We start from the raw sequence: 55,629 nt of genomic DNA, 5'->3' as shown, positions 1-55,629 counted from the left end.
CAGATTGAACTGCTTTTACAGCAACTTTCGCAGCGAAAAATAGAGTAAGACCAACTATAGCACTTGGTATAGCAAGTGTTGCACCAACTGCCAAAAATGGTAACACTGCTGCAAATAATCCACTTGCTGTACCTACTACAAGAGCCTGATCTCCTTTCTTCATTTTGGAGAATTCTGTATCTCCTTTTAACAAGTCAGTAATTCTTTCCTTTAGTTTTTTAGAATCATGAACAATATCTGCACTTAATGAATCTTGCATAATTGTACTAACACCCAAATTATCTTGTTGAGCTTCAACAGGACGTGAGTTAGATTTTATTTCACTAGGTGACATTTTTAACCTCACTATTAATTAAACATACTAATATTGTATATATCTGATTCTTAAGTTAGGGTTAATTCATCTAACAATGTCCACTTACTCTCAAATGATTTTGCTTGATGTGTTTTTTTGAAAGCACAGAAAATTAGTGATTATTGCAATATAATATCTCGTTTGGATTAGCTATAGTTGAAGCAAAACTCATCCTTTTGAAGGAGTAGATTTTTCTGAAGCCTGAGCAGAGACTGCGCTTGGATCTGATAGTTCTGTTCTGACATATTTGCGTTCTTTATCATATAAATCATGAAAATCATTCATTTGCACGTCAGTTTGAATTTCTATTTCTTTAGTCTTTTTTTGATCTGTTGAAGATGATGCATTAACTCCTTTATCTTTAGTAGCTTTTTGTCTTAGTTGTGTATTTTCTTCTTGTAATTGTTTTAAATTTTTCTTTAACTCATCAATCTCTTTTGTTTTTTGTTTTAATTGTTCAGATATCATTAGTTTGTCCCTAGCCAAACTTTTATTTTCCTTTCCTAATTTACTAATTCTTTTGCTTGAAGATTTATCCGCAGCTTGTGTACCTTGGTCTTGTGTTTTAGGAACTGTAGTTTCGTGATTACTTGCCTGGATTCCTCTACTTTCATATTCAACTTCAGTTTGAGTTGAGATAGCTGCCAGATCTTTTTCCTGCTGTAATATGTCCTGCAATTTCTCTAGAGCTTCTTTAACAGACTTCAGCTCTTCTTGTAACATACCCTCCTTTGCCTTAAACTGTTGTTTAAGCTTATCTATTTCTTCATTCCTATTTATCTCACTCATCTCATCTGCAAGTGATCTTCCAGATTCAAGTTGCCAAATTTTCCTTTCTAAATTCCCCTTTTCTTTTTGCAGTTGATTTAATTCTCTAGCTAATTGATTTACTGTATCAGTCAATTCTTCGTTTTCATTTTTTGCTTCCATCCATTGTTCTACCAACTGCTTTTCATGATTATCTTGTGAACCTTCTACCAATATTTTCTTTAGATTATTTTCCAAATTTGCATTCTTTTTTTCTAGTGCACTTAACTTAGCTTCACTTTGCTCTAATTTTTCCTGCTGCTCTTCATTTATTCTATTTGTTGACTGAATCTCACTTTCTTTATCTTTCAATTGATTAATTAAATCTGTTATTCTAGCATTTTTATCTTTTTGACTTTGTTCTAGTACGGTTACTTTTTGTGCTAATTGCTCTATGTCTTTATCCTTTTCAGCTAACTCTTTTTCCTTTCTTTTCAATTCATCTTTAAGTCTTGTGAATTCTTTTTCCAGATCTTGCTTTCCCTCATTTAGTGTTCTTATTCCTGTACCACCTTCCTTTTCTATCTTTTGATTAAGCTCTTCTGATTTTTTGAGTTTCTCTGTAAGTGACTTAATATAAGCATCTTGTTCCTTGATTTTTTGATCTCTTTCAAATATTGCTTGCTGTTGTTCGTTAATTGCATTTCTCAGGTAATCACGTTCCGAGATTAGATCATAATTCTGCTTTACAAGTTTGTTAATTTCATTTATAGTCTCATCTACACCTTTTAATCCCTCTGGCTCATACTTTCTGTAATAATCTTTGTACATTTTTTGTTGATCGTAACCGTCGTCAATGTATTCATCAGTGATTTCAGACTCTTCATCACCAAATTCCCTCTCAGCGGAAAAAGAACTTCTACGCGAATCAGGAGAGGAATATCCACTGCTACTTGGTATAGGTGACTGTGGTGAATTTTTTGTAAATGTTTCCTCTGCTGGTGTTTGCTGATCGTTCACACTTTTGCCCATGTCAGTAAAAGCTTGATATAAAGTTTTGCCATTGATAAAAACTTCTTTATTCTGCTCAACTAATTTTAATACCTCTTCTGGGTCGGTTATTTCTCCAAATTTTGGTTCATCAATCACTCTTTTTATGCCCTTAGAATTTACTTCTACAGTCATGCTACAATCTATGCTATTGCCTTTAGAATCCTTAGCTTGCCAGTTAATGGTCATCTCACATGAGCTTGAACCAGTAAAATCATAGTGCCTTTCGCTGCCTTTTTTGGTTGCAGTTATTTGACTATCTTTCCCTAAAGATAGGTTATAAACCTTGCCTTCGTCACTGGCTCTTAAAAGGGTGCTAATCTCTATTGGTTTTTCTTTATTTTCAAATCTAATTTTAAATTCATTATCTTGTGTTGTATATACTAAGAAATTTTCACTTGGTAGAGATTCTGCGAATTTTTTATGTGTTGCATTTATTGATTGCTCAAACTTTTGAAACTCCTCTTTCCACTTTGAACTTACCTGTTCTTTAATGTTCTCATCTTTGTGTAAAGGACCAATAAAGTACCAGATTAAATTTTCTTCTTCTAGTTTTCTGATAAAATCCTGAAAATTTTTGCAAGATTTAATGAAACTTAAAATATCATTTTTCTTTTGCTCATCTACATCTAAACCTTGATTTTCAGTTACAAGTAAATTTTCTTTTGGCATAATTTTTATTTTTAGAGAGCTATGTTATAATATTAACATATTTTTTAAAAAATCAACTAATTTTATAGTTAAATAAACTTGAGTATTTGACGGGAATGTTATATATTAACCACTCCAAGAAGTGCAGTATGGACAATAATATTATAAGAAAATACGATATTAGAGGTGTGGTAGGCAGAGACCTGCAAATCAGTGATGGGTATGAGATAGGTAGAAAATTCGGTCAAACTGCAGCTAACGTTTGTGTAGGCTATGACAGCAGGATAGATTCACCAAGTATAGAAAAAGAATTAATCAGAGGCTTGATTTTATCCGGTGCGAATGTTATACGCGTTGGGCTCTGTTCTTCACCTATGCTCTACGCTGCAACAATGCAGGCAGATCTTGGGATTATGATCACTGCTTCTCATAACCCCAGAGAATATAACGGCTTTAAATTTTTCAGTAGTAAAAAAGTTTACTCAGATCAAGAAATGAAGGAAATTATAGGCAATACAATTAAAAACAGCACGAAAATTGGAAGCTTAATTAACACGAATATATATAGTGAGTACGTTAACATATTAAAAAATGCGCTCAAGAATAACGCTACACAAAAACTAAAAATAGCTTGGGATTTTGGCAATAGTCCAACAATTGTAAGGTATATTGAAAAAGTTTTACCAAGTCATATACACATCATAACCAATAACTCTATAGATGGGACGTTTCCACTGCATGACCCAGATCCCATAGAAGAAAAAAATCTTGCTCAGTTAATCAGTATTGTCAAGAAAGATAAATGTGATCTTGGTATTGCACTTGATGGTGATGGTGATAGGGTACGCTTGATTGATAATAAAGGTAATGTTGTTTCCAATGATCACTTGTTTATGATTTTTTCACGTGAAGTATTGGCGGAATACCCAAAAAGCAAAGTTATTGCCAACGTAAAAATGAGTATGAAAGTGCATGATTTCGTTAGCAAATTAGGAGGACAAATAATTACCTGTGCCACTGGACACTCACTAGTTAAGAAAAAGATGGTAGAAGAAGGGGCCAAGTTTGCCGGTGAACTGAGTGGGCATTTTTTCTTTTCTGAGCTGGGTTTTGATGATGGACTATATTCTGCTATTAAAGCCATTGACATTTTACTTAAGAAAAACCAAAGCCTATCTGAGGCGATTGAAGATTTACCAAAGTTATATATCACTCATGAAGTGAAAATTGTGGTGAAGGATGAGAAAAAATTTCAAATAATTGAATCAATCAAGGAGACACTAAAGCAGCAAAACATTGTATTTTCAGAGCTTGATGGAATTAAGGTAACTGATGATAAAGGTTGGTGGCTTCTTAGAGTATCAAATACGCAAAACTGCATAACAGCAAGATGTGAAGGAAATACCTTAGAAGATTTTGAACTCACTAAAAAAGTTTTGTTTTATTACATTGATGAACTAAAATTATACATTTAAATTTTTTTGATGATTTACTTATTCGTCAATGTTTGCAGTTTTGTTTGATTAGTAATAGGAATTGGTAACCTATGGCGCACTGCTGTGGATAATAGCTGTCTAGGCTAGTTTAGCTATAGAAAATCAACACTCACTTTTCTTTATTGTTTTGAGGTTTTTCTTGATCAACCATTTCCTCACCAATCTCTTTTATTTTTAGTATCAATGACTCTGGTACATACATGTTAATTACTTCTTCTGTTGTCACAAATAAAGCCTGATAAGAGTGTGAATTTATTATCCAATTGGGCAATATGTCTTCTGCGTCTATTTTAGACTCTCCCTCTTTTTTATCATATACTGTGTGGCAATATAAGTGCACAGCAAAAAATAGTACATAAGAAAGCAATATTCCTCTGAGTGCTCCGACAAAGATTCCAGTAACTCTATCCATTAATCCCAACCTTATAGGTGATAATATGTACATTAGCCAGTTATTCATTGTCATGAATGTAAGATTAAGTATAATAAATACAGAGATTGTAGAAAGTATGTTTTGTGTAACTTTAGAGTTAAAATACTTACTATAATTTATAATAAAAAAATCATAGTAACTAGCTGTCAAAAAGACTGATAAGAGCAAGAACATTAATGCACATAGCTCTTTTATAAAACCTCTAGTTATCGATATTATTACACACAAGACAATAATAAAGATAATTAGGCTATCGAAAAACATATTTTGTATCTATATGATTTTCAAGATATAATAGTTGTAAATAACAAAGTTGTAAAATTAATTGTATTGATATTTTATCAGCTGGTCTAAGTACCGGGCAATCATATCAACTTCTAAATTTAGGTAATTACCTGTTTTATTATGCTGAAAAGTTGTGTTTTTCCATGTATAGGGAATTATATTCACAGTGAATTCTTGATCGACAACTGAATTTACTGTAAGGGAAACTCCATCTAGCGTTACAGAGCCTTTTTTTGTAATAAATTTAATTAATTCTTGTGGGCATGATAGTCTGATTTCATGAGATTCTAAATTTTGATTGATTGTTAAAATTTCTGTTGTGTCATCCACATGACCCTGAACCAAGTGGCCGTCAATTCTGTCACTCAGTTTCATTGCTTGTTCTAGGTTTATTTTTTTTCCTATTTTCCACATATTTAAGTTAGAAACCTTCATAGTTTCTTGAGATACTTGAACTGTGAATACATTGCTCATTATGTCGACAACAGTTAAACACACTCCGGAGCAGGATATTGAATCTCCTTTGTTTATAGAGGATAAATTTTGTGTCTCAATATGGAAGATTTGATCAGAGTTAGGGTGGATAGTGATATCAGTTATAGTGCCAATATCTTGGATAATTCCTTTAAACATGCAATAAAATAAATAATTATATCACAAAAGATCTTATTTGTTAGATGTGCAAAGGAAGATCTTTTTCACTTATCTGCTCAATAGATTCTACAGAATATTCAGAATATAGAAAGTAAGCCAGGTTCAAAACGCACAGTGTAATTAATATCGGTAACCCTATGTTTAATGTTAGACCGATACTTTTCCTTTTTTCTGTTGGCACCAATTCCTTTAAAATTGACACTTTTCCCAGCGGCAAGTGCCATAGCCAGAGTGCTGATATAGAAGCTGCTACTAAAAATAGACAAAGATAAGTCTCTTTCGAGGAAAATACAGTTTTTAATGGTGATTTGAGCCCAATATTAGTAGGCAATCGAGTTTTAGCTTCATTTGTTTTTGGTAAATGTTCTACAGCTTTGCTTGGCAAAATTTCATGAGAAATATTTCGAGGCTGTGGAGAAGATTGTATAGGAATGCCCGAAACTAATTTGAGCAATTGCACTGTTTTTCTATATACTTGCTTTTGTAAGTATTCTTTACCTAGAAGTGAGTTATTAGGAGGTTGTGGCCTTTTGAGTACCTCTAGCACTTCTGATATCTCATCTGATTCTAATACTTCATGTAATTGTTTATCTTGAAAGTAAACAATATTAAATATTAAGTTGAAAATATTGTGAAATGTCTCTGGGTCTTGATTTTTATATCCATTCATCACTTCAATAAATATTTCATCGAGTTTTTTTTCTCTACGCTCAATCTGGTTATCTATCATAGCTACTCTAGCATCATTTTGAGCTTGTTTTACGATAGATTGTTTTTCTTCTTCTGATAGTTCTTGAGCTTGCTTTTTTGACTTCTTTTTTCTGTTAGTTTTAAAATAATCTGTGTGCGACCTGGTTTGACCTATATCCCGCTCTGTTTCTTGAGGGACTAAATTTCCTATACTACCCTCTGTTATCCGAGTGGCTGACACTGGTTCTTTCTCTTCTTGGTCAAGTGCTGGAATAACACCAGGTGGCATATTGTTACTCTGTATAGAAAATTTGGGCAGTTGTGGGAAAAAGAATTGTGCCGTATTAAAAAAATTGAATGGCTGAAAAAGAGACCTAAACCAGGAAATATTTTCATGCATTGCAGCAACAATTACTGGTGCACGTGTAATTTGCTTTCTGTTACTTGCTATATTGTAGCCAAACGAACCTTGCACAATTTGTTTATCTTGCGTGTTTCTTTTTTCAATCACATTTTCGTTTTTATTTTCAGTTTCTTCTATTTGTAATGTATCTTGACTTTGCTCCTCACTTTTGGCTTTTTCTACATGTTTTAGCTGCTTATTCAAGAATATCTCGATTTGTTGCAAGCTATTGAGGTTGATGTTTTTAACGTTTGTTTGTAGCGTTATCGTTATGCCCTGCATGAGGATTTGAATTGGAGCATTATTTATGAATTCTTCTACAGTTTTATTAGCTTTATGGTAGTTATTATATAATTCTTCACTTTCTTTTGCTACTTTTATATTGGCTGTGAAGTTTTTCTCCTGAGAAAGGCTGGTTTCAAAAAAGTCAATCAAATGTTTTATTTGAGGTAATATTGTATTAGGGTTTACCTCTGTCAGCAGTTTGATCTTAAATGAAAACTCTTGTGTGTCACTTGTAACACTTCTTGAGCGAATAGTGCTGATTTCTACTACTTCATCGGAAAATACTTTGCCTATCTCTTTAGATTTATCTTTGAAAAATTTAGGTAAATCTTCTACCTCATATTTTTTCTCAGCTCCAACTTTGGTGAGATTTTTTTCTGTGTCTTGAGCTTTATTTTTAAATAAATTCTTTGCTTGTTTCTGCAGTGTGGTATTAAGGTTAGTAACATCTTCCTTTATGTTTTCACAATCTTTTTTAAAGGACTTAGAGAAATCTTCTATTTCATGTGTTACCTTATTTTGAATTTCGGAAGCTGCTGTATGTATGGTTTTTTTAGCCTTATCCATAAAAGACTTAAATGAATTTTTTTTTTGCTCCCACGGAGTTGTGGTATCATTACTGTGCATGTTTCTAATTTTTTAATTTATTAACATAATATTAACAAAAAAAATATAATTAGTCAGTAAATTAATAATTATAGCACTCTTACATAATAGTAGCGTGTTGGATTCAATAAGAGCAGAAAAAGTTACTTTACAAATCTCATCAATCTTCTTATCATAACAATAAGAGTGTTTATCCTTGTTTTTAATCTCTGCAGATTTAACAACAAAATTCAGTAAAAAACTCAGGTATATATTGGCAGATTACATAAAATTATAGCGGCTGCATGTCTTTTTTATTTTTTCTACATTCAGCCAAAACGCGCTTTAAATAAGCGTTAGCACATTATTACAATGCCGATTTACATTATTATAGGGTCAAAACTCACTACTGGGGGATTCTTTTGCCTTTTTTTCGCTTGGTGAATTTTTTAATATTCTGGATTAGTTAGTAGTCCTATAGAGATAGCACTTGATGCTGGAATTCAGGAATTTTTTGAGCACGAAAGTTATGCTAAGTTTTTATTGTTAAGTAAAGGCTGGATTCCAGTGTCGGAGCACTGGAATGACAGAAGAAGGAAACACTCGGATAGGGGCAATTTTAATGATACCAATCATAGAGATCAGCTACTCTGATGACAACTTTTTATCCAAATAGTTTTATTGATGATATTAAAGATTGCACTATAATGAAAGTTTAAGCTAGCGTTTTTAAGGTGAATAAAGAGCTAATAAGTGAAATACCTTTACTTGAAGATAAGGCAGTTTCTGAGATTGAAAATGCTGCTTCTTTGAAGGATTTAGAAAAAGTTAGGTTGTCATACTTGGGGAGAAAGGGTGTAGTAAAAGCTTATTTCGATGACTTAAAGAATATAGATGATGCAGGAGAGAAACGCGACCTAGGTGCAGTGATTAATGTTTTACGCAATAAGATAGACCAGCTTATAACAAGCAAAGAAAATGAACTGAAAGATAAAGAAGTTAAGTTAAAACTGCAAAATGAAGCAGTTGATATCACACTGCCTGTCAGACCAGAAAGAATTGGCAAGATTCATCCACTCAGTAAAGTTATAAGTGAAGTGAAGCTCATTTTTGCGCATATGGGCTTTAAAGCAGTTGATGGTCCTGATATTGAAGATGAATTTCACGTATTTGATGCATTAAATACTCCAAGTCACCACCCTGCACGAGAGGAGCAAGATACCTTCTATTTAAGGAATAAAATAAATGATAAAAGAATGGTGCTGCGCACTCATACCTCATCTGTGCAGATTAGAACCATGGAAAAGACAAAAACTTTTCCAATTAAAATAGTGGCTGCAGGCAGGGTATACAGAAATGACTTTGATGCAACTCACACTCCTATGTTTCATCAGATAGAAGGACTTTATGTTAATGAAAATGTCAATATGGGCCAATTAAAATTTACTATTCATTGCTTCCTTAGTAAATTTTTCGGAGATAAGGGTCTAAGAATACGCTTTCGTAATAGTTTTTTCCCTTTTACTGAACCTTCTGCGGAAGTGGACATAAGCTATAAAGATAGTAAATGGATTGAAGTACTTGGATGTGGTATGGTGCATCCAAATGTCTTTAAAAATGTTGGAATAGACGATACTAAATACAGTGGCTTTGCATTTGGGATTGGTATAGAAAGGCTAGCAATGCTGAAATATCAAATTAGTGATCTAAGGAGCTTTTACGACAATAGAGTTAGTTGGCTCAACCATTATGGTTTTCATTTTTCGTCTTTAAGATAAGTGACAAATAAATCTTATACATTTGTTGTACTTGCTGCTGGGCATAGTGAACGAATGAATTCAAGCTTGCCTAAGGTTCTGCACAAAATAGGTAATTTCTCCATGCTTGAGCATGTCATTTACAATGCAAAGCAGCTGAATCCTGAAAAAATAGTTATTGTAGTCGATTTGCCTTTAACTCAAAGGCTGAAATGCTTTGAGGGTATAAAACTAATTACACAAGAGTCAACGCTCGGCACGGGAGATGCAGTCAAAATTGCAATGAGGAACCTGAAAGAATTGTCAGATATAGTTGTTGTGCAGTATGGGGATACTCCACTAATAAAAAGCAGCACAATAACTAAAATGATAAGCTGCTTAGGAGAGAGCAATGCTTTAGTTTGTCTTGGGTTTAAAACTAATAATAAAGGATACGGTAGACTAATTATTGAGAACGGTTCCCTAAGAGAAATCGTAGAAGCACAAAATGGTAGAAATAATGATGAGGAATTTCTTGCTAATGCCGGAATAATGGTTGCACGTGAAAAGAATCTACGTGAATTGGTGGAGAAAATAGAGTGTAATAACCAAGCTCATGAATATTACTTGACCGATATCGTTGCCATTGCAGTAAAGAGTAATTTAAATGTCGGCTATGTTATTGCTGATGAGGAGGAGGCAACTGGCATAAATAATAGGAATGACCTTGCAACGGCCGAGTTTTACTTTCAAGAAGAAAAAAGAAAGTTTTTCACTAACTCTGGAGTAACGCTTGTTGCTCCAGAAACTGTTTTCTTCTCTCTTGATACGCAAATTGGTATGGATTCGATTGTTTACCCATACGTTTTTTTTGGTCCTGGAGTAAAAATAGGATCTGGTGTTAGGGTTGGTCCATTTGCCAAATGTGAAAATACAACAATAGGTGATGGTGCAATCATAGGTAATTTTGTTGAAACAAAAGCAAGTGATATAGGTATAAATACTAAGATAAAGCATTTAAGTTATATAGGAAATACTCAGGTAGGGCAGGGGAGTAACATAGGTGCAGGTACCGTTATTTGTAATTATGATGGGAAAAAGAAACATAGAACAAATATTGGAAGCAATTGTTTTATTGGTGCCAATAGTTCATTAATTGCACCGCTTAATGTTCATGATGACTCTCTAGTTGCAGCAGGTAGCGTTGTAGTCAAAGATGTGCCAAAGGGAAGTCTGGCAATTGCAAGAGAAAGACAAATAACAAAAAAAATAAAATAATTCCAATTTTTTACTTGCAATTTATACTATTTTTAATATTTATATGCTTGTATATGCATATATTAATCTTTGGAGGATAAAAATGAAAAAGTTACTTACTTTGTTGGCTTGCTGTTCTTTGTCAGCACCGTCTTTTGGAGTTGATTGGGTTAAAGATAGAACCTACACCTCTTCGTCATATGGCATGCTTGGTGTTAATTATGATCTTGGCTATCATTGTACAGATAGCATTAAAATTTCATTTGGTCCTGCAGTTAAACTTGTTATGAGTGAAGGGATTTTAGACGCGGGACTTATGACAAAGCTTCATTATCATTATAAATTTGAAAATACAGATATTACTCCTTATGTTACTTTTGGTATAGGAGGAGTTGCTAAAATTCCTCTTTTAGAAAATCAAGGGCCAGACGTAGAAGAATTTTTTTCTTATCAAATAGGTTCTGGTATTAATCTTCCACTTTCTGAGAGAACAAGTGTTTTTGCTGGCTACAAGCTGCAGAAGTTTCATGAACTTTCGCATGGGGTTGAATTTGGAATGAGTTTTAATTTGTAAGCTCCGATTGAATGTTTTTAGTGAAGTCTGGTTTGAATTTTTGTTGAAAAAAAGCAAGTGATATAGGCTAAAATGATGATTGCAGTAGGTAACAAAATGTGACAAAGAGAAGTTTGGCAATTGCAAGAGAAAGGCAAGTAGCTAAGAAAGTGATTCCGATTTTATTATGTAAGTTATGTAATTTTTAACTTTTCTGTGAGTATATATGCGTATATTCATGGTTAGAGGGTAAAAATGAAAAAATTACTTACTTTAGTAGTCTGCTGTTCTCTGTCAGCACCGTCTTTTGGAGTTGATTGGATTAGAGATAGAATCTATACTTCGTCGTCATATGGCAATCTTGGTATTAATTATGAGCTTGGCTATCATTATACAGATAGCATAAAAATTTCAGCTGGTCCTGTATTGAAATCTGTTTTGTTTGGAGGATCTTTGGCAGAGTTAGGATTCATGGCAAAGCTTCATTATCATCATCAATTTGAAAGTACGGATATTACCCCTTATGTTACTTTTGGTGTAGGAGGTGGAGCTAAAGTATCTCAACCAGCACAGCAAGATCAACAGCCAGACGTAGAAAAGTTTTTTTCCTACCAGATAGGTGCTGGTATTAATCTTCCACTTTCTGAGAGAACGAATGTTTTCGCTGGCTATAAACTTCACAAGTTCAGTAATTTTTCTCATGGGTTTGAACTTGGAATGAGTTTTAATTTATAAGCTCCGATTGAATGTTTTTAGTGAAAGCTTGAGTTTTTATTAACGTCGTAAAGTTTTCATGAGACTAAGAGAATTTGAGAGTAGTCAAGTTTTAAAACTTGACTACTCTCCACGAGGAAAAGCAGATAAAGGTAGAAGTATTTCATGTTTTTATTTATATTGACAGTATGTGTGACATCATTTACGATTAGTGTTAATAACAATAATTGATATTTGTCATGTTTGCAGTAATCGAAACTGGTGGAAAGCAGTATTTAGTAAAAAAAGGCAGCATAATTAAAGTAGAAAGATTACAAGCTGAAGAAAAAGAGGAAGTGGAAATCAATAAAGTGATTTGTGTTTCAAACAATGGCTTATCTTGTTCATCTAATGCTGTTGTTAAAGCTGAAGTACTGGAGCAGTGTAGAGATAAAAAAATTATAATCTTTAAGAAAAAGAGAAGAAAAAATTACCGTAGGAAAAATGGTCATAGGCAGTATATTACTGTTCTTCGTATCAATGAAATTAGTCTTCAAAAGTAAGAGGTAAGATATGGCAACTAAAAAATCAGGTGGTAGTTCCTGTAATGGTAGAGATTCGGCAGGGCGTCGGCTCGGGATAAAGAAGAATGGTGAGGTTATTCCAGGTAACATAATTGTACGTCAAAGAGGTACAAAATTTCATCCTGGAAAGAATGTTGGTATGGGTAAAGATCATACGATTTTTGCTAAAACGAAAGGCTGGGTGAGTTTTAGAAAATCAGCAAATAAAAAGACGTTTATTGATGTTGTGCCTACAGATGATATGCAAGCCTTGGCTTGAATAGATACGGGTCTGTAGCTCAGGTGGTTAGAGCGCACGCCTGATAAGCGTGAGGTCGGAGGTTCAACTCTTCCCAGACCCACCATTTAAATTTGCAATAGTTTTGATATCGTGTAACTAAACGATGGTTTTACATAAGAATTCAGTAACCAGTGAATCAGTAGCAGCCGGTCATCCAGACAAAGTAGCAGACCAGATTTCAGATGCAATACTTGACGAATACCTTTTTAATGACTCTTCCTCTCGTACTGCAATAGAGACTTTAGTTACTAAAGATAATGTTATTATAGCTGGGGAAGTATTTGGGCCGAACATTGAAAATAGCAAGATTGAAAGTATTGTACGGAATACAATAAAAGATATTGGTTATGAGCATGATGGTTTCCACTGGGAAACAGTGAAAGTAAATATATTACTACATGAACAATCAAATGACATTGCAATAGGTGTGGATCAAGGTGCTGGGGATCAGGGCATAATGTATGGCTATGCAACAATAGAGACAGAAAGCCTCATGCCAGCACCCATTTTTTATGCACACTCGATTCTGAGAAATATCATGAGTATGGTCAAAGAGGTAAAGCTTGGTCCGGATGCAAAATCGCAAATCACTTTGGCGTATGAGAATAACCTTCCAGTGCGTGCTGAAAGTATTGTTGTTTCAATACAGCATCTTGAGGATCTGAGTCAATCGAAAGTGAAGGAAATAATTTATCCTTACATAGCTTCATCTTTACCTAAAGGGTGGATGTGCCCTAAAGAAAATCTCTTAGTCAATCCAACAGGTAGATTTGTTATTGGTGGACCAGTTGGTGATTGTGGATTAACCGGACGAAAAATTATGGTTGATACTTATGGAGGCTATATTCCACACGGTGGAGGAGCCTTTTCTGGAAAAGATGCAACAAAAGTTGATAGATCCGCAGCTTATATGGCGAGATACCTTGCTAAAAATATTGTCTTTGCAGGTTTAGCTGAACGTTGTCTTGTGCAGCTTTCTTATGCAATTGGTGTCTCAAAACCTACTTCATTTTACATTGATACATTTGGCACGAATACAATAGATGAAGAGAGGATTAAAGGGTTTATTGAAGGTAACATAGATTTATCAACTAAAGGCATAATAAGACATTTATCACTTAATCGTCCTATATATAAACGTACAGCCTGCTATGGGCATTTTGGTAAAAAGTTAGAAAGTGATGGTGGATTTTCTTGGGAAGGTGTGGACTTATCTACTGATTTTTGTAAAGAATTTAATATAGAAGAAGAAAAGAGAGAATTTCTTTAAACTATTAAACTCTTTTATTTCTAGCTTGATACTGATATAATAACTTATTATAAATTGTAAGTAACTTTTTAGTAACTATACTAGTTTTAATATTTATGAGGCTTACAAGATGTCCAACAAACCAAAAGAAGAATTTTATGATATTGCTATAAAAGAATCATCTGATCTTATTGAAGAAATAAAAGAACATCCTTTCAATGTTGAATTGATAAACAATACGCTAGATTATGAAAAGTTCAAAATTTATCTTCAGCAGGATTTTTTATATTTAGTGGACTGTACTCGTGCTTTATTGATTATTGCAGCTAAAGTTGATGACATTGAAATAATGGGCAGTTTGGTTAATGTAGCAAGGGGAACATTTGCGGTTCGAAAGCAGTATACTGAATATTTTGAGACTTGTGATTTATCCGATAATCATAAAAAATCAAAATCTTGTTCTGCTTTTACTGATTTTTTTATGCGTGCTGCATATCATAATTCTGTTGCTGAAGCTTTAGCAGCGTCTTATCCTTGTTTTAATATATACCAAATTATTATAAATCATATGGTAGGAGAGGTTATGCCTAAAAAAGTTGAAGATCACAGATATCAAGGGTGGATTGATATCTATAATAACACAGTAATGAATGCTACGATTAATCAAGTTACTGACGTTGCAAATAATCTATATGCAAAGGCTGGTGATTGTGAGAGGAAAAAGATGCGTGAGTTTTTTAAGAGAGGTCTAGAGCTAGAAATAATGTTTTGGGATGAGATGTATTCTCTAGCATAATCTGTAGTATTAACACTAAATTATATTCTAGTTTATGTGATGTTTAGTGGTATAATTAAGAGTTATTATGGGTCAAATCTTTTAAAGGATATTATTGAGCATCCTTTCAATGTTGAATTAGCAAATAATACTTTAAACATAGAAAACTTCAAATTTTATATACAACAAGATGCATTCTTTTTAGCTGATTATGTTCGTACTGTTTTAATGACTGCATCAAAAATGGAGAGTTGTAATAACATTGTTCCATTGATTGGGGTGGCTAAAGGAGGAATAGAGATTATGAGAGTGTTATACGACCACTACTTTACTGTATACTCCATAAATCGTGGAGAAAAGTCGCTTGAATGTTTCAATTTTACTAACTTTCTTTTGTCTACTTCGTATAGCGACATTTATGAAGCTGTAACAGTTCTTTACTCTTGCCATTTTATATATAAAATTATTGTTGATAATATGAGAAATAAAATTAAAAAAAATAATAGATATAAGGATTGGTTTGATTTTTTTGGCGGTAGTTTGATGGAATCTGGATGTGTTGCTTTGGAAGATATTGTTGACGAGTATTGTAACAAAGCAAGGGAAAGTGAAAGAACCAGAATGCTTGAATTATTTAAAATAACTGCACAATTTGAGTTAGACTTTTGGAATAGCGCATATAATTTTTCAAAATTTGATCAAGATTTTAAGAAATATTGACAATTTTAAGCTAATTTGTATGCTTGATATGTATTTTTGAAGGTGATATGAAAAGTAAAGAACATGATTTTCATTTAGTGGACCCAAGTCCCTGGCCAATTGCTATATCAGCAGCAATTCTTGTTCTTGCACTTGGATTAGTTGGTACACTCCATAAACAAATTTCTGGAATATTTGGTTTAGTTTTGGGAATCTCTGCGGTATCAGGAGTGCTGTTTTATTGGTGGAGAGATGTAATAAGAGAAGCAATTTATGATAAATGCCATACTGCCATTGTAAAACATGGACTCAAGCTTGCAATGTACTTATTTATCCTCTCGGAAGTTGTGTTTTTTATAGCGTTCTTTTGTTCATTCTTTAAAGCCTGGCTTGATCCGGTTTTTTTATTTGAAGCGTTTTCTCCTACAAAAAAAGTTGAATGGCCCCCTGAAGGGATTTTACCACCGGATCCGTGGTCGTTACCATTTATGAATACACTAATATTATTACTTTCTGGTACAACGATTACTTCAGCACATCATTTTTTACTTGAAAATGATCAAAAGAGCATGATTAAAATGCTGTCTATAACTATATTGCTTGGGATGTTCTTTATAATAGTGCAAGCAATTGAGTATTATGAAGCAAGTTTTTCTCTACAAGAAGCGGGAGAGAAACTTATCTATACATCCAACTTTTACATGATTACTGGTTTTCATTGTGTACATGTTATAATAGGGATAATATTCTTGTCAGTATGTTTATTTAGAGCTCGAAAAAATCAGATTACACCTCAAGATCATTTATGTTTTGAGTTTGCTTCTTGGTATTGGCACTTCGTTGATGTAGTTTGGATATTTTTATTTTTGTTTGTTTATTGGCTCAGCATTTATTAAGTGATTAAGATAATAGGTCTAGATCCAGGAATAAGCAAAACTGGTTGGGCAATTATCAATCTGGAAGAAAAAAATAGTATTGAATTTTTGGGTGGTGGTGCCATATCAACTGATAGTAAGTTGGGTACAGGTGAGCGTTTACATATAATTTTTGAAGAATTAAAGAAAGTAATTTCTCTATACTCTCCAAATGAAGCTGCAGTAGAGAAAATTTTTGTTAATAAGAACCCAAAATCTTCGCTAACTTTAGGATATGCAAGAGCGATTGCAATTTTAATATTACGAATGACGGATTTACCCATGAATGAATATGATGCAAACTATATAAAAAAGAGCATTACTGGAAATGGTCATGCTGATAAGGATCAGATTATATTTATGGTGAAGCAAATAGTTAAAAACTTAAATATAAAATGTCATCATACTGCTGATGCTCTTGCTACAGCAATTTGTCATGCTTATACGAGAAGTTCTTGTTTTATTGAATAGTTTTACATGAATTCAGTTGAAAAAACTATTTGATGGTATTTATCTTATCTAACGTTCGTTGCAGAATAATACATGCAGCAATTTTATCATCTATTTTTTTTGATTTTGTGATTGATATTCCAGTAATTTTTAGTGCGTGAGTTGCAAGAGATGTTGATAGACTTTCGTCTTGTAGGTATATGTGTACTTTACATTTTTTTATTATTTTATTTGCAAACTGGATTATTGCTTTACACCATTCAGTCTCTTGGTCATCTATTTTGAATGGTAGTCCTATTACCATTGATCCAGCTTCATTTTCTTTAAGCACTCTATTTAGATAACCTAAATCTTTGCTCATATTTCTTCTATAATATATACTATGAGCTGTAGCTATAAGCTGTGTTTTATCACTAAATGCTATGCCTATTTGTTTTTCTCCCATATCAAGGCACATTATACGTTTATCTCTTGGAATAGACTTTAGAAATTCATCTGGATTTCTATGTAGCATCTATGAAAACATAACTTTTGTACAATTGTATTTTTGTGACAGTAAGTTATGTACAGTCTACTGGCATGATAGACATTCATCATAATTAATATCTGTTTTTTGTTGCAATATTTCACTTTTTTTGAATATGTCATGTGAGACCTTGTCAGCTCTCTGCATTGATTGTGATCTGCAGTAATACAAGCTTTTTAATCCTTTTTTCCAAGCAAGCATATGTATTTTGTGTAAGTAACGTTTATGCACATTGGCAGGTAAGAACAGATTTACTGATTGAGATTGACAAATATAAGGAGTTCTATCACTTGCATGTTCTATGATCCATTGTTGATCAAGTTCGTATGCTGTTTTAAATGTCAGTTTTTCATGCTTGCTAAGAAAATCTAAATGCTGAACAGAACCCTCATTTGTTGAAATTGAGGACCATATTTCATCATTGTCTTGATTTTTTTCTGCTAGTAGTTTTTGCAAGAATTTATTTCGTACTACAAATGAACCTGTAAGTGTCTTCTGTATAAATACGTTTGCTGCATATGGCTCTATTCCAGGGGAAGTGTTGCCTGCGATAATCGAAATTGAGGCAGTTGGAGCAATAGCGAGCTTATGTGTAAACCTTTCCATTAGATCGATTTCTTTAGCATCAAGACATGGCCCTTTTTCTTCTGCTAATTTTTTAGAAACTACATCTGCTTGCTCGCGCAAATGCTTAAATACTTTTTTATTCCATTGTTGGGCTGTTACTGATTCAAAAGGAACCATTTTACTTTGTAAAAATGAATGAAAACCCATCACGCCAAGACCGATACTACGCTCTCTTATTGCGGAATATTTTGCTCGCTGTATTTCATTTGGTGCTTGGTTTATGAAATCCTCTAATACATTATCAAGAAAACGCATTATATCTTCTATGAAAAGCTCATTATCTTTCCATTCTTCGTAGTATTCAAGATTTACGGATGATAAACAACATACAGCAGTGCGTGACTTTTTCAGGTGATCGTAACCTGTAGTTAAAGTTATTTCACTGCATAGGTTTGACATTTTGATGTCTAAGTTGAGTTTTTTGTAAGATTCTGGCTTATTGTTATTTGTTGCATCAAGGAAAATAATGTAAGGTTCTCCAGTTTCAACTCTTGCTGTTAATATTTTAATCCATATATCCCGTGCTTTTACTGTTGAAATAACTTTATTGTTATGAGGGCTTATTAAATCCCATTCTTGATCATCTTCAACAGCTTGCATAAACTTATCTGTTACTATTACAGCATGATGTATATTTAATGCTTTGCGATTTGGGTCACCACCAGTTGGCTTACGTAAATCTAGAAACTCTTCTATTTCTGGATGCCATACAGGAAGATAAACTGCTGAGCTTCCTCTTCTTAAGGATCCTTGGCTGATTGCAAGCGTCAGAGCATTTTGTACTACGATAAATGGCACAATTCCTGATGTTTTACCGCTACCTTTGACACTTTCACCAATTGAACGTAAATTTCCCCAATAACTACCTATTCCACCACCACGTGCAGCGAGCCAAACATTTTCATTCCATAAATCAACTATTCCCTGCAAGCTATCTTCAGTTTCGTTAAGAAAGCAGGAAATAGGCAATCCTCTCTTGGTACCACCATTACTAAGTATTGGAGTTGAAGGCATGAACCATAAATTGCTCATGTAATCATAAAGACGCTGTGCATGCTCTTTATTATCAGAGTAGTAATTGGCAATACGTATAAAGAGATCTTGATAACTTTCATTTTCTATTAAATACCTGTCCAATAGAACTGCTTTTCCAAAATCAGTTAATTTACTATCCTTTGCGTAGTTAATAGCAATGTAATTCATAAGACTCCCTTTATGATAATATAGACATTTATTTGAGCGATTTCTCGATTAAGTTGTTAAATTTTTTTGTGGATACTGTAATGCAAACAAGATACCATCAACTTGGCTGCCATATATTTTACAGTAACTCATTTGACTTATTTGCATATTTGTTTCTTTTGCAACATGCTGAATATAATCTTCTGAGTGACGAAAATAATCTCCTTTGTTTACAAAGTCAATACCTTTACCTTCCTTTCTTCTTACTAAACATACAATAACCCCTTTTTTGTTTGTCAATCCTTTTGCTAGTTCCAATTCTGCTAGAAAATCATGTAGATAGTGTAGCACTTCAGCAAAGATAATTACATCATACTGCTGGTTCTTCTCTTGTTTAAGAAACTCTTTCATTTCTGTATGTATTAACTCATCGTAAACAGGTTTACCTTTTATAAGGCATCCTCTTGCAATATTGAGCATTCTATTTGAGATGTCAACTCCTGTTATGCGACTTCTAATATTACTTATTTTTAGGAAGTGACCACATATTCCAGTACCGCAACCAAGGTCGAGTATATTCAGTTTAGAAGTGGAGTTGTTAAAGACTTTTGTAATTATCATGTGTACGAGTTCATGCCCTCTGTATTGTTTGGCAATTAGCCAATGCTCAACAAAATATTCACCTGTGTAATCAAAATATTGTTTTATGAGATTTTCAGGCAATTCCACAATATCTGATGTGTTTGTTATTTTCTTTATATAGTAAGAAGCTTCTTTATGACTACTATCTAATTTTAGGGTTTTTGTTAAATAATTATAAGCTTTGTTAGTATTGCCTACTGCAAAATGACATCTTCCGATATTATACCAGACTAGAGGTAAATTAGGGTAGAATATGCTAATTAACCAAAATCTTAACTTTGCATCTGATATATTACCTTTATAGAAGTGATATAACCCGATTTCAGTGTTGGTATTTAACAGGTTTTTAGATTTTTCAAGAAACACTACAATTTCTTTATGGAGAGTACTGTATTTATCCATAATGAAATTTTTTACTTTTTTACTATTTAATAAGCCAGTGAGCTTGGATATACAATTTAAAGCAAAGTTTTTTATAAAAGATAGATTACTTTTCATACATTAGAAATACTCCAAATGTTCATTTTCATTTTTAGGTAACTAATTTTAACACATTTTATCTTACAAAATATCTTTTTCATTAATTTTTCTGTACATATCAATTTGTCAAATATTTCTTAGATTATAATGTTTAAGATTGCTGGTATATTGTTGTTGATAATAATAGGTAAATGTTTTGTGTAAAAAGGCGTTGACATATGATTTATCAGATTGTAACATATAAAAGATTAGTTTTTAGATGTTTGAAAAGTTTTATGGTAGAGATTATTTAATCTCAATTCAATTGTAAGTTAATATTTAACTCTGCATATTCTACATATAGTCAGATAAATAAATTATTAAGAGCACTTGATGGATGCCTTGGCGTTAAGAGGCGATGAAGGACGTGGCAGGCTGCGATAAGCTGCGGGAAATTGTCAACAAATTTTGATCCGCAGATTTCCGAATGGGGAAACCCAACTAGCTTAGCTAGTTATTATATACTAAGTATATAAAGCAAACTTGGTGAACTGAAATATCTAAGTAGCCAAAGGAAAAGAAATCAACCGAGATTCTGTTAGTAGTGACGAGCGAAAGCGGAAAAGGCTAGTGATTTAAAAATAAGAATTAGAATACTCTGGAAATGGTAACCATAGAAGGTGATAGTCCTGTACAAATAGAAAGTTTTTAAATCCTTGAGTAGAGCGGGGCACGTGAAATCCTGTTTGAATATGGGGGGACCATCCTCCAAGCCTAAATACTCCTTAACGACCGATAGCGAACAAGTACCGTGAGGGAAAGGTGAAAAGAACCCCGGGAGGGGAGTGAAATAGAATCTGAAATCAAGTGCTTACAAACAGTTGGAGCTCTATATCAATTTATTGATATTTAGAGTGACAGCGTACCTTTTGCATAATGGGTCAGCGAGTTAATCTATGAAGCAAGCTTAAGCCGATAGGTGTAGGCGTAGCGAAAGCAAGTCTGAATAGGGCGTTTAGTTTTATGGATTAGACCCGAAACCAAGTGATCTAGTCATGACCAGATTGAAGGTATGGTAAAACATACTGAAGGATCGAACCAGTTAATGTTGCAACATTATTGGATGAGTTGTGATTAGGGGTGAAAGGCCAATCAAACTTGGAAATAGCTGGTTCTCCGCGAAATCTATTTAGGTAGAGCGTTGTATTTATGTTGTTGGGGGTAGAGCACTGGATAGACTAGGGGGATTCATCATCTTACCAAATCTAACCAAACTCCGAATACCAATAATTAATTATACAGCAGACACACTATGGGTGCTAAGTCCGTGGTGGAAAGGGAAACAGCCCAGATCACTATCTAAGGTCCCAAAATTACAGCTAAGTGGGAAAGGAAGTAGAAAAACCATTACAGCTAGGAGGTTGGCTTGGAAGCAGCCATCCTTTAAAGAAAGCGTAACAGCTCACTTGTCTAAATAAGTTTTTCTGCGCCGAAAATGTACCGGGGCTAAAGCTGTATACCGAAGATGTGGGTGCTTATTAATTTCGATTAATAGGCGCGGTAGCGGAGCGTTCCGTAAGTCTGTGAAGGTGGTTTGTAAAAACTGCTGGAGATATCGGAAGTGAGAATGCTGACATAAGTAGCGTAAAAGAGTGTGAAAAACACTCTCACCAAAAATCTAAGGGTTCCTACGTTAAGTTAATCTGCGTAGGGTTAGTCGGTTCCTAAGGCGAGTCCGTAAAGGAGTAGTCGATGGCAATTAGGTTAATATTCCTAAACCTCTTAAGTGTGACGGGTTTTGTATTTGTATAGGTCTGATTGGATTGATCTATGCTTAAAAGAAGCTCCAGGAAATAGCACTTATATTTATGAGGCCGTACCGTAAACCGACACTGGTGGATGAGTAGAGTATACTAAGGTGTTGAAAGAATGATGTTGAAGGAACTCGGCAAATTATACCTGTAACTTCGGAAGAAGGGTAACCTGCTTTTAGGCAACTATAAGTAGGTGGCACAAAATAGGGAGTAGCGACTGTTTACTAAAAACACAGGACTCTGCAAACACGTAAGTGGAAGTATAGGGTCTGACGCCTGCCCGGTGCTGGAAGGTTAATAGGAGGGGTGCAAGCTCTGAATTGAAGCCCCAGTAAACGGCGGCCGTAACACTGACGGTCCTAAGGTAGCGAAATTCCTTGTCGGGTAAGTTCCGACCCGCACGAATGGCGTAACGATTTCTCCACTGTCTCCAACATCACTTCAGCGAAATTGAATTCCCCGTGCAGATGCGGGGTACCCGCGGTTAGACGAAGAGACCCCGTGCACCTTTACTATAGCTTTACATTGCTATTAAAAGTGTGATGTGCAGGATAGGTGGGAGACTTTGAAGTTATGGCGCTAGCTATAATGGAGTTAACCTTGAGATACCACCCTTTACACTTTTGATATCTAACTATGTTTCATTATCTGGAACTAGGACATTGTATGGTGGGTAGTTTGACTGGGGCGGTCGCCTCCTAAAAAGTAACGGAGGCGTGCGAAGGTAAGCTAGAGCTGGTCGGAAATCAGCTTGATAGTACAATGGCATAAGCTTGCCTGACTGCGAGGCTGACAAGCCAAGCAGAGACGAAAGTCGGTCATAGTGATCCGGTAATTCTGTATGGAAGGGTTATCGCTCAACGGATAAAAGGTACGCCGGGGATAACAGGCTGATGGTGTTCGAGAGTTCATATCGACGACACCGTTTGGCACCTCGATGTCGACTCATCACATCCTGGGGCTGGAGAAGGTCCCAAGGGTTCGGCTGTTCGCCGATTAAAGTGTTACGTGAGTTGGGTTTAGAACGTCGTGAGACAGTTCGGTTTCTATCTGCCGTGGGTGAAGGAAATTTGAGAAGATCTGACTCTAGTACGAGAGGACCGAGATGTATATACCTCTGGTGTACCAGCTGTTATGCCAATAGCATCGCTGGGTAGCTATGTATAGATGGGATAATTGCTGAAAGCATATAAGCAAGAAACCCTCTTCAAAAAAATTTCCCAATTAAGGCCGTGGGAGACTACCACGTTGATAGGCTAGGTGTAGAAGCATGGTAACATGTGAAGCTAACTGGTACTAATAGCCTGATTGATTTATTTGCTTTCTATATGTGCATATGCAGTGTTAAATATTAAATTAAAATTTATTAAGTCAGAAATTTTTGTTGACTTGGTGGCTATAGCAAAAATGAACCACCCGATCTCATTTCGAACTCGGAAGTGAAACTTTTTAGCGCCGATGATACTTAAAAAGGGAAAGTAGGTCGTTGCCAAGTTTATAAAAATTTCTTCTTATTTATATCTTTTCAGTAGAGCGATGAAACAAGGTAAACATAGAGTAGCTGTGAGGTAATATAACTGATCTTTTAGAACTCTGCGAAAACTTTAAGATAAAAGTAGAAAATTTAAAAGTAGAATTTGTCACTTATTTCCAAATTAGGAGGAGAGATAGCAACATTTAACAAATCATCAAACAATTGATCTTCCGAAAATCAAACTTTATATAATTGAATATTAATTAAGTTGTTGGAGATGAGGAGAAAGAAGAAGTAGCAAACTACCAAAAAGCAGATACATTTGGTCCAATAGTTAGGTGATAATTGTAGCACTCAGTGGATCTTATAAAAATTCAAAACGTGAAAATTATAAGTGATGTTTTTAATGTGAATTGAAAGCGTATCAAATAGTGAATATAGAATTCCCTCAAATGCAAAAAGGTGTATGAGCAAATCGAATAAGAAAAGTGAGGTTTTGCGCATCAACGTGTTATAATAAAGGTAAACTTGGTTAGTGCTGAAGCAATACTGCAAGTTTTAAAGGGAAAGAAGATTTAAAAGACAGTGTATGTGCAATCGTAATAGTCGCTGAAAGGTACTTTGAAACATAGCTGGACTATTGAAGTTAAAATTCTGGGCTGTTACTTAAAAAACGCATCCACTGAATTATTTATGCTAAAAAAAGCTTTATTAAAAAATGAAACAGAAGTGTAAGAAAGTTGCAAAACGTATAAGGTATTACTTGAAGCTACCTATCTGAAGCAACTGGAGCTTCTCAAGTTGCGAAAAATATTTTAAAATCTGAAAGAATGATGTGAAATTTTTTAAATAAACCAGAAAGTATTCCACTATCACGCTGAACAGCAAATTAGGCATTATATCGTTTACTGTAAAAGCTCATATTTTACGTAATCAGAGCTAGGAACTTGAAAGGATAATTTCATTATACTTAACATGGAAGCAAAGAGAACTATACAATCCCCTACCTATCGTTTCTTCAACCACTTCCCTGAACGGGTACTTTTATCAAACTATTCTCTTATTGTAATGAGTTGCTTCTATATTAAAATTTAGCAATTTCCCTCTAGGATGATCTTTATTTTGTTCTAAATATTGGCTTTGTTCAAATGCCATTCCCCATTGTGTACGATAGCTAGACTTTCTATATTCATAAAAACTCTCTTCAGCATTATTTGTATCGAGCTTTTTATCTTGTTTTTTTATACTTTCTACCTCAAGCACCCACATCTATTAATTTATTTTAAAAACCTCACTCATCTTATCATAAAAAATATAGCTGTAAATACTTTAGTGAAAATTCCTTCTTATTTTATCTTTCTTTAAGCAAATATTGAGGTCTTTTTGTAAATTTTTATAGCCTGCTTGCATAATGTTTTGATGGGTTAGTATTATGTAATAGTATCCTACATTACTTATATTAGAAATGCTAACTTTAGCTAGCATTCGTAATTGCCTTTTTATTTTATTTCTTTTTGCTGCTTTTCCGACTTTTTTACTGATAGCCAGACCTACTCTAATAACATGAATATACTTTTCAGGTTCTCTTTCTTTTATAGCATATAGTGATATATATACCCCTCGATAAAAAAGACTGTAAGATGCTAATCTGTTTTTAAAAGCAAAGGAAAACTCTTTTTTTTTATGCTTACTATGCGCATAATTTATTACACCCTAATGAGCGACGCTTATTAAGAATTTTTCTTCCAGCTTTTGTTGACATACGTGAACGAAATCCATGTTTGTGCTTTTTTTTTAAATTTTTTGGTTGAAATGTTTTTTTCATTGTTTTTATATTAATATGACTATTTATTTTAAACTATTTTGCTCTATTGTCAAATAATGGTCAACTTCTGTGGCATTCTTGTTGAATAAAATTTGATATATGGAAAAATGAATTTAATTATAGGCGTACTTGTTTTACTAGTCCTTTTATTTTGTTTGAGTAAGTTTCAAGCAGTAAGTAAAGTTAAGTCTTATATATATTTGAGTTGTATGTGGATGCTACCTTGTTTGTTAGCATTCTATGATGGTTATTTTATAACTTCTATTTCTATAGCGTTACTTTTTTTTATGCTGATTTTTATCCTTAAAGGTAAAAGAAATAAGATGGTAAAATTTTTGTTATTTATGGCTTTAGCAATATCACTTTTTATCACTTTATTTATAATGCTATCTATTTTTGTTCAGTCCATTTCTTTTTTTAATAAAGTAGCTATTTCAGAATTCTTATTTTGCTTAAAATGGAAGCATAATGTAGCTATTATTGGTGAAGGAGAGGTGGGGTGTTTTGGTATAGCGCCACTTTTAGTGGGGACATTACTTATAACTATTGTAGCAATGTTAGTTGCGGTGCCGCTTGGTTTATTTTCTGCAATATATATTAGTGAGTATGCGAGTGAAAAAGTGCGTTATGTTATTAATACAGCCTTACAGGTTTTGTCTGCTATTCCTACTGTTGTATATGGATACTTCTCAGTTATATTTTTGTCTTTTTTTATAAAGCAGGTAGCAAATTTTTTTAATTTAAGTATACACTCAGAAAGTGCTTTGATTGCTGGTTTATCGATCGGGGTAATGATTCTTCCTTTTATTATTTCTTTGCTTGAAGATGCTATAAGATCTGTTCCAAAAAGTTTACGTTATGGTTTTATGGCGCTTGGCGCAACACCAGCGGAAACTATATGGCATATAACAATACCTTATGCAATGCCTACAATTTTAAGTGCAATTTTATTATCAATTTCAAGAGTAATAGGTGAAACAATGATTGTACTAATGGCTGTGGGAATCAATGCAAATTTGACCTTTAATCCTCTCAATTCAGTTACTACTATCACTGTACAAATTGCTACATTACTTACCGGAGATCAGGATTTCAATAGTGTGCAAACTCTTGCTGCTTATGCGCTTAGTTTGGTGCTGTTTGTTATTACTTGGCTATTGAATGCATTTGCATTGTTTATAATGAAACGTAACTAGTAAGTGTTTTAATATTGCAAAATTTCTGTTAATAATATAAGATTTATTTTCTTTAGAAGTTCTTTTATAGAATTGTAGTGTTAGGTGATGAAAGAGATGAGTACAGGTAAAGTAGTTAAAATAACTCAAGCAGTTGTTGATTTAAAATTTGAAGACGGGTTGCCTAAGATATTTAATGCTTTAAAAAGCAAACTAAAATATAAGGGCAAGGAGCTAGTTTTAGAGGTTTCACAGCATATAGGTGACAATATAGTTCGTTGCATTGCTATGGATAGCACAGATGGTATGTCAAGAGGTGATGAGTTTGTTGATACAGGTGCACCAATATCAGTTCCGGTTGGACGCTCAACTTTAGGAAGGATTTTTAATGTTGTAGGGGAGCTTATAGATGAGTGTGGTCCGCTAAAAGGAAAGTATGATTTAGAACCTATACATAGATCACCTCCAAGCTTTACTGAGCAGAAGATACAGGAAGAAGTTTTAGTTACAGGAATAAAGGTTATAGATCTTCTTGCTCCTTATCTTAAAGGAGGAAAAATTGGCTTATTTGGTGGAGCTGGTGTTGGTAAAACAGTTCTGATAATGGAGCTGATTAACAACATAGCAAAAGCTCATAAAGGATTTTCTGTGTTTGCTGGAGTAGGAGAGAGAACGCGTGAAGGTAATGATCTTTATAACGAGATGATTACTTCGAATGTAATAGATATAAATGAGCACGAAAAATCTCAAGCCGTTTTGGTTTATGGTCAAATGAATGAACCTCCTGGAGCAAGGGCTAGGGTTGCTTTAACAGCACTAACTATGGCGGAGTATTTTCGTGATCATGAAAATCAAGATGTTCTATTTTTTGTAGATAATATCTTCCGTTTTACTCAAGCTGGCTCTGAAATTTCTGCTTTGCTTGGAAGAATACCGTCGGCTGTTGGTTATCAGCCAACTCTTGCGACTGATATGGGCGCTATGCAAGAGAGAATAGCCTCAACTACTGCTGGTTCTATTACTTCTGTACAGGCTATATATGTTCCTGCAGACGATTTGACCGATCCAGCTCCAGCAACGACATTCTCTCATCTTGATGCAACCACAGTGTTGTCAAGGCAGATAGCTGAAATGGGTATATATCCTGCTGTTGATCCACTTGACTCAACTTCTCAGTCTTTATCTGCTGAAATCATTGGTGAAGAACATTATAATGTGGCTTCTGAGGTGAAACGTATATTGCAAACTTATAAGTCGCTGCAAGATATTATCGCAATACTTGGTATGGATGAACTATCTGATGAAGATAAAATTATTGTTGATAGAGCTCGTAAAATTCAGAAGTTTCTTTCTCAACCTTTTCATGTTGCGGAGGTATTTACTGGCATGTCTGGCAAATTTGTTTCACTTTCTGATACTATTTCTAGTTTTAAAGGAATTATTGAAGGTAAATATGATCATCTGCCAGAAGCTGCTTTTTATATGGTGGGAAGTATAAGTGAAGCAATAGAAAAGGCTGAATCAATAAAAGCTGAAGTTGGAGCCGGACATTAAAGATTATGAACACTTTTAAGGTGCAATTTTTTTCTCCTGATAATCGAATTTCATTCGATGAAGTGGTTTCGCTTTCAGTGAATGGGCTTGAAGGAGAGCTAGTGATTTTAGCTTACCATTCTCCTTACTTAATTTATTTATTGCCTGGTATAATTACTGCTCAAATGAGTAACCAGACAAAGGAAAAAGTTGTAATTGATAATGGTATATTAGAGGTTGCAAATAATAATTGTAGCATTATAACGAATCAAATTCAGGTTTTTGATCATTTGACTCATGATGAGGAATCATTAAAAGATAAGAGAGTTGGTATATATTTAAGTTATCTTGATGTCAAATCTCTTTAGGGGCTCTTTTTTGTTCAAGAAATAAGTCTACTCTTGTCATCTCAATGTTTGTCGTTCAAGTAGCTGACACACAACTCGGATGACAAGAGGGGCTACTTGAATAAAGAAGCCGCTGGTCTCATGTGCATCTTTAAACATTTTCACGCTGACTTTGGCTACACACCTTTGAGGGACTGCTGATTAAGTCTAGAAGTGAATTACAGTGATCGCTATGAAATGCGCTATCAAGGCTTAAAGACCTAGATTTTTTTTCTGAATCATCAATTTTCTCTGTAAGCTGGTAAAACATTTTTGAATTATTATCAAAAACTTCCTTTTTATTAACAAGTACTTGATCAATTACTGGACTTAACAGTTCTACTTGGCTATTTAAGTATTGTACTTTATCGTTTAGCTCTTTTTTTTCTCTTATTAATCTTTCAATCTCATCTTCATATTCTTTAAACTTTAATTCCAGTGATGGACGGTACTTATTAACTATTTCTTCTTCTATCTCCTGCCGTAATTGCCCTCTTATTGTCTCGATCTGCTCATCTTTAAGCTCTAGCTCGTTCTTTAACGTTTCAAAATCCCACGTTAGCTGATCTGCCTCTTGTTCATCAGATTCCAAATGTGCGTTATGCTCATTTTCTAAATTTTGTATTTGAGATTTATAACTCGCTATACACTTATCCCTTGCACTTATCATGTGTTCTGCTTCCTCTATCTCTTCCTCTTTTTTTTCAAACTGGTTCAATTTACCTTGTCGTTTCTCTTGTTCTGCATTAGCAGTTTTTAGCTTTTCCTTCAGTTCTTCTACCTTTTCTTCCAGTTCCTTATTTTTTCCATAAATTTCTTGAATTTTCTGCTCTTGCTCCTTATTGAGCTGGATTATTCGCTCATCTGTTTTACTCATTTCTTCCTCAAGTCTTTGTTCCTTTTCTTTACACTCAACTTGTAAATCATTGCACTGTTCCTCCAATTCCTCAATTTTTTGCTTAGCCTCCACGAGTTCTTGTTCTGATTCTACTTGCTTTGCTTTTAACATTTGATTTGCTTCTTTCAGTAATAATAACTCTTCTTTCAAATCTGATATTTGTTGTTCACTGCTTTCTTTTGTACTATTGCTATAGTGTTCTAATTGATCAAGCTTGTCTTCCAAACTATACTTTTCTTCTTTCAGTTGATTTAATTCCTCGTGCAATTTTCTTAACTCACTTATCAACTCTTCTTTTCCTGCATTGGCAACTTCCAGCTTTTTCTTCAGGTCTTTCTTTTCTTCATATGCACCTTCAAGTTCTTGCGCTCTTTCTTGCAGCTCTGTTGACATATTTGCTAGCTTTGCATTTTTTTGTGTCAGTTCAGCTTGCAATTTTGCATTTTTTTGCTTTTCTTCTCCAAGTTCATTCTGTAAATCACTATTATGCTTTTCAAATTCTTGCTTGGCCTCTTCGAGCCTATGCTGTAAATTGTTCCTCTGCTCATTTAATTCTCTAATTTCTTGTTCAGCTTTTGTAAGCTTTTGATCTAGTTGTTGTGAGTTAACTTCTGTTTGCGCTGCAGCTTCTTGCAAATTAACTTCTGTCTGAGTTTCAGTTTCTTGAGAGCCAATTCCTGTTTGAGTCTTAACGTGTTGCACAGAGACCTCTGTTTGAGTTTCAGTGTGCTGTGAATTAACTTCTGTTTGAGTTGCAATTGCCTGAGTTGCAATCTGCTGTGGATTAACCTCTGATACATTGTTGCTAGTGAAAGAAAGAATAGGATTGCTTTTAGCATCATTTTCAAGATCTTTCATCTTTTCGTCTTGATTGATTACGATATGTTCGTTATTTTGCAGATTACTAACAGCCGGTGCAATGTTAGCATTTTTGTTCTTTTTCAATAATGCTTTTACAGCATCATGTAGAGAGAGGTCTTGAATATATAATTCCTCATTTTGTCTTATTAATTCCCAAAACTCCTCAGGTGGCGATTCAAAATCTTTACCATTAAACTGTAGTACTTTAGTTATACCAGAATTACTTACATTCATAACCATAGTACAGGTAAAAGTTTTCCCATCCTTGTCCTGCACAGGCCAAGTGCTTGTCATTTCATAATATGCACCCTCTTTAAATTCATAATGTCTTTCCTTACCTTTTCGGTAAGCGTATATGTCATGCTTTTTATTGCAATAAATATTCAATGTGCTAATATCTCTTTCTTGCTGTAAGATATCACTAATTCTTATTGGCTCACTTCTATTGTAATTAATAAGATTAATGTTTAACACTTTATCAGAATTGTTAGTTTCTACATAAAAAGCTCGAAGGTCTATGTCTTTGTCTCTAAAATACTTACTTACAGCTTTTTTTGCCTGATTTGCTAATTCTATAAAGTTTTTTTTAAAGCTCTTGTTGAAAGATAGATCTATATATGCTTGCTTAAAATTTTCATCATTTGTCAAATCCATGAGCAAGTCATAAATCTCCCATTTGTCCTGATAGTATTCTTCTAAAACAGTAATGCTATTTTTTCTTTTCAGTTCTGCTAATATGTTTTTCAATGTCAGGAAATTTGTTGACATAGTATACCCCCTATTACTATTGTTTTGATAATATATTTACTTTGGGAGTGATTAACTCCTTTTGTATTAACCTTTTTAGTTGAATTTAATTGCGAGCGTTAAACTAGATCTTAGTCATTTTGTTTATTGTTCCCCACTATCTATTTGTGTTACTGTACTAATAGTAGCACTAAGTTTTAGGCTATGCAAGAATTTCTATTGAACGTAAAGCTAGTAAACTTCAGAAATTGGTTATGCTAATTTTGTTAATAAAATGCAACCAATTAAGGAAAGCGCTATACTGTGTCTCAGTGCAATATTTTCTTTCCTAACGGACTGAAAATTGAGTTGAGTTAAAAATCCGATTTTATTTAATACTTTTCAAAGATGACAATATTTTGTAAAAATAGGTTTTTAATAGGACAATAATATGGAAATTTTTCTTGATAGTGTTGATTTGAATGAAATTAAGGAGCTAAAAGAGTTTATTGATGGTATAACAACTAATCCTTCTTTAATAGCAAAATCTGGACATAAAGATAAGTACGAAGATTTAGTAAGCGAAATATGTTCTATTATAAAAGGACCTGTTAGTGTTGAAGTTGTTGCAGATAGCCATGAAGATATGGTTAAGGAAGGCCTTAAGTTAGCGAAAATCGCTAGTAATATCGTAGTAAAGTTACCTCTTACACATGAAGGATTAATTTCTTGTAAAAAGTTGTGGACAGAACATAAAATACCTGCTAACATTACATTATGTTTTTCTCCTGGACAAGCACTGTTTGCCGCTAAGGCCGGTGCTTGTTTTATTTCTCCCTTTGTTGGTCGCCTTGATGATATAAGCTATGATGGCTTATCGCTAATAGAAGATATATGCACTATATATTCTAATTATAATTTTAAGACAAAAGTTCTTGTTGCATCAGTAAGAAGTCCAGCACATGTAATAGAAGCTGCACGGCTTGGTGCTCATTCAATTACTGTGCCAGCAAAAATACTTAGACAGTTAATTAATCATCCACTTACTGATCAAGGGCTCGCAATATTTGAAAAAGACTGGGGCGTAAAACAATAAATGACATTGCTAAAAAAGACATAAAAACACAATAATTTATATAAAAAGGACATAGGTACCATCTGTCCTTTAAAGACATGTAGGTCAATGATATGCGTAATTCAGTGTTTTAAACATGATAGTCCTCCACTAATAAAAAAGATTGAGAAAAATGTATACAGCTACGACCGAAGTATAGCTAAAATATATTTTAACTGAAGATTATAGATTAATTGAATTGAAAAGTCTGCAGACGAAGATAGATTCCGAGCTCTAGAACACCTTCACCGTGCATGGTAACAAAACTATTAGAGTTTGTCAAGTAATTTTTTATCGTAATTTTACGAACGTGCCATGCCAGTAATTATATCTAGTTAAATTTGTAAAGTAATACAGTGTTTTCGATAGTTATAAAAAAGCTGGATTTCAGTACTGGAGTAACATTTTGGAAATTGGGATGAAAAGAGGGAAAGTACTGGTTTGAAATTAAGTTTTCTGGATTCCAGTGCTGGAATGACAAGAGAGGAGCTCCAGGTACAGCTGTTACCTATAGAATGGCAGTACTAGAATGATAACAAACTGAATGACATATTTAATCTCTATACAGATGTACATCACGCACCGATTTCCATTCAAGGTAATGTTATTCCAGCATTGGAATCCAGTTAGATTTGCGAGTATAAAAGTAATACAACATTTTTGATGATGGAAGCCATTACTAGTATAACAAGAAAGGAAGTGCTGATTTCAGTGTTTATACGTTAGCCATGCATCTAAAAATTTATAAACAAAAGATTACACTTCACAACTTTGTGATGGAATAAGTTTTTCAATGCTGTTGACGCAAAACTCAGTTGTATTATTAGCTATTTCATCGAATTTATCATTTATATCCTTACCTATTTTTTCATCTTTAATATATTCATACAGAGCTAAAATAGCTATAGTTGAACATATTGCGATGAAACCAACTTTTGCTGTAATAAGTAATGATAGCCCACCTGCAAGTATGGACACTGCTCCAATAGCTAGGTTTATAATTTTATTTTGTGTTGATTGATTCTCTTTATCCTCTAAAACGTTTGATATTGCTTTTGAGGCAATTTTTATTGCTATTGCTGTAGTTGAGATTATAACAAACATCATAGCTATTTTTGCTAAGAGAAAAATTGATGGTAGCATTATTACAAGAAACAGTGAAGCACCTCCTATAAATAACCATTTCTCATTTATTTTTTTAGACTGATCTGTATTATTAAGCATTGCAACCCTCCACTTTCATTAACAGTTTATTCATATAATATGAAACATGCGATAGTCAAGATGTTTTTGTGTGGAGAAGCTTGCGATTGAGTTTTGAAGAGCTTTAGCTTTACAAGATGGTAGATTTGGTGATTATCGTAAGATTCTTGCAGTCATTTTAGTGGGAAGAATTTGTAAAATATGAAAAAATAACCGCCAGAAAATTGGAAACGCTATAACTTTCTTTCCTTTAAATATACTTTTTAAAATATATGCTGCAGCTTTTTCTGGCTCCCATATAAAGGGAAGTGGTTTATTAGACTTAAACATATCTGTTTTTACTGGCCCTGGCATTATGGTGATAAACTTTGTGCTACTGTTAGAATATTGGATTTTTAGTGATTGAAAACAACTTTTTAGTGCTGCTTTGCTGGCACAGTATGCAGAAGCATGTGGTGTTGCATGCATAGCAACAAGAGAAGATATAACCGCAAAAGTTGCCAAGGAATTATGATGAATCCATTCTTCAATCCAGTTGATAACGCCAAAATAATTGGTTTCAAATGTTTTTCTATGAATGTTGGTATGAAACTTATCTTCTATTTCGCCACATCCTGCATTAAGAAAAAAGAGATTTGGTATAATATTTTGCTTTTTTAAAAAATCAGACGAGTTTTTAATATTTTCACTTTTGCTTACATCACATGTTATAGGTAAAAAATTACTACCTAATTCTTCTTTTAATTTTTCCAGTTTTTCAGTGCGCCTTGCAATGCCAACCACAAACCATCGATCTTTAATGAGCAACCGTGCTAGACTTTCTCCAATGCCAGATGATGCTCCTGTAATGAGACAAGTTTTTCTATCCATGTGAATTTATATAACATGAAGTATGAATGTAATGACTATTGCCTATTCACACAAGTTAAGTTTGCTATAATTTTCCTAAATAATAAAAAAAGAAAGCTACTTATAATTTTGAATTTTATATAAACTTAAAGGGAAATTTAGTATTTGCTTACTTGTAATTTAAAATTCTTATATAATATTTTAAATGAGTTGAGAGAATTAAATGCAGGATGCAGCTTTAGTTTTACAAGATGGCAAGTACTTTTTGGGAAAATCGGTAGGTAAAAGAGGCAAATGTATAGGTGAAGTTTGTTTTACCACTGGTATGACAGGTTATCAGCATACTATAACAGATCCTTCTTTTGCTGATCAAATAATAGCGTTCACTTTTCCTCATATTGGTAATGTTGGAATAAATCACAAAGATAATGAAGGAGAAAAAGTTTTTGCAAGTGGTGTGGTTATGCGTGAACTTTCTCCTATGTCTCACTCTTCTTCATATATTAGTTTAAATGATTGGTTGGAGAAAAATAATGTAGTTGGGATATCGGGAATTGATACTAGAGCTTTGACGAGATATTTGAGAAAACATGGATCTCAAAATGGAATGATATGTCCGTCAAGTGAGGTACATATATTAGATGAATTGAAGAAATACAAATCTGTAAATGGAATAGAAATAACTAAGAAAGTCAGTTTAAGTAATAACTTTCAAAGCGTTCTTAATGCAAAATATAGGGTTGTAATTGTTGATTTCGGTGTAAAAAATAGTATAATCTCACGCTTAGTAGAACTTGATTGTACGGTTGAATTAGTCAAACCAGATACAGGTTTTGCTCACAAAATATTAAGCATGAATCCAGATGGTATAGTGCTTTCAAATGGCCCTGGTGATCCACAAGAGATAGGAGAGAGTGTAACTTCAGAAATAGAAATTATTGTGAAATCTAAAATACCAGTTTTTGGCATATGCCTGGGCCATCAATTACTTGCAGTTACTTTGGGAGCAAAGACTGTCAAGATGGATATTGGTCATCGAGGGAGTAATCATCCAGTTTATGATCTGGAGAGTAAAAAAGTTGAGATAACTAGCCAAAATCATGGTTTTGTTGTTGATTCAGCTTCTCTTCCAAGTAACGTTGAAGTTACTCATATTTCTCTATTTGATAATAGTGTAGAGGGGATAATGATGAAGGATTACCCAGTCTTTTCTACTCAATACCATCCAGAAGAAGCGCCAGGTACACATGATTCACATTACTTATTTGGGCGTTTTATTGACAATATTTTGTTATATAAAAGTAAAATCTAACTGAAATCAGTTAGATTAGCTTTTATTACTTGATCTTTTGGATTTGGATGTTTAATATTAGGAATAATAAAACTTAAGTTAAGGTAGTGTTCTCTTAACAGATTTTTGTGGAGGAGTGACCGAGTGGTTAAAGGTAACAGACTGTAAATCTGTCCGCATTGCGTACGTAGGTTCGAATCCTACCTCCTCCATTGTGCGGGTATAGCTCAATGGTAGAGCTCTAGCCTTCCAAGCTAGTGACGTGGGTTCGATTCCCACTATCCGCTCTTTTTTTTGTTGTATTTATATAGAATCAACATATTATTTGTTGATGTATTTATATTTTAGGTAGAAGAGTTAAAATTATGACAGCGATAGTAGAAGCATTTGGAAAGCCGCATGTAAACGTGGGAACGATAGGACATGTGGATCATGGGAAGACAACGTTAACAGCGGCGATAACAAAGCATTATGGTAATTTTGTAGCATATGATCAAATAGATAAAGCGCCAGAAGAAAGAAAGAGAGGGATAACAATAGCAACAGCGCATGTTGAATATCAAACAGAAAAGAGACACTATGCACACGTTGATTGCCCTGGACATGCTGATTATGTAAAGAATATGATAGTAGGTGCAGCACAGATGGATGCAGCGATATTGGTAGTGTCAGGGGTTGATGGGCCGATGCCACAAACGAGAGAGCATATATTGCTGGCAAAACAGGTGGGTGTTGGATATATCGTGGTATATATAAATAAAGCTGATGTTGCTGATGCTGATATGATAGATTTGGTAGAGATGGAAGTGAGAGAGTTGCTGAGTAAGTATGGATTTCCAGGTGATGAAGTGCCTATGATAGTTGGGTCTGCGTTAAAAGCATTAGAGGATGATAGTAGTGAGTATGGAAAGAAATCAATAGATAAATTGATGGAGAAGTTAGATGAGTATGTGGCAGTACCTCCAAGGCCTATAGATTTGCCGTTTTTGTTGCCAATAGAAGATGTATTTTCAATATCGGGCCGAGGGACGGTAGTAACAGGAAGAATAGAGAAGGGGGAGATAAAGACAGGGGATGAGATAGAGATAATAGGTCTGAAAGCGACGCAAAAGACGATATGTACTGGTGTTGAGATGTTTAAGAAGTTGCTAGATAAGGGAAGTGCAGGACTCAATGTAGGAATACTACTAAGAGGAACAAAGAGAGAAGAAGTGGAGAGAGGGCAAGTATTGGCAAAACCAGGGACAATAACCCCGCATAAGAAATTTAATGCGGAGGTGTATATATTGAAGAAAGAAGAAGGAGGAAGGCATACACCATTTTTTGGAAATTATCAGCCACAGTTTTATTTAAGGACAACGGATGTAACTGGGAGCATAAAATTGCTAGATGGAAAGGAGATGGTAATGCCAGGGGACAATGTAAGTATAGAAGTGGAGTTGCAAGTACCAATAGCAATGGATAAAGGATTACGTTTTGCGATAAGAGAAGGTGGTAGAACTGTTGGTTCTGGCGTTGTTTCGGAAATTTTAGAATGAGTATAATAACTAAGATGAAGCAAGATATATATATTAGAATCAAAGCTTTCGATTGTTCTTTGTTGGAAAAGTGTATTCGCGAGTTTATTGATCAATTAAAGCAGTTTAATGCAGATTTATCTGGTCCGATTGCGTTGCCAAGAAAAGATTCTAAATTTACTGTTAATAGGTCTCCTCATGTTGATAAAAAATCTCGTGAGCAATTTGAAATGAGAATTTCTAAGCGGTTAATTATTGTACATAATCCTACTTCTACTATGATGAAGATGCTTGCAGATTTATCTTTTTCTGCTGGTGTAGAAGTGGATTTAAAGGTTAAGGAAGTCAATATTTAGGAAAAGGAAATGAAGAGAATAAATTCGCTTAGGAGGATTGGTTTGTTAATGACCAATGTTGGCCATACTGCTATGTATTTTGATAATAGTCGCATGGCTGTAACCTTATTGCATCTCAGCGAAACTTATATTATCGATATAAAAGGACAAGATAAATGTGGCTACAATTCAGTCATTTTAGGCACAGGGGATTTAAAAAAAATAGCAAAACCTCAGTTGGAATATTTAAAGAAAAAGGGTATAAATAGTAAATGTAAATTATACGAAAGTAGATTAACTGATCTATTCGGAATAGAATGTGGTAAAAAGGTGGGGGTTAATCATTTTGTAGTTGGTCAATATCTTGACATTACGGGTTATTCTTTAGGCAAAGGGTTTGCTGGTGTGATGAAGCGGCATAACTTCAGTGGGCTTAGGGCATCTCATGGCGTTTCTATTGCTCATAGATCACAAGGTTCTACTGGTCAATGTCAAGATCCTGGTAGAGTATTCAAGGGGAAGAAAATGGCTGGTCATTTAGGTAATAGCAGAGTGACTGTACAGAATATGAAAATATTATCCATTGATTATGAAAATAGCATAATTGCTGTAAAGGGTAATAATGTTCCTGGGTTTAAAAACTCTTATGTTTTTGTGAGAGATGCAGTTAAAAAGCCTTTACATAAAGATGTTCCTTTTCCAGTAGGTCTGCTGTTGAATATGAGTGATGATGCTAATAATTTGGTGAGTTAGTTATGGAATGTGAATTAGTTGATCTATCTAATAATAATGTAGGTAGTGTTGAGCTTAATCCCTTGATATTTTCTGCCAAGCAAAAATTGAGTATTTTGCATGATATAGTGAGATGGCAATTAGCAAAGAGAAGAGTTGGTGCTCATAAAACAAAGGGTATCAGTGATGTTTCTGGTACAACAGCTAAGCCGTATGGTCAAAAACGTACCGGTAGGGCGAGACAGGGGAGCTTGCGATCTCCTCAGTTTAGAGGTGGTGGAATTATTTTTGGTCCTGTTGTGAGGAGTCATGCTTATTCTCTTAATAAAAAAGTACGTAAATTTGGTTTGAAAATTGCTTTATCTCTAAAATATTTAAATAATCAAGTTGTTGTTCTTGATAGTTTAAATGTTGATGTGAAGAAAACATCTAAAATGTGTGAATATATTAAAAATTTTAAATTTTCTTCTTTTTTAATAGTTGGTGATTATGGAGATGATTTGTTACGTGCTGCTAAAAATTTGCATTATGTAGATTTAATCAAACCTATTGGGTTAAATGTTTTTGATATATTGAATCATGAATGCGTGATGTTAACAAAAGACACTTTAAAGCATCTTGAAGGTAGATTGTTATGATTAAATATAATAATATAATAAAATCTCCTGTAATCACAGAAAAGGCTTCTCTTTTAAGAGAGAAGTTTAATAAATACTCTTTGTATGTTTTTGTAAATGTAAATAAGCGTCAAATAAAATCGGCAATAGAGTCTTTATTTAATGTCAGAATTTCTTCTATAAATGTTATTAGAGTTAAACCTAAATATAGACGTTTCAGGGGTGTGGTTGGTTGTAAAAAACAGAGAAAAAAGGTTTATTTTTCTTTGATGGATGGTCAAAAATTAGATATAATGAGCGTTTAATATGGGTATGAAATTTTTTAATCCTGTTACTCCGTCTTCTCGTGGGACTATATTAATAAGTAAAATTGGTTTATCAAAAGATAAGCCGGAGAAGTCTCTTGTATTTGGCAAGAAATCCAGTGGTGGAAGAAATAATCATGGTAGAATTACAACTCGTCACAGGGGTGGTGGTCACAAGAAGAAGTATAGAGTTATAGATTTTAAACGTAATAGAAGTGATCAGGGTATAGTTGAGAAAATAGAGTATGATCCAAATAGAAGTGGGTTTTTAGCATTAATATCATATAAGGAAGATGATACTAAATCTTATATATTAGCTCCTCAAGGTATGAAGCCTGGTGATGTTGTGACAGCTGGAGATGATGCTGATATTTTGCCAGGGAATTGTTTACTACTCAAGCATATACCTGTTGGTTCTTTCGTTCATAATGTTGAGCTGAAGCCAGGTAATGGTGCTGCGATTGCTAGAGCTGCTGGTTGTTATGCACAAATCGTTGGTCGTGATGGCCAATATGTTTTATTACGACTCAGGTCTGGTCAAATTAGGTTGATTTTATCTTCTTGCAAGGCTACTATTGGTGTAGTATCTAACCCTGACCATAAGAATAGAAAGTTGGGTAAAGCTGGGAGAAGTAGGTGGCTTGGGATTAGACCTGCTGTACGTGGAGTTGCAATGAATCCGGTTGACCATCCTCATGGAGGTGGAGAGGGAAAAACTTCTGGCGGTCGTCATCCTGTTACTCCTTGGGGTGTTGCAACAAAAGGAAAAAAAACTAGGAAAAAAAATAAATCTAGTGATAAGTATATAAAAAAATTGAAAGGTTAATTTATGAGTAGATCTGTATGGAAACCACCTTTTTTACACCCATCTGTACTAAGATTAGTTCAGAGAGCTTTAAAAGAGGGTTCTATTAATAAGGTGATAAAAATTCATTCCAGGGCTTCTGTAATTCTTCCTAATTGTTTGGGTTTAAAATTTGCTGTTTATAATGGTAAAGATTACATTCCTGTTAGTGTTGATAATCAGAATATGATAGGTCATAAATTCGGTGAATTTTCACCTACTCGTAAATTTACTGGGCATGGTGGTGATAAAAAGGCAACAAGAAGGTAGGCAATTGATATGAAAAATAGGGATATAATAGTTGAGGCTGGTTCTAAGGTTTTAAGATCAACTCCTCGCAAATTAAATTTGGTTGCTGATTTAGTGCGTAATAAAAAAGTTTCTTTTGCTAATGTACAATTAAGATTTTGTGAAAAAAAGGCTGCCGGTTTTATAATGAAGGTGTTGAATTCTGCAATTGCTAATGCTCAAAATAATTATGGATTGAACGTTGATAATTTATATATAAAGGAAATTTTAATAGGTAAGTCACTTACTTTGCGTAGAGTATATCCAAAAGCTATGGGTAGGGCTAATAGAATGAGCAAATTTTATAGTAATATAACTATAAAATTGAAAGAAATTGTATGATTTATAGAAATGGAAAGTTAATAAGGAAAGTGTAAAAATATGGGACAGAAGGTTAATCCTAAAGTATTTAGATTGCAAATAAATAGTAATACCTGGGATTCTGTTTGGTGTGCTACGGACGATTATAAACAGAAATTGCATCAAGATCTATTTATTCGCAGTTATATAAATGAATCCTTTAAGCATGCTGGTATTTCTAAAGTAACTGTAGAGCGTACAGTTACTTTAGTGTCTGTAATAATACATTCTTCTAAACCTGGGGTTATAATAGGTAAGAAAGGTTTGGATGTTGAGAAGATAAAGCAAAAAATAGCTAAAAAAGTAGAAAGTAGTGTTGAAGTGAATGTAGTAGGAGTTAAAAAGTCTGAAATAGATGCAGTTTTAATATCAAGGAGTATTACACATCAGCTAGAAAAAAGGATTTCATGTAGAAGAGCGATGAAAAAAGCTATTCAAAATTGTTTGAAGATGGGTGCTGAGGGTATTAAAGTAAGTTGCTCTGGGCGTCTTGGCGGAGCTGAAATAGCTCGTACTGAATGGTACAAAGAAGGTCGTTTGCCTTTACACACTTTGCGTGCTAATATAGATTATGCTTTTTGTGAAGCGAAGACTATATGTGGTATTATAGGAGTTAAAGTTTGGGTTTATGTTGGTAGTTAAGGTATATTGAGATGTTTGTTCCCAAAAAGAGTAAATATAAAAAGGTATTTAAGGGGAGAATAAAGGGTAATGCTAAGGGTGGTAGCACGCTGTCTTTTGGAGATTATGGATTAAAAGCTATGGAAGTAGGTAAGGTTCAGTCCAAGCATATTGAAACTGCAAGGCGCGTAATATCTAGAACGTTAAAACGCTCTGGTAAAGTATGGATAAGAATTTTTCCTGATACTCCGGTTAGTAAAAAGCCAGCAGATGTACGTATGGGTAAAGGGAAAGGTAGTGTTGAATTTTGGGTATTTAAAGCTAAGCCCGGTAGGATTTTGTTTGAAATTAGTAGTGATGTTCCCATGCATTTAGCAAGATTGGCGCTTGAAAAAGCGACTGCTAAGCTTCCTATGAAGTGTAAATTTATATCTAATCATAATTGAATGGAGTTGCAATGGATATAGTTAAATTTGAATCAGAATCTTCACAAGGATTACATGAACTTCTTGTGAGTTTGAGGAAAGAATTTGTTAATTTGGCTTTTCAAAAAAAGCTGGGCCAGTGCAACAATTTTTCGCGTTTTAGCTTAATAAGAAAGAGCATAGCTCGTAGTCTAACTGTATTAAATAGAAGAAAGAGAGAGGGAAAAAATGCCTAAGAAGGTTTTTTGTGGTGTCGTAACTAATGCTGAGTCTGATAAGACTGTAAAGGTTTCGGTGTTACAAGTGTATAAGGATAGGCTGTATAAAAAAGTTATTAAAAAATACAAGAAGTATACAGCACATGATGAGAATAATAGTTGCAAAAAGGGAGATAGGGTTTTAATACAGGAACATAAGCCTATTTCTGTTACTAAAAAATGGGTTGTTATCAATAGCTAAAAAGGAATAGGTATTTATATGATTCAAAAAAATACATTGTTAGAAGTAGCTGATAATTCTGGTGCGCGTGCAGTGCTTTGTATTGGCTTGTTAGGTGGTAGGAAATCTGCATCTGTAGGTGATACGATTATTATATCTACTAAGTCTATTAATCCAAAAGGTAAAGTTGAAAAAGGAAAAGTATATAAAGCAGTTGTTGTTAGAGTAAAAAATAGTGTTAAGAAATCTGATGGTTCTGTAATTCGTTTTTCTAGCAATGCTGTGGTTTTAATTAATGATCAAGGTGAACCACTTGGCACTCGGGTGTTTGGTCCAGTAAAAAAGTTATTATCTGGTTCTTTTATGAAAATAATGTCATTAGCTGATGAGGTTTTATAATGAGTGCTAAAATAAAAAGTGGTGATGATATTATAGTTTTAACTGGTAAAGATAAGAAAAAAATTGGTAAGGTAATCAAAGTTATAATACGTAATGCTAAAAAGAAAGTAGTTGTTTCTGGCGTAAATGTGTGTAAGAGACATACTAAACCAAGAGCTGGTAGTGGTGGTGGTATATTCAATAAAGAGTTAGCTATTGATGTATCCAATGTTGCAATATTGGATCCTAAGTATAAAACTCCAACTAAAGTAGGATTTAAGATTATAGATGGTAGAAAAGTGCGTTTTGCAAAAGTTTCTGGAGAAGTGATAGATTAGGTTGATATGTTTAAACAATTGTATAAAGATAATATAGTAAAATCCTTAAAGGATAAGTTTAATTACAGCAATGTAATGCAAGTGCCTAAACTTGTCAAGGTGTGTATCAATATGGGCGTTGGAGATGCTGCTACGGACAATAAAGCGATAAATGAGCCATTTGATAATCTACATTCGATTGCTGGGCAAAAGCCTGTGTTAACCTTTGCAAAAAAATCTATTTCTGGTTTCAAAATTAGAAAAGGTGCAACTGTAGGTTGTAAAGTGACTTTGCGTAGAAACAAAATGTATGAATTCTTAGAAAGATTAATATATATTGCTTTGCCAAGGGAAAAAGATTTTAGAGGGTTTAGTGTGAAGCAATTTGATGGTCATGGTAATTTTTCCTTTGGTATCAAGGAGCATATATCATTTTTAGAAATAGACTATGATAAAATAAGTAAAATTAGAGGTATGGATATTAATATTATAACAAGTGCAGTTAGTGATAAGGAAGCAAAGGAATTATTACTGGCTCTTAAATTCCCTTTTTTTGATAATTGAGAGAAAATATATATGGCAAAAAAATCCATGATACAGAAGAATCTTCGTAGAATAAAGTTATGCGATCAATATAGGGAGAGAAGGGAAGAATTAAAATCTATAATGAATAATAAGGATTTATCTATTGCAAAAAGGTTTGCAGCTCAAAGTAAGCTGATTAAAAAATTGCCTAGAGATTCTTCTAAAATCAGAATTAGGAATAGATGCGCTTTAACTGGTAGGCCGAGAGGAGTATATAGAAAATTTGGTTTATGTAGGATTGTTTTACGTGATTTGTGTTCTTTTGGACAAGTTCCAGGGGTTACAAAATCTAGTTGGTAAATGTGATATAAGGAGTGTAATAGTGTCGTTATCTGATGGTATTGGTGATTTTTTAACAAGAATACGTAATGCTCAATTGGCAATGCATAGGGAAACAAGAGTCCTATTCTCTAAAGTGAATTCTTCTATATTGAAGATCTTAAAAGAGGAAGGGTATATTCTTAATTATGAAAAGCAAGAGAGTGATAGTATCCCTTCCCTTGTTGTGCAGTTGAAGTATTATGATAAATCACCTGTGATTAATGATATAGCTAGGGTATCAAAGCCCGGTTGTCGTTATTATTCTAAGTGTAAGGACATTTCTAAAGCGTATAATGGTCTTGGAATTTTTATTATATCTACACCGAAAGGAGTGATGACCGATTATAATGCACGTAGATTAAAAGTTGGTGGAGAAGTTTTGTGTCGTGTATTTTAAATGATAGGAGAAATGTATGTCTCGTATAGGTGCCGCACCTATCAATATTCCTGCTGATCTTTCAGTTGAATATAATAATGGTAGGGTATTAATAAGAAGTGTTAGGGCAGAAAAAGAGCTGAACTTGTGTAGTGGCATTCTGTGTCAGATAGTTGATAACCAATTGTTACTTTCTGTTGATCAAGGCAGGGATGATTATGATAAAATAAAATCTATATGGGGCACTTATAGAAGTAATATTAATAACATGATTAACGGTATGGTTAATGATTTTTCTGTTGATCTTGAGATCAATGGTGTGGGGTATAAAGCAGAATGTGATGATAAGTATTTGACTTTATATCTTGGTTATAGTCATAATATTAAGTATAAAGTGCCTAAAGACGTTGAGATTAAGTGTATAAAGCCAACTCATTTAGTGATTCGCGGTATGGATAAGCAAAAAGTCTATATGGTGGCTTCTGATATATGCAAAATTAGAAAATATGATCCTTATAAAGGTAAGGGTATTGTAATAAAAGGCAAATTTATGCTGCGTAAGGTTGTAAATAAAAAGAAGTAATTAAAATGAAAAGATTGTATAATTTTTTAAGTAGCTATGAAAAAAGGAAACTTCGTAATAGAGCGAAGCTCGATAAGAGCGCTGGGCGTTTACGTATATCCATATTTAAGTCTAATAAACATTTCTATGTTCAGTTGATTAACGATGCAAAAGGAACAACCCTAGCTTCTGCTTCTACTTTGGATGATAAAATTAGGAATGTATGTAAAGGTAGGGTTAATGCTGAAACTATAAAACAGGTTTCTTCTTTATTGATTGAGCGTCTCCCTAGTACAAAATTGCAGCAGCGGTTCGTCTTTGATCGGGGGGCATATAAGTATACAGGATTGATTTCTCAATTTGCTGAAGCTTTAAGAAGCTCTGGATTTGAATTTTAGAAGGTTTGAAGTATGGCTGTAAAGAATTTACAAAATAATAATGATTTATCAGAACTTTTGGTTTCAGTCCGAAGGGTAACAACGGTTACTAAAGGTGGTAGAAGATTTTCATTTTCAACTTTGGTTGTTGTTGGTGATGGTAAGGGTAGGGTAGGATGTGGAATAGGTAAACACGCAGAGGTTGCTGAAGCAAGAGTGAAAGCTTTAAATGCTGCAAAGAAGTCGATGATTAGGGTGTACTTACGTGAAGGTAGAACTTTACATCATGATATTAAAGCTAAATTCTGTTCTGGTGAGATAGTTTTAAGAGCTGCAAGAGCTGGAACAGGTATTATTGCTGGTGGAGCAATGAGGTCGGTTTTTGAGGTATTAGGTATAAAGGATGTGGTAGCTAAGTCTACTAGATCAAATGATCCTCATAATATTATATGTGCAGTATTTAAGGCTTTTGATGTTATGTTATCTCCTCGCCAAGTGGCAGGTAAGAGGGGTAAAAAGATTAGTGAGATAGTTGGAAATAGGTAAACTATGAATGATGCTGTAAAATTAAATTCTATATTTACCAAATTATCTAAGAAAAAGAAGCCTAAATTATTAGGTAGAGGTATTGGTTGTGGTAAAGGTAAAACATCCGGTAGGGGGCATAAAGGGCAGAAAGCGAGAAGTGGCGTTTCTATAAATGGTTTTGAAGGTGGACAGCAGTCTATATATACTCGTTTACCTAAAAGAGGTTTTAAGCCTATACGCAAAAACTTATACTCTATATTTAATGTTGGGGATGTACAGTGCTTAATGGAAGCTAAAAAAATAGTCAAGGATTCTATCATAGATAAGGAGCTACTGCATAAGTTAGGTTTTATCAGATCTGTTAAAAGTAAAATCAAACTTCTTAATAAGGGTAAATTAAGCGAAAAATTTGTGTTTCATGTTGATTTTGCATCAGAAGCTGCAAAAAGATCTGTAGCTTCAGTTGGTGGTAGTGTAGAAATACTATCGTAAATCATGAACAGTAAATTTGCATTTAATAGTTTGGATTCTACGCTGTTATATAAAAGTGATTTACTAAAGCGTATATTTTTTACTCTAATGGCTTTAGTTTGTTATCGTTTAGGCACTTATGTTCCTATTCCTGGAATTAATCTTGATATAATCAATGATATATTTCCAAAAGAGAGTTCTGGTGTTTTTGGAGTATTTAATTTATTTTCTGGTGGCGCTTTAGCTAGAATGACGATCTTGGCGTTAAACGTTATGCCATACATAGTTGCATCCATAGTTATGCAATTATTATCTTCTGCCGTTAAAGGAATCAATGAAATTAAAAATGACGGAGAGTTGGGACGTCGAAAGATGAACTCTTATATACGCTATATGACTATAGTGTTTTGTATCTTTCAATCAATTACGATCTTAATAGGGTTAGAAAGAATGAATATAGAAGGGGTATTAGTTGTAGTTGAACCTGGTATTATGTTTCGTACTATAGGTGTCTTTAGCCTTTTAGGTGGAACTATATTTTTAATATGGCTTGGTGAGCGGATCAGTGTGAGCGGTATAGGCAATGGTATCTCATTAATCATTTTTACTGGCATAACATCTGAATTACATAATGCTTTATCATCTCTGCTAACATTAAATAAAAATGGTAGTATGTCGTTTTTCATTACCCTTTTTGTTATAGCATTGTTTTTTTTACTGCTCCTTTTAGTCATTTTTACAGAATCTTCTTATAGAAAGGTAATTGTTCAATATCCCAAAAAACAGTTTAAAAAATTACATAATGATGATTTTACTTACATTCCATTGAAGATCAATTTATCTGGTGTAATACCAACTATTTTTGCTAACGCAATTTTATTAACGCCTATTTCAATTGCAAATTTCTATAAGGGTCATGCCATTGCTGATTTTATTTTAAACTACTTTATGGAAAATAAAGTGATGTACATTATAACTTACTTAATACTCATAGTACTTTTTAATTTTTTCTATACCAATTTTATATTTAATCCAGAGGAAAATGCTGATTTTCTTAGGAAAAATGGTGGTTTTATTCCTGGTAGAGGGCCTGGAAAACATACTTCTGATTATCTTCAAGATATAGTTTTTAAATTAACATTTATTGGGTCTGCGTATTTGGTGGTAATATGTACTATACCTGAAATTATGAGGTATCATTATGATATACCATTTATTTTTGGTGGGACGAGCTTGCTGATTATAGTTAACGTTATTACTGATACTATTATGCAAGTACAATCTTATGTTTTTTCAAATAGGTACGATAGTTGGATAAAGAAATATGAGTCTAAAACAAGGAAGCTAAAGTGATTATTACAATTTTTGGTCCTCCTGGCTCTGGTAAGGGTACTCAGTCCAGTTTGTTAATAGCAAAGTATAATTTTAAATTAGTTTCAGTAGGAGATTTATTAAGGAATATTATATCTAGTGGGAGTAAATTAGGTAAAGGAATAAAGGATACTGTTGAATCTGGTAATTTAATTCAAGATGAAGTTATATGTAAATTATTGTGTGACCAGCTTGCATTAATAGATGGTGATTTTTTGTTAGATGGTTTTCCAAGAAATTTAAATCAAGCTCATTTTTTAACTCAAGTTTTGCAAAAAAGATGCAATAGGGATGTTGATCTTGTAATTGAGTTGCAGCTTGACGATAATATTGCAATTGATAGATTAAAAGATCGTCTTACTTGTTTGGATTGTAAAAGTATATATAGTATATCTTCTTTTAAGAATACTACTTGTGCTAAATGTAAAAGTACGAGATTGGAGAAGAGAATTGATGATGCTAATATGCTTGCAATTAATAAGAGGATAAGAGAATATCATTCTCAGATAGAGGGTTTGCGCGAGTATTATAAGGACAAGTTGTTAACAATTAACGCTAATTTGAGTGTTGATAGAGTAATGCAAGAGATTGAAAGTAAAATTTCTTGTAATTTGATTTGACTATAAGTTGTTTTATGGTATAAATTAAGAGTTATTATTAATAAAGTATCGAGGTATCAGTGGCACGTATTGCAGGCATAAATATTCCAGTGAAGAAGTGTGTTCCTTTTGCATTAACTTATATACATGGTATAGGTATTACTACTGCGAATATAATTTGTCGTAGCTGTAAAATTGATGAGCGTAAGCGTGTTTTAGAATTACAAGATGAAGATATAGAGAAAATTAGTAGTTTTATTAGGCAAAAATATGTCATAGAGGGTGAGCTCAGAAAAAAAGTAGCTATGGATATAAAATCTTTAATGGAAATCGGTTGCTATAGAGGATTAAGGCATAGAAAAGGTTTGCCTGTGAGGGGACAAAGAACCCATACTAATGCTAAAACTCGTAAAGGCAGATCTAAATTGCCTATTGCTGGAAAAAAATAAAATTTGTTATTATCGTGAGTTTTTATGAAAAAAGTTAAAACGGTTGGTAAGAATACAAAAAGGTTTATTACTGGTATTGTCCATATTCGTGCAACTTTTAATAATACTTTTGTAAATGTGACTGATGTTTGTGGTAATACGCTTTACCAGACTTCTGTTGGTGCATGTGGTTTTTCTGGTTCGAGAAAATCCACACCTTATGCTGCAGGTAAGGTTGCCGATTCTGCTGCGAAGAAAGTAATAGAGAGATTTGGTATGAAGGTTGTTTCTGTAATAATTCGTGGTCCTGGTTTTGGTGCAGAAGCTGCAGTTAAAGCACTTCGGAATTGTGGATTGACTGTCACTTCAATTGCAGATAAAACGGCGATACCTCATAATGGGTGTAGACTAAGGAAAAAAAGAAGAGTATAGGATATTTGGAAGGTTTTTGTATGTATTATAGTGATAATGTCTCTTTCTGTGGAAATTTAGATAGATTAACTAAGCCTAATGCGATTAAGGTAATATCAGGTGATTCAAGTAAAAAAAGTGATATAGTTCTAGAACCTTTGGAAAGTGGTTTTGCTTTAACGTTGGGTCATGCATTAAGGCGTGTAATGTTGTCTTCTCTTCGCGGTAGTGCTGTTTATGGAATAAAAATTGAAGGCGTGAATCATGAATTTACTTCGATCCAAGGAGTTAGGGAAGACATAACTGATATAGCATTAAATATGGGCATGTTGAGATGTAAGTTAAATAACACGTCTAATAAGTGCTTAAATTTGAGCGCTAAAGGGCCTTGTCAAGTATTAGCTGGAATGATAGAAACTGATGACCAATGCTCTATTGTTAATAAAGATTTGGTGATATGTACACTAGGTCAAGATGTGGAGCTTAACATTACTATATATATTGCTAGTGGAAAAGGTTATCTTTCTGTAAATAAATATAAAGAAAATGAATTTTTAAAGTCTATGAATGAACAAGATTTAATTGGTTTTATTCCAGTTAATGCTTTATATAGTCCTGTTGAGAGGGTTTCGTATAGAGTAGAGAATAGTCGTGTTGGTCAAGTTACTGATAAAGATAAGCTGATATTGTCAATTGAAACTGATGGTACAATCTCTCCAAGTCAAGCTGTTGACTATGCTGCAAGAATATTACAGGAGCAATTTCAGCCTTTTATTAGTTCTGATATGAGTTATAAAAAATCGCAAGTTTCTTTGTCTAGTGGTGCTAAAGATTTGGGCTATGATCCTGTTCTATTGCGTAAAGTAGATGAAATGGAATTATCTGTTAGATCTCATAACTGTCTGAAAAATGAAAATATCACTTATATAGGTGATCTTGTGCAAAAGACGGAAGTTGAAATGTTAAGAACTGCTAATTTTGGCCGAAAGTCTTTGAATGAAATCAAGGCAATTTTAAATAATTCAGGTTTGTCTTTGGGTATGAATATACCAAATTGGCCGCCTAAGGATATAGATGAACTGGCTAAACAACATACTGATGAGGATTAGGTAGTATATGAAACATGGAATAAAGAAAAATAAACTGTCTCGTTGTACCGAGCATAGGTTATCAATGTTAAAGAATCTATCTATCTCGTTAATTAATCATGAGCAGATTGTAACTACTTTACCAAAGGCTAAAGCACTTCGTCCATATGTGGAAAAGTTTATTACAATTGCTAAGAATAACGATTCTTTACATGGTAGAAGGCTTTTGCTTTCACGTCTTCATAATAGTAAGTTAGTAGTTGATAAATTATTAAGCGTTCTAGCTAATCGTTATCAAGACCGTAAAGGTGGATATTCTAGAATAATAAAATTTGGTACTCGAAAGGGTGATTGCGCTCCAATGGCAGTGATAGAGCTAGTTGATAGAGATATTTCAGCAAAAGGTGAGATTTATAGTAAAAATAAAAAAGGAAGCAAAGTAGTTACACAAAGCTAATTATTCTTTTTATGGTAAGTAGGTTACGCTATTTTGTAGGTTACTTTGGAGAATTGTTAGTTTCGATATATTTAAAGCTGAAATTCTATAATGTTATAAAACGTCGCTTCCGTTGTAAGTTGGGTGAAATTGACTTAATTGTATCTAAAAAAAGGGAGCTGATTTTTATAGAAGTTAAAACAAGTTTATTTGGAAAAGAAGTACCGATATCTCATTTTCAGTGTCAGTCTATTATAAATTCTTCTAAATATTTCTTAAGTAAAAATCTTGATTTTTTAGATTATTCAGTCAGATATGATTTATGTTTTCTTTCCTTAAGGAGAAGACCTATTTATATAAAAAATGCTTGGATTGAACAATGGTAGCTAAAATAATTTAGATTTACTAGAACAGGTAATTGAATATGAAAAACAATAATTTAGTTTCATCTTATGCTAGAGCACTGTTTCATGTCTCAGGAAGCAGATTAGGTATTATAAGAAAAGAAGTAGAATTTTTGTTAGCTTTTTTTAAAGATCAAGATGTTTTTGTGTATCTATCTCATCCTATGGTTTCTCTTTTGCACAAAAAAGAAGCGATACTTTCTATAAAGGAGAACTTGAGTGAAAACTTAGTCAAATTTATTATGGTTACACTTGCAAACAAGCGCTCCCGTTTATTAATCCTTATATTAGAAAAATTCTTAAATCTTGTAAGGGAAAGTGAAAATGAATTGGAAATTACTATAAAATCAGCAGAGATTTTAAAGAAACCTGATATAAAAATAATTACTGAATCTTTGAACTTTCTTGGTAAAATAATAAAAGTCAGTCATGTGGTTGATCCTTCTATACTAGGTGGCTTTGTAGTTAGGTATGGTTTTAACGTGATTGATGCTTCGCTTAAGAGTTATTTGGATAGATTGGTTGATTTGAGTAAAATGGAAATGTTGAAAATAAGGAATTGTATATGAACAATAGCATAAATGCCTCTGAAGTAGTAAACATAATAAAAGAGAAGGTTGAGACATTTGATAATCCTATAAAACGAGAAAATATAGGTGAAGTAATTTCAGTAACGGATGGTATCACATTGGTCTATGGGCTGGAAAAAGCAAAGTTTGGTGAAAAGGTATCTTTTGCAAGCGGTGTAGAAGGAATAGTTCTTGATTTAGATCATGATACAGCTGGAATAGTTGTGCTTGGCAATGACCGTGATGTAAAAGAAGGGGACGTTGTAAAATGTAGTGGTGATGTTGTACAGGTGCCTGTAGGTCATGAATTATTAGGGAGAGTTGTAAATGCATTAGGCGATCCTATAGACGATGGCGGAGAAATTAGAGCCAAGAACAAAATGTATATAGAATCTAAAGCGCCAGGTATTATTGACCGTAAATCTGTGCATGAACCTCTGCAGACAGGAATTAAAATTATAGATTTGTTGATTCCTATAGGTAGAGGGCAACGTGAATTAATTATTGGCGATAGACAAATTGGTAAAACCACTATTGCGATTGATACTATTATCAATCAGAAGAAGATTAATGATGAGGTAAACGAAAATCAAAAAATTTACTGTGTTTATGTTGCTATTGGACAAAAAATTTCGACAGTAGCAAAAGTGGTGAATAAGCTAAAAGAAAGTGGAGCATTAGAGTATACAACCGTAGTTGTGGCTAGCGCATCTGACTGCGCGCCTATGCAATTTTTAGCACCTTATACCGGTTGCACTATTGGAGAATTTTTCCGTGATAATGGAATGCATTGCTTGGTGGTATATGATGATTTATCTAAGCATGCTGTGGCATATAGGCAGATGTCCTTATTGCTTAGACGTCCTCCTGGTCGTGAAGCTTATCCTGGAGATATATTCTATGTACACTCTCGCTTGCTTGAAAGAGCTGCCAAAATGTCTGATGAAAAAGGACAGGGATCTTTGACTGCTTTGCCGATTATTGAGACTCAGGCTGGCGATGTATCTGCATATGTTCCAACTAATGTGATTTCAATTACCGATGGACAAATTTTTCTTGAGTCTGAATTGTTTCACAAAGGATTTCGCCCTGCAGTGAATATAGGTTTATCGGTTTCTCGGGTTGGCTCTGCTGCACAATTGAAATCTGTGAAAAAAGTTGCTGGTTCTATAAAGCTGAGTTTGGCCCAATATAGAGAACTGGAAGACTTTGCTAAATTTGGTTCTGATCTTGATGCTACTGTTCAATTGTCCTTAAACAAAGGTAAATACCTTATTGAATTATTAAAGCAAAAACAGTATTCACCTATGCAAATAGAAGAGCAAGTATTGCTTATGTATATCTTTTCTAATCTGTATGGTCAATTAAATAAGGTACAGGTGAGCAACATCAATAGGTTCGAGTGTGATCTTATCAATTATTTTCAAACTGTTCACCCTGGAGTTTTAAAAAAGTTGTCGGGTGACATGAATGATGATATAAAAGATGATATTCTTGGTATTGTGAGTGATTTTGTCACTCAATTTAATTGCGTTTAGGCGGTGATTATGACTTCATCCATTGTTAACAAGTTTCCTATTACAAGGGAAGGTTTTGAGAGTATGCAAGTCGAACTTGAGAAATTAAAGGAAGAAAAACCTTCTATCATACAGGCTATTTCTGATGCTCGTGATCAAGGCGATTTATCAGAAAATGCAGAATATCATGCAGCACGGGAGAGATTAAGTTTTATTGAAGGCCGTATAATTGAGGTAGAAAGTAAACTTTCACATGCAGAAGTGATAGAAGTAAAAAATTTGTCTGGTGATACAGTAATGTTTGGTGCAACTGTTACGGTAAGCATGCTCGGTGATGATAACAGTGAAATTGAATATGTTTATAAGATTGTAGGTGGATATGAAGCTGATGCTTCAAAGCAGTTGATCTCTACGGATTCACCACTCGGTAGTGCTTTAATTGGCAAAAAAGTTGGTGAGTATGTGGAAGTGATAGTGCCAAATGGAGAGAAATTGTATAAAATAGTTAAGATTGAGTTTAAGTAAATCATGGTACAAGTAACTTATCCTTCAATTAGTCTACCTGGTATTTCTTCTGTGGAAGATGTATTGAGGGATGCTAGTTCTGGTAAATTATTCATTTTAGTTGACGATGAAAACAGAGAGAATGAAGGTGATCTGATTGTATTAGCTGAGAAATTAGAGCCAGAACATGTGGCTTTTATGGTTAGATACGGTACAGGGATTGTTTGTTTAGCAATGACTAAAGTTCACATGAAAAGGTTAGGCCTTAGTTTCATGGAAAAAAAAAATGTTGGTGAAAATCATACTGCTTTTACTACATCAATTGATGCACGTTATGGTATTACTACGGGTGTTTCAGCTGAGGATAGAACAAAAACTATACATGTTGCTATTGATAAAAATAGAACTCAGGATGACATTATAACTCCCGGTCATATTTTTCCTGTGATTGCACATGAGGGTGGAGTAGAGCAACGTGCTGGTCATACTGAAGCAAGTGTTGAGATAGCTAAGTTAGTGGGATGTAATCATTCTGCAGTTATTTGTGAATTAGTGAATGATGATGGCTCTATGATGCGCTTACCCCAGTTGCTTGAATTTGCTGAACAACATAATATTAAGTTAACTACCATTGATAAACTTATCAGTTACGTTCAAAATTTAAACTAGCGTTTATAGATTCGTATAGTTTAAGTGTTAAAATACAAAATTCCTCAAAGTTATACAAACAAGGAATTTCCATGTCTAAGCTTTTTGTTTTACTATTTTTTTTCGTATACTGTAATAGCGCTTACTCTGTTAGTATTATTAGAGATAGTGAAGTGGAAGCGGTAGTTAAGGATCTAGCGCAACCTTTATTTTCTGCTGCGGGTATTGATAATGATAAAATAAAAGTTTTTATAGTTGATGATAGATCGATTAATGCTTTTGTAATTAACAATAATAGCATTTTCATTCATTTAGGGCTTTTACAATATTCGACTGAACCTTATGTCTTACTTGGTATATTAGCACATGAAATTGCTCATATATCTGCTGGTCATGTATTACAAATGAGTAGTGCTGTAGGTTATTTTCAATCAATAGCAATGATTAGTTATATGGTAGGATTAGTTTCTAGTATTGTCATTAACCCTCAGGTTGCGAGTGCAATCTTGCTTAGTGGTGTAACGCTTAGTTCAAGGTTGTTTTTTAACTATTCTCAAGAGCAAGAGAGTGTAGCAGATAGCTATGCTTTAAGATACCTAGATGAATCTGGCTATGATAATTTGGGTATGAAAGAGATTTTTGACTATTTTAAGAGTATTGAGCATGAAAACACTGAAGAGTATTTCCGCACTCACCCACTTAGTGATAAGCGTATATTTGCTGTACAGAATTATAAGGTTAAAAACAATATAAAACCAATCCTTGCAGATAAATTGCTGAAGTTTGAGCGTATGGTTGCAAAGCTAGACTCTTTTTTTGCTCCTATTCATGTGTTATCTAATAAATATGAAGGTAGTTCTAAGTATGTAAATGCTGTAATTCACTATAGGCAAGGAAAGATAGAAGAGGCTATTACTAAAGTTAATTCATTGATTCAAGAGTCACGCAATGATCCTTATTTATATGAATTAAAAGCGGAGATGTTATACAAAGCTGGAAATTTAAGTGAAGCAATAAAAATGTATGAAGAATCACTTAGATATTTATCTGAGAAGAATAACTATTTAGTGAAACTTGCGTTATCTCATACTTTATTATTACACGGTGAAATAGAGAAGGCAATTTTTTACCTAGAGCAGGTTGCAAACGTAGAAACAAATAACGCCTTTGTCTGGAAGTATTTAAGTATTGCATATAAACGTAGCGCTGATATGGCAATGTATTATTTTGCTTTGACGAAAAAGGCTTGTATTGAAGGTAATTTAGAGAAATTTATGAAGTACGCTGAGTTAGCTATTAAAACTTTACCGAAAGACAGTCATTATTTGTTACAGATTGAAGACATGAAGGAACAATACACACAAAAACATCCTGATTTTTAAGTTATTTTTCCCCACACTTGCTCAACATACTATCTTGTTTAATGCTATCGGGTATAATTTTCATTATAATCGCTTTGGCACCAAAAAATACACCACAAAACATACCTAGGGCAAAGAGAGCTGGCCATGGCATTCTACCAAATATTGCAAGCAAAGCTGCACCTATTATGACTACAGTCATAAGTGGCCCACCTATTCCCCAAATATAACCAATAATATTGCATATTACTTGGGCAGTTGTATCATCTATATCAGTAGCAGCATTTGCGTAATCTGAAAAAGAGAGAAACAGCACTATACACAAAGCATTAAAAAATTTTTTTATTATATAGCTCATTCTTTTGCCTCCAAGTAATAAACTAACGCGAAAATAAATTTATATATATACTTATTGTAAAGTAAAACTTATAATTTGTCCATAAATAAGTGTTGCTACATAAATAGCCCACCATTGATGTTAAGCACA

Annotated in this window: 66 protein-coding genes, 3 tRNA genes, 2 rRNA genes and 1 pseudogene (2 of these 72 running past the window's edge); 56 read left to right on the top strand and 16 right to left on the bottom strand. The window is 33.7% G+C overall.

What is annotated here, in order from left to right:
- Positions 1 to 334: the 5' portion of an actin-bundling T4SS effector WalE1 family protein gene (locus OPR37_RS04795; protein ID WP_264684840.1), read on the bottom strand. The gene continues 1,211 nt to the left of window position 1, outside the view; the window shows 334 of its 1,545 coding nt (coding positions 1-334); its start codon is at positions 332 to 334; its stop codon lies off the left edge, out of view.
- Between the two features lie 189 nt (positions 335 to 523).
- Positions 524 to 2,824 (bottom strand): coiled-coil domain-containing protein, encoded by a 2,301-nt coding sequence (locus tag OPR37_RS04790; RefSeq protein WP_265016838.1) that lies wholly within the window; start codon positions 2,822 to 2,824, stop codon positions 524 to 526.
- Between the two features lie 128 nt (positions 2,825 to 2,952).
- On the opposite strand from OPR37_RS04790, the gene OPR37_RS04785 reads away from it, so the two are divergent.
- Positions 2,953 to 4,278 (top strand): phosphomannomutase/phosphoglucomutase, encoded by a 1,326-nt coding sequence (locus OPR37_RS04785; RefSeq protein WP_213863916.1) that lies wholly within the window; start codon positions 2,953 to 2,955, stop codon positions 4,276 to 4,278.
- Between the two features lie 130 nt (positions 4,279 to 4,408).
- On the opposite strand, the gene OPR37_RS04780 is transcribed toward OPR37_RS04785, so the two are convergent.
- The 3 genes from OPR37_RS04780 to OPR37_RS04770 are packed head-to-tail and all read right to left on the bottom strand — an operon-like array spanning position 4,409 to position 7,676.
- Positions 4,409 to 4,996, bottom strand: a complete 588-nt coding sequence (locus tag OPR37_RS04780; RefSeq protein ID WP_007302502.1) for a CvpA family protein — start codon at positions 4,994 to 4,996, stop codon at positions 4,409 to 4,411.
- A gap of 57 nt (positions 4,997 to 5,053) precedes the next feature.
- A complete protein-coding gene (locus OPR37_RS04775) occupies positions 5,054 to 5,650 on the bottom strand; it encodes a riboflavin synthase (protein WP_007302503.1) in 597 nt (198 codons plus the stop codon).
- A gap of 40 nt (positions 5,651 to 5,690) precedes the next feature.
- Positions 5,691 to 7,676: a hypothetical protein gene (locus OPR37_RS04770; RefSeq protein ID WP_264684838.1), complete on the bottom strand. Its 1,986-nt coding sequence runs from the start codon at positions 7,674 to 7,676 to the stop codon at positions 5,691 to 5,693.
- 692 nt (positions 7,677 to 8,368) lie between these two features.
- Between OPR37_RS04770 and pheS the strand changes: the two genes are divergently transcribed.
- The 12 genes from pheS (at position 8,369) to ruvC (ending at position 16,845) form a co-directional block, all read left to right on the top strand.
- Entirely contained in the window at positions 8,369 to 9,412 is a 1,044-nt protein-coding gene (pheS, locus tag OPR37_RS04765) for a phenylalanine--tRNA ligase subunit alpha (RefSeq protein WP_019236907.1), read from the top strand.
- Complete coding sequence (locus tag OPR37_RS04760) at positions 9,413 to 10,648, top strand: NTP transferase domain-containing protein (RefSeq protein ID WP_019236908.1); 1,236 nt, start codon at positions 9,413 to 9,415, stop codon at positions 10,646 to 10,648. It abuts the gene before it with no gap.
- Positions 10,649 to 10,730: 82 nt separating this feature from the next.
- A complete protein-coding gene (locus tag OPR37_RS04755) occupies positions 10,731 to 11,201 on the top strand; it encodes a P44/Msp2 family outer membrane protein (protein WP_019236909.1) in 471 nt (156 codons plus the stop codon).
- A gap of 234 nt (positions 11,202 to 11,435) precedes the next feature.
- The gene (locus OPR37_RS04750; RefSeq protein WP_019236910.1) at positions 11,436 to 11,915 is read left to right on the top strand and encodes an outer membrane protein; all 480 of its coding nucleotides are present in this window, start codon (positions 11,436 to 11,438) and stop codon (positions 11,913 to 11,915) included.
- 218 nt (positions 11,916 to 12,133) lie between these two features.
- The gene (rplU, locus tag OPR37_RS04745; RefSeq protein ID WP_007302510.1) at positions 12,134 to 12,436 is read left to right on the top strand and encodes a 50S ribosomal protein L21; all 303 of its coding nucleotides are present in this window, start codon (positions 12,134 to 12,136) and stop codon (positions 12,434 to 12,436) included.
- A 10-nt stretch (positions 12,437 to 12,446) separates the two neighbouring features.
- The gene (gene rpmA, locus OPR37_RS04740; protein ID WP_006012184.1) at positions 12,447 to 12,716 is read left to right on the top strand and encodes a 50S ribosomal protein L27; all 270 of its coding nucleotides are present in this window, start codon (positions 12,447 to 12,449) and stop codon (positions 12,714 to 12,716) included.
- 8 nt (positions 12,717 to 12,724) lie between these two features.
- Positions 12,725 to 12,801, top strand: a tRNA-Ile gene (locus OPR37_RS04735).
- Between the two features lie 39 nt (positions 12,802 to 12,840).
- Positions 12,841 to 14,007 (top strand): methionine adenosyltransferase, encoded by a 1,167-nt coding sequence (metK, locus tag OPR37_RS04730; protein ID WP_007302511.1) that lies wholly within the window; start codon positions 12,841 to 12,843, stop codon positions 14,005 to 14,007.
- Positions 14,008 to 14,116: 109 nt separating this feature from the next.
- The gene (locus OPR37_RS04725) at positions 14,117 to 14,782 is read left to right on the top strand and encodes a TenA family protein (protein ID WP_007302512.1); all 666 of its coding nucleotides are present in this window, start codon (positions 14,117 to 14,119) and stop codon (positions 14,780 to 14,782) included.
- Between the two features lie 39 nt (positions 14,783 to 14,821).
- Positions 14,822 to 15,481: a TenA family protein gene (locus OPR37_RS04720; RefSeq protein WP_007302513.1), complete on the top strand. Its 660-nt coding sequence runs from the start codon at positions 14,822 to 14,824 to the stop codon at positions 15,479 to 15,481.
- Positions 15,482 to 15,528: 47 nt separating this feature from the next.
- Positions 15,529 to 16,356, top strand: coding sequence for a cytochrome c oxidase subunit 3 (locus tag OPR37_RS04715; RefSeq protein WP_019236912.1), 828 nt, complete (start codon positions 15,529 to 15,531; stop codon positions 16,354 to 16,356).
- The gene (gene ruvC, locus OPR37_RS04710) at positions 16,357 to 16,845 is read left to right on the top strand and encodes a crossover junction endodeoxyribonuclease RuvC (protein ID WP_019236913.1); all 489 of its coding nucleotides are present in this window, start codon (positions 16,357 to 16,359) and stop codon (positions 16,843 to 16,845) included.
- Positions 16,846 to 16,870: 25 nt separating this feature from the next.
- Here ruvC and ruvX read toward each other — a convergent pair whose 3' ends face one another.
- Genes ruvX through OPR37_RS04695 form a run of 3 tightly spaced genes read right to left on the bottom strand, consistent with a single transcriptional unit; the run spans position 16,871 to position 20,299 of the window.
- Positions 16,871 to 17,338 carry a Holliday junction resolvase RuvX gene (gene ruvX, locus OPR37_RS04705; RefSeq protein ID WP_143689150.1) on the bottom strand — a complete coding sequence of 156 codons (468 nt, stop codon included), beginning with the start codon at positions 17,336 to 17,338 and terminating at the stop codon, positions 16,871 to 16,873.
- Positions 17,339 to 17,395: 57 nt separating this feature from the next.
- Positions 17,396 to 19,180, bottom strand: coding sequence for a ribonucleoside-diphosphate reductase subunit alpha (locus tag OPR37_RS04700; protein WP_007302519.1), 1,785 nt, complete (start codon positions 19,178 to 19,180; stop codon positions 17,396 to 17,398).
- 48 nt (positions 19,181 to 19,228) lie between these two features.
- The gene (locus OPR37_RS04695) at positions 19,229 to 20,299 is read right to left on the bottom strand and encodes a methyltransferase domain-containing protein (RefSeq protein ID WP_007302520.1); all 1,071 of its coding nucleotides are present in this window, start codon (positions 20,297 to 20,299) and stop codon (positions 19,229 to 19,231) included.
- 331 nt (positions 20,300 to 20,630) lie between these two features.
- On the opposite strand from OPR37_RS04695, the gene OPR37_RS04690 reads away from it, so the two are divergent.
- From OPR37_RS04690 to OPR37_RS06240, 3 genes and pseudogenes are all read left to right on the top strand, one after another.
- A 23S ribosomal RNA gene (locus OPR37_RS04690) occupies positions 20,631 to 23,395 on the top strand.
- Positions 23,396 to 23,462: 67 nt separating this feature from the next.
- Positions 23,463 to 23,569: ribosomal RNA gene (rrf, locus tag OPR37_RS04685) — 5S ribosomal RNA — on the top strand.
- A gap of 191 nt (positions 23,570 to 23,760) precedes the next feature.
- A pseudogene (locus tag OPR37_RS06240) lies at positions 23,761 to 24,617 on the top strand (IS66 family transposase); the annotation flags it as partial.
- Here OPR37_RS06240 and OPR37_RS04680 read toward each other — a convergent pair.
- From OPR37_RS04680 to rpmH, 3 genes are read right to left on the bottom strand one after another with little or no spacing between them, the layout of a single operon-like run.
- Positions 24,596 to 24,817: a hypothetical protein gene (locus OPR37_RS04680; RefSeq protein WP_254229952.1), complete on the bottom strand. Its 222-nt coding sequence runs from the start codon at positions 24,815 to 24,817 to the stop codon at positions 24,596 to 24,598. The pseudogene OPR37_RS06240 and the gene OPR37_RS04680 sit on opposite strands and share 22 nt — an antisense overlap.
- A 60-nt stretch (positions 24,818 to 24,877) precedes the next feature.
- On the bottom strand, positions 24,878 to 25,255 hold the full coding sequence (rnpA, locus tag OPR37_RS04675) for a ribonuclease P protein component (RefSeq protein WP_081439702.1): 378 nt from the start codon (positions 25,253 to 25,255) through the stop codon (positions 24,878 to 24,880).
- Positions 25,239 to 25,373: a 50S ribosomal protein L34 gene (gene rpmH, locus OPR37_RS04670; protein WP_265016837.1), complete on the bottom strand. Its 135-nt coding sequence runs from the start codon at positions 25,371 to 25,373 to the stop codon at positions 25,239 to 25,241. Before rpmH ends, rnpA begins: the two co-directional genes overlap by 17 nt.
- A 107-nt stretch (positions 25,374 to 25,480) precedes the next feature.
- Between rpmH and pstC the strand changes: the two genes are divergently transcribed.
- The 3 genes from pstC (at position 25,481) to OPR37_RS04655 (ending at position 28,449) form a co-directional block, all read left to right on the top strand.
- A complete protein-coding gene (gene pstC / locus OPR37_RS04665; RefSeq protein WP_012482001.1) occupies positions 25,481 to 26,569 on the top strand; it encodes a phosphate ABC transporter permease subunit PstC in 1,089 nt (362 codons plus the stop codon).
- A gap of 96 nt (positions 26,570 to 26,665) precedes the next feature.
- Complete coding sequence (gene atpD / locus OPR37_RS04660) at positions 26,666 to 28,102, top strand: F0F1 ATP synthase subunit beta (RefSeq protein ID WP_007302524.1); 1,437 nt, start codon at positions 26,666 to 26,668, stop codon at positions 28,100 to 28,102.
- Between the two features lie 5 nt (positions 28,103 to 28,107).
- Entirely contained in the window at positions 28,108 to 28,449 is a 342-nt protein-coding gene (locus OPR37_RS04655) for a F0F1 ATP synthase subunit epsilon (protein ID WP_012482002.1), read from the top strand.
- 130 nt (positions 28,450 to 28,579) lie between these two features.
- On the opposite strand, the gene OPR37_RS04650 is transcribed toward OPR37_RS04655, so the two are convergent.
- Entirely contained in the window at positions 28,580 to 30,994 is a 2,415-nt protein-coding gene (locus OPR37_RS04650) for a hypothetical protein (RefSeq protein WP_264711272.1), read from the bottom strand.
- Between the two features lie 409 nt (positions 30,995 to 31,403).
- On the opposite strand from OPR37_RS04650, the gene fsa reads away from it, so the two are divergent.
- Positions 31,404 to 32,048 carry a fructose-6-phosphate aldolase gene (gene fsa / locus OPR37_RS04645; RefSeq protein WP_007302527.1) on the top strand — a complete coding sequence of 215 codons (645 nt, stop codon included), beginning with the start codon at positions 31,404 to 31,406 and terminating at the stop codon, positions 32,046 to 32,048.
- 774 nt (positions 32,049 to 32,822) lie between these two features.
- On the opposite strand, the gene OPR37_RS04640 is transcribed toward fsa, so the two are convergent.
- Positions 32,823 to 33,290 carry a hypothetical protein gene (locus tag OPR37_RS04640; RefSeq protein WP_264684835.1) on the bottom strand — a complete coding sequence of 156 codons (468 nt, stop codon included), beginning with the start codon at positions 33,288 to 33,290 and terminating at the stop codon, positions 32,823 to 32,825.
- Positions 33,291 to 33,422: 132 nt separating this feature from the next.
- Positions 33,423 to 34,139 carry an SDR family NAD(P)-dependent oxidoreductase gene (locus OPR37_RS04635; RefSeq protein ID WP_007302529.1) on the bottom strand — a complete coding sequence of 239 codons (717 nt, stop codon included), beginning with the start codon at positions 34,137 to 34,139 and terminating at the stop codon, positions 33,423 to 33,425.
- Positions 34,140 to 34,341: 202 nt separating this feature from the next.
- Between OPR37_RS04635 and carA the strand changes: the two genes are divergently transcribed.
- The 36 genes from carA to OPR37_RS04455 all read left to right on the top strand — a co-directional run bounded on the left by carA (position 34,342) and on the right by OPR37_RS04455 (position 55,163).
- Positions 34,342 to 35,430, top strand: a complete 1,089-nt coding sequence (gene carA / locus OPR37_RS04630; protein ID WP_052265062.1) for a glutamine-hydrolyzing carbamoyl-phosphate synthase small subunit — start codon at positions 34,342 to 34,344, stop codon at positions 35,428 to 35,430.
- Positions 35,431 to 35,539: 109 nt separating this feature from the next.
- A tRNA-Tyr gene (locus OPR37_RS04625) sits at positions 35,540 to 35,621 on the top strand.
- A 4-nt stretch (positions 35,622 to 35,625) separates the two neighbouring features.
- Positions 35,626 to 35,696: transfer RNA gene (locus tag OPR37_RS04620), tRNA-Gly, on the top strand.
- Between the two features lie 78 nt (positions 35,697 to 35,774).
- Positions 35,775 to 36,947, top strand: a complete 1,173-nt coding sequence (gene tuf, locus OPR37_RS04615) for an elongation factor Tu (RefSeq protein ID WP_007301992.1) — start codon at positions 35,775 to 35,777, stop codon at positions 36,945 to 36,947.
- Between the two features lie 14 nt (positions 36,948 to 36,961).
- The gene (rpsJ, locus tag OPR37_RS04610) at positions 36,962 to 37,282 is read left to right on the top strand and encodes a 30S ribosomal protein S10 (protein WP_012482004.1); all 321 of its coding nucleotides are present in this window, start codon (positions 36,962 to 36,964) and stop codon (positions 37,280 to 37,282) included.
- Between the two features lie 9 nt (positions 37,283 to 37,291).
- Positions 37,292 to 38,014, top strand: coding sequence for a 50S ribosomal protein L3 (gene rplC, locus OPR37_RS04605; protein WP_012482005.1), 723 nt, complete (start codon positions 37,292 to 37,294; stop codon positions 38,012 to 38,014).
- Between the two features lie 2 nt (positions 38,015 to 38,016).
- Positions 38,017 to 38,631, top strand: a complete 615-nt coding sequence (gene rplD, locus OPR37_RS04600; RefSeq protein ID WP_007302533.1) for a 50S ribosomal protein L4 — start codon at positions 38,017 to 38,019, stop codon at positions 38,629 to 38,631.
- Positions 38,628 to 38,915: a 50S ribosomal protein L23 gene (locus tag OPR37_RS04595; RefSeq protein WP_007302534.1), complete on the top strand. Its 288-nt coding sequence runs from the start codon at positions 38,628 to 38,630 to the stop codon at positions 38,913 to 38,915. Before rplD ends, OPR37_RS04595 begins: the two co-directional genes overlap by 4 nt.
- Position 38,916: 1 nt before the next feature.
- Positions 38,917 to 39,741 (top strand): 50S ribosomal protein L2, encoded by an 825-nt coding sequence (gene rplB / locus OPR37_RS04590; RefSeq protein ID WP_052265061.1) that lies wholly within the window; start codon positions 38,917 to 38,919, stop codon positions 39,739 to 39,741.
- Between the two features lie 3 nt (positions 39,742 to 39,744).
- Positions 39,745 to 40,029, top strand: coding sequence for a 30S ribosomal protein S19 (rpsS, locus tag OPR37_RS04585; RefSeq protein ID WP_010404687.1), 285 nt, complete (start codon positions 39,745 to 39,747; stop codon positions 40,027 to 40,029).
- A gap of 9 nt (positions 40,030 to 40,038) precedes the next feature.
- The gene (gene rplV, locus OPR37_RS04580; RefSeq protein WP_007302537.1) at positions 40,039 to 40,389 is read left to right on the top strand and encodes a 50S ribosomal protein L22; all 351 of its coding nucleotides are present in this window, start codon (positions 40,039 to 40,041) and stop codon (positions 40,387 to 40,389) included.
- 39 nt (positions 40,390 to 40,428) lie between these two features.
- On the top strand, positions 40,429 to 41,049 hold the full coding sequence (rpsC, locus tag OPR37_RS04575) for a 30S ribosomal protein S3 (protein ID WP_007302538.1): 621 nt from the start codon (positions 40,429 to 40,431) through the stop codon (positions 41,047 to 41,049).
- An 11-nt stretch (positions 41,050 to 41,060) separates the two neighbouring features.
- A complete protein-coding gene (gene rplP, locus OPR37_RS04570) occupies positions 41,061 to 41,474 on the top strand; it encodes a 50S ribosomal protein L16 (RefSeq protein WP_019236922.1) in 414 nt (137 codons plus the stop codon).
- 11 nt (positions 41,475 to 41,485) lie between these two features.
- Positions 41,486 to 41,689, top strand: coding sequence for a 50S ribosomal protein L29 (gene rpmC, locus OPR37_RS04565; protein ID WP_038198186.1), 204 nt, complete (start codon positions 41,486 to 41,488; stop codon positions 41,687 to 41,689).
- Entirely contained in the window at positions 41,682 to 41,912 is a 231-nt protein-coding gene (gene rpsQ, locus OPR37_RS04560; RefSeq protein WP_010404696.1) for a 30S ribosomal protein S17, read from the top strand. Before rpmC ends, rpsQ begins: the two co-directional genes overlap by 8 nt.
- A gap of 18 nt (positions 41,913 to 41,930) precedes the next feature.
- Positions 41,931 to 42,290, top strand: a complete 360-nt coding sequence (gene rplN / locus OPR37_RS04555) for a 50S ribosomal protein L14 (RefSeq protein ID WP_007302542.1) — start codon at positions 41,931 to 41,933, stop codon at positions 42,288 to 42,290.
- Positions 42,290 to 42,607, top strand: a complete 318-nt coding sequence (gene rplX, locus OPR37_RS04550; RefSeq protein WP_007302543.1) for a 50S ribosomal protein L24 — start codon at positions 42,290 to 42,292, stop codon at positions 42,605 to 42,607. The genes rplN and rplX overlap by 1 nt, the downstream gene beginning before the upstream one ends.
- A 6-nt stretch (positions 42,608 to 42,613) precedes the next feature.
- Positions 42,614 to 43,150 (top strand): 50S ribosomal protein L5, encoded by a 537-nt coding sequence (rplE, locus tag OPR37_RS04545; RefSeq protein WP_007302544.1) that lies wholly within the window; start codon positions 42,614 to 42,616, stop codon positions 43,148 to 43,150.
- Positions 43,151 to 43,162: 12 nt separating this feature from the next.
- Positions 43,163 to 43,471, top strand: a complete 309-nt coding sequence (gene rpsN, locus OPR37_RS04540; protein ID WP_007302545.1) for a 30S ribosomal protein S14 — start codon at positions 43,163 to 43,165, stop codon at positions 43,469 to 43,471.
- A 22-nt stretch (positions 43,472 to 43,493) separates the two neighbouring features.
- Positions 43,494 to 43,889, top strand: coding sequence for a 30S ribosomal protein S8 (gene rpsH, locus OPR37_RS04535; RefSeq protein ID WP_007302546.1), 396 nt, complete (start codon positions 43,494 to 43,496; stop codon positions 43,887 to 43,889).
- Between the two features lie 16 nt (positions 43,890 to 43,905).
- Positions 43,906 to 44,451 (top strand): 50S ribosomal protein L6, encoded by a 546-nt coding sequence (gene rplF, locus OPR37_RS04530; RefSeq protein ID WP_007302547.1) that lies wholly within the window; start codon positions 43,906 to 43,908, stop codon positions 44,449 to 44,451.
- Positions 44,452 to 44,456: 5 nt separating this feature from the next.
- The gene (rplR, locus tag OPR37_RS04525) at positions 44,457 to 44,828 is read left to right on the top strand and encodes a 50S ribosomal protein L18 (protein ID WP_213863922.1); all 372 of its coding nucleotides are present in this window, start codon (positions 44,457 to 44,459) and stop codon (positions 44,826 to 44,828) included.
- Between the two features lie 12 nt (positions 44,829 to 44,840).
- Entirely contained in the window at positions 44,841 to 45,353 is a 513-nt protein-coding gene (gene rpsE / locus OPR37_RS04520) for a 30S ribosomal protein S5 (protein WP_007302549.1), read from the top strand.
- A 3-nt stretch (positions 45,354 to 45,356) separates the two neighbouring features.
- Complete coding sequence (rplO, locus tag OPR37_RS04515; RefSeq protein ID WP_019236927.1) at positions 45,357 to 45,827, top strand: 50S ribosomal protein L15; 471 nt, start codon at positions 45,357 to 45,359, stop codon at positions 45,825 to 45,827.
- Between the two features lie 3 nt (positions 45,828 to 45,830).
- Positions 45,831 to 47,159 (top strand): preprotein translocase subunit SecY, encoded by a 1,329-nt coding sequence (gene secY, locus OPR37_RS04510; protein WP_213863923.1) that lies wholly within the window; start codon positions 45,831 to 45,833, stop codon positions 47,157 to 47,159.
- Positions 47,156 to 47,797 (top strand): adenylate kinase family protein, encoded by a 642-nt coding sequence (locus tag OPR37_RS04505; RefSeq protein WP_052265056.1) that lies wholly within the window; start codon positions 47,156 to 47,158, stop codon positions 47,795 to 47,797. Before secY ends, OPR37_RS04505 begins: the two co-directional genes overlap by 4 nt.
- 59 nt (positions 47,798 to 47,856) lie before the next feature.
- Entirely contained in the window at positions 47,857 to 48,225 is a 369-nt protein-coding gene (gene rpsM, locus OPR37_RS04500) for a 30S ribosomal protein S13 (RefSeq protein ID WP_213863924.1), read from the top strand.
- 24 nt (positions 48,226 to 48,249) lie between these two features.
- Positions 48,250 to 48,636 (top strand): 30S ribosomal protein S11, encoded by a 387-nt coding sequence (rpsK, locus tag OPR37_RS04495; protein ID WP_006012273.1) that lies wholly within the window; start codon positions 48,250 to 48,252, stop codon positions 48,634 to 48,636.
- 20 nt (positions 48,637 to 48,656) lie between these two features.
- Positions 48,657 to 49,724, top strand: coding sequence for a DNA-directed RNA polymerase subunit alpha (locus OPR37_RS04490; protein ID WP_007302554.1), 1,068 nt, complete (start codon positions 48,657 to 48,659; stop codon positions 49,722 to 49,724).
- A gap of 7 nt (positions 49,725 to 49,731) precedes the next feature.
- The gene (rplQ, locus tag OPR37_RS04485) at positions 49,732 to 50,160 is read left to right on the top strand and encodes a 50S ribosomal protein L17 (RefSeq protein ID WP_010404731.1); all 429 of its coding nucleotides are present in this window, start codon (positions 49,732 to 49,734) and stop codon (positions 50,158 to 50,160) included.
- A gap of 11 nt (positions 50,161 to 50,171) precedes the next feature.
- On the top strand, positions 50,172 to 50,525 hold the full coding sequence (locus OPR37_RS04480; protein ID WP_010404733.1) for a YraN family protein: 354 nt from the start codon (positions 50,172 to 50,174) through the stop codon (positions 50,523 to 50,525).
- 38 nt (positions 50,526 to 50,563) lie between these two features.
- A complete protein-coding gene (gene atpH / locus OPR37_RS04475) occupies positions 50,564 to 51,112 on the top strand; it encodes an ATP synthase F1 subunit delta (protein WP_007302557.1) in 549 nt (182 codons plus the stop codon).
- Positions 51,109 to 52,650 carry a F0F1 ATP synthase subunit alpha gene (gene atpA / locus OPR37_RS04470; protein WP_264684834.1) on the top strand — a complete coding sequence of 514 codons (1,542 nt, stop codon included), beginning with the start codon at positions 51,109 to 51,111 and terminating at the stop codon, positions 52,648 to 52,650. Before atpH ends, atpA begins: the two co-directional genes overlap by 4 nt.
- A gap of 9 nt (positions 52,651 to 52,659) precedes the next feature.
- Complete coding sequence (greA, locus tag OPR37_RS04465) at positions 52,660 to 53,154, top strand: transcription elongation factor GreA (RefSeq protein ID WP_007302559.1); 495 nt, start codon at positions 52,660 to 52,662, stop codon at positions 53,152 to 53,154.
- Positions 53,155 to 53,157: 3 nt separating this feature from the next.
- A complete protein-coding gene (gene ribB, locus OPR37_RS04460) occupies positions 53,158 to 53,802 on the top strand; it encodes a 3,4-dihydroxy-2-butanone-4-phosphate synthase (RefSeq protein WP_007302560.1) in 645 nt (214 codons plus the stop codon).
- A 71-nt stretch (positions 53,803 to 53,873) separates the two neighbouring features.
- Positions 53,874 to 55,163, top strand: a complete 1,290-nt coding sequence (locus tag OPR37_RS04455) for a M48 family metalloprotease (RefSeq protein WP_007302561.1) — start codon at positions 53,874 to 53,876, stop codon at positions 55,161 to 55,163.
- 1 nt (position 55,164) lies between these two features.
- Here OPR37_RS04455 and OPR37_RS04450 read toward each other — a convergent pair whose 3' ends face one another.
- Together OPR37_RS04450 and fabG are read right to left on the bottom strand one after the other, a co-directional pair.
- Positions 55,165 to 55,500, bottom strand: a complete 336-nt coding sequence (locus OPR37_RS04450; protein ID WP_007302562.1) for a TrbC/VirB2 family protein — start codon at positions 55,498 to 55,500, stop codon at positions 55,165 to 55,167.
- Between the two features lie 95 nt (positions 55,501 to 55,595).
- Positions 55,596 to 55,629, bottom strand: partial view of a 3-oxoacyl-[acyl-carrier-protein] reductase gene (gene fabG, locus OPR37_RS04445; RefSeq protein ID WP_007302563.1) — the 3' end only. 701 nt of this gene lie beyond the right edge of the window; the window shows 34 of its 735 coding nt (coding positions 702-735); its start codon lies off the right edge, out of view; the stop codon is at positions 55,596 to 55,598.

This window comes from Wolbachia endosymbiont (group B) of Lycaena phlaeas (assembly GCF_947251875.1).
Classification (GTDB): domain Bacteria; phylum Pseudomonadota; class Alphaproteobacteria; order Rickettsiales; family Anaplasmataceae; genus Wolbachia.
This window is presented reverse-complemented; position numbering and strand designations above follow the sequence as displayed.

What these genes read in the sequence shown, in the direction of transcription:
- OPR37_RS04790 (WP_265016838.1), bottom strand. Translation starts at nt 2,824, where the DNA reads ATGCCAAAAGAAAATTTACTTGTAACTGAAAATCAAGGTTTAGATGTA.
- OPR37_RS04785 (WP_213863916.1), top strand. Translation starts at nt 2,953, where the DNA reads ATGGACAATAATATTATAAGAAAATACGATATTAGAGGTGTGGTAGGC.
- OPR37_RS04780 (WP_007302502.1), bottom strand. Translation starts at nt 4,996, where the DNA reads ATGTTTTTCGATAGCCTAATTATCTTTATTATTGTCTTGTGTGTAATA.
- OPR37_RS04775 (WP_007302503.1), bottom strand. Translation starts at nt 5,650, where the DNA reads ATGTTTAAAGGAATTATCCAAGATATTGGCACTATAACTGATATCACT.
- OPR37_RS04770 (WP_264684838.1), bottom strand. Translation starts at nt 7,676, where the DNA reads ATGCACAGTAATGATACCACAACTCCGTGGGAGCAAAAAAAAAATTCA.
- OPR37_RS04755 (WP_019236909.1), top strand. Translation starts at nt 10,731, where the DNA reads ATGAAAAAGTTACTTACTTTGTTGGCTTGCTGTTCTTTGTCAGCACCG.
- OPR37_RS04750 (WP_019236910.1), top strand. Translation starts at nt 11,436, where the DNA reads ATGAAAAAATTACTTACTTTAGTAGTCTGCTGTTCTCTGTCAGCACCG.
- rplU (WP_007302510.1), top strand. Translation starts at nt 12,134, where the DNA reads ATGTTTGCAGTAATCGAAACTGGTGGAAAGCAGTATTTAGTAAAAAAA.
- rpmA (WP_006012184.1), top strand. Translation starts at nt 12,447, where the DNA reads ATGGCAACTAAAAAATCAGGTGGTAGTTCCTGTAATGGTAGAGATTCG.
- metK (WP_007302511.1), top strand. Translation starts at nt 12,841, where the DNA reads ATGGTTTTACATAAGAATTCAGTAACCAGTGAATCAGTAGCAGCCGGT.
- OPR37_RS04725 (WP_007302512.1), top strand. Translation starts at nt 14,117, where the DNA reads ATGTCCAACAAACCAAAAGAAGAATTTTATGATATTGCTATAAAAGAA.
- OPR37_RS04720 (WP_007302513.1), top strand. Translation starts at nt 14,822, where the DNA reads ATGTTTAGTGGTATAATTAAGAGTTATTATGGGTCAAATCTTTTAAAG.
- OPR37_RS04715 (WP_019236912.1), top strand. Translation starts at nt 15,529, where the DNA reads ATGAAAAGTAAAGAACATGATTTTCATTTAGTGGACCCAAGTCCCTGG.
- ruvX (WP_143689150.1), bottom strand. Translation starts at nt 17,338, where the DNA reads ATGCTACATAGAAATCCAGATGAATTTCTAAAGTCTATTCCAAGAGAT.
- OPR37_RS04700 (WP_007302519.1), bottom strand. Translation starts at nt 19,180, where the DNA reads ATGAATTACATTGCTATTAACTACGCAAAGGATAGTAAATTAACTGAT.
- OPR37_RS04695 (WP_007302520.1), bottom strand. Translation starts at nt 20,299, where the DNA reads ATGAAAAGTAATCTATCTTTTATAAAAAACTTTGCTTTAAATTGTATA.
- OPR37_RS04680 (WP_254229952.1), bottom strand. Translation starts at nt 24,817, where the DNA reads ATGTGGGTGCTTGAGGTAGAAAGTATAAAAAAACAAGATAAAAAGCTC.
- rpmH (WP_265016837.1), bottom strand. Translation starts at nt 25,373, where the DNA reads ATGAAAAAAACATTTCAACCAAAAAATTTAAAAAAAAAGCACAAACAT.
- pstC (WP_012482001.1), top strand. Translation starts at nt 25,481, where the DNA reads ATGAATTTAATTATAGGCGTACTTGTTTTACTAGTCCTTTTATTTTGT.
- atpD (WP_007302524.1), top strand. Translation starts at nt 26,666, where the DNA reads ATGAGTACAGGTAAAGTAGTTAAAATAACTCAAGCAGTTGTTGATTTA.
- OPR37_RS04655 (WP_012482002.1), top strand. Translation starts at nt 28,108, where the DNA reads ATGAACACTTTTAAGGTGCAATTTTTTTCTCCTGATAATCGAATTTCA.
- OPR37_RS04650 (WP_264711272.1), bottom strand. Translation starts at nt 30,994, where the DNA reads ATGTCAACAAATTTCCTGACATTGAAAAACATATTAGCAGAACTGAAA.
- fsa (WP_007302527.1), top strand. Translation starts at nt 31,404, where the DNA reads ATGGAAATTTTTCTTGATAGTGTTGATTTGAATGAAATTAAGGAGCTA.
- OPR37_RS04640 (WP_264684835.1), bottom strand. Translation starts at nt 33,290, where the DNA reads ATGCTTAATAATACAGATCAGTCTAAAAAAATAAATGAGAAATGGTTA.
- OPR37_RS04635 (WP_007302529.1), bottom strand. Translation starts at nt 34,139, where the DNA reads ATGGATAGAAAAACTTGTCTCATTACAGGAGCATCATCTGGCATTGGA.
- carA (WP_052265062.1), top strand. Translation starts at nt 34,342, where the DNA reads ATGCAGGATGCAGCTTTAGTTTTACAAGATGGCAAGTACTTTTTGGGA.
- tuf (WP_007301992.1), top strand. Translation starts at nt 35,775, where the DNA reads ATGACAGCGATAGTAGAAGCATTTGGAAAGCCGCATGTAAACGTGGGA.
- rpsJ (WP_012482004.1), top strand. Translation starts at nt 36,962, where the DNA reads ATGAAGCAAGATATATATATTAGAATCAAAGCTTTCGATTGTTCTTTG.
- rplC (WP_012482005.1), top strand. Translation starts at nt 37,292, where the DNA reads ATGAAGAGAATAAATTCGCTTAGGAGGATTGGTTTGTTAATGACCAAT.
- rplD (WP_007302533.1), top strand. Translation starts at nt 38,017, where the DNA reads ATGGAATGTGAATTAGTTGATCTATCTAATAATAATGTAGGTAGTGTT.
- OPR37_RS04595 (WP_007302534.1), top strand. Translation starts at nt 38,628, where the DNA reads ATGATTAAATATAATAATATAATAAAATCTCCTGTAATCACAGAAAAG.
- rplB (WP_052265061.1), top strand. Translation starts at nt 38,917, where the DNA reads ATGGGTATGAAATTTTTTAATCCTGTTACTCCGTCTTCTCGTGGGACT.
- rpsS (WP_010404687.1), top strand. Translation starts at nt 39,745, where the DNA reads ATGAGTAGATCTGTATGGAAACCACCTTTTTTACACCCATCTGTACTA.
- rplV (WP_007302537.1), top strand. Translation starts at nt 40,039, where the DNA reads ATGAAAAATAGGGATATAATAGTTGAGGCTGGTTCTAAGGTTTTAAGA.
- rpsC (WP_007302538.1), top strand. Translation starts at nt 40,429, where the DNA reads ATGGGACAGAAGGTTAATCCTAAAGTATTTAGATTGCAAATAAATAGT.
- rplP (WP_019236922.1), top strand. Translation starts at nt 41,061, where the DNA reads ATGTTTGTTCCCAAAAAGAGTAAATATAAAAAGGTATTTAAGGGGAGA.
- rpmC (WP_038198186.1), top strand. Translation starts at nt 41,486, where the DNA reads ATGGATATAGTTAAATTTGAATCAGAATCTTCACAAGGATTACATGAA.
- rpsQ (WP_010404696.1), top strand. Translation starts at nt 41,682, where the DNA reads ATGCCTAAGAAGGTTTTTTGTGGTGTCGTAACTAATGCTGAGTCTGAT.
- rplN (WP_007302542.1), top strand. Translation starts at nt 41,931, where the DNA reads ATGATTCAAAAAAATACATTGTTAGAAGTAGCTGATAATTCTGGTGCG.
- rplX (WP_007302543.1), top strand. Translation starts at nt 42,290, where the DNA reads ATGAGTGCTAAAATAAAAAGTGGTGATGATATTATAGTTTTAACTGGT.
- rplE (WP_007302544.1), top strand. Translation starts at nt 42,614, where the DNA reads ATGTTTAAACAATTGTATAAAGATAATATAGTAAAATCCTTAAAGGAT.
- rpsN (WP_007302545.1), top strand. Translation starts at nt 43,163, where the DNA reads ATGGCAAAAAAATCCATGATACAGAAGAATCTTCGTAGAATAAAGTTA.
- rplF (WP_007302547.1), top strand. Translation starts at nt 43,906, where the DNA reads ATGTCTCGTATAGGTGCCGCACCTATCAATATTCCTGCTGATCTTTCA.
- rplR (WP_213863922.1), top strand. Translation starts at nt 44,457, where the DNA reads ATGAAAAGATTGTATAATTTTTTAAGTAGCTATGAAAAAAGGAAACTT.
- rpsE (WP_007302549.1), top strand. Translation starts at nt 44,841, where the DNA reads ATGGCTGTAAAGAATTTACAAAATAATAATGATTTATCAGAACTTTTG.
- rplO (WP_019236927.1), top strand. Translation starts at nt 45,357, where the DNA reads ATGAATGATGCTGTAAAATTAAATTCTATATTTACCAAATTATCTAAG.
- secY (WP_213863923.1), top strand. Translation starts at nt 45,831, where the DNA reads ATGAACAGTAAATTTGCATTTAATAGTTTGGATTCTACGCTGTTATAT.
- rpsK (WP_006012273.1), top strand. Translation starts at nt 48,250, where the DNA reads ATGAAAAAAGTTAAAACGGTTGGTAAGAATACAAAAAGGTTTATTACT.
- OPR37_RS04490 (WP_007302554.1), top strand. Translation starts at nt 48,657, where the DNA reads ATGTATTATAGTGATAATGTCTCTTTCTGTGGAAATTTAGATAGATTA.
- rplQ (WP_010404731.1), top strand. Translation starts at nt 49,732, where the DNA reads ATGAAACATGGAATAAAGAAAAATAAACTGTCTCGTTGTACCGAGCAT.
- OPR37_RS04480 (WP_010404733.1), top strand. Translation starts at nt 50,172, where the DNA reads ATGGTAAGTAGGTTACGCTATTTTGTAGGTTACTTTGGAGAATTGTTA.
- atpH (WP_007302557.1), top strand. Translation starts at nt 50,564, where the DNA reads ATGAAAAACAATAATTTAGTTTCATCTTATGCTAGAGCACTGTTTCAT.
- atpA (WP_264684834.1), top strand. Translation starts at nt 51,109, where the DNA reads ATGAACAATAGCATAAATGCCTCTGAAGTAGTAAACATAATAAAAGAG.
- greA (WP_007302559.1), top strand. Translation starts at nt 52,660, where the DNA reads ATGACTTCATCCATTGTTAACAAGTTTCCTATTACAAGGGAAGGTTTT.
- ribB (WP_007302560.1), top strand. Translation starts at nt 53,158, where the DNA reads ATGGTACAAGTAACTTATCCTTCAATTAGTCTACCTGGTATTTCTTCT.
- OPR37_RS04455 (WP_007302561.1), top strand. Translation starts at nt 53,874, where the DNA reads ATGTCTAAGCTTTTTGTTTTACTATTTTTTTTCGTATACTGTAATAGC.
- OPR37_RS04450 (WP_007302562.1), bottom strand. Translation starts at nt 55,500, where the DNA reads ATGAGCTATATAATAAAAAAATTTTTTAATGCTTTGTGTATAGTGCTG.